At 38.1% G+C, this 57,671-nt stretch carries 54 protein-coding genes, 1 tRNA gene and 2 pseudogenes (1 of these 57 running past the window's edge); 44 read left to right on the top strand and 13 right to left on the bottom strand.

Annotated elements, in window-relative coordinates:
• Positions 1–413 precede the first annotated feature (413 nt).
• The 4 genes from rpoE to GHD00_RS15615 all read left to right on the top strand — a co-directional run bounded on the left by rpoE (position 414) and on the right by GHD00_RS15615 (position 4,521).
• Entirely contained in the window at positions 414–932 is a 519-nt protein-coding gene (rpoE, locus tag GHD00_RS15600; RefSeq protein ID WP_346427662.1) for a DNA-directed RNA polymerase subunit delta, read from the top strand.
• A gap of 237 nt (positions 933–1,169) precedes the next feature.
• Positions 1,170–2,771, top strand: a complete 1,602-nt coding sequence (locus GHD00_RS15605) for a CTP synthase (RefSeq protein WP_163539091.1) — start codon at positions 1,170–1,172, stop codon at positions 2,769–2,771.
• A gap of 246 nt (positions 2,772–3,017) precedes the next feature.
• The gene (locus GHD00_RS15610; protein WP_163539092.1) at positions 3,018–3,380 is read left to right on the top strand and encodes a response regulator; all 363 of its coding nucleotides are present in this window, start codon (positions 3,018–3,020) and stop codon (positions 3,378–3,380) included.
• 280 nt (positions 3,381–3,660) lie between these two features.
• On the top strand, positions 3,661–4,521 hold the full coding sequence (locus tag GHD00_RS15615) for a class II fructose-bisphosphate aldolase (protein WP_163539093.1): 861 nt from the start codon (positions 3,661–3,663) through the stop codon (positions 4,519–4,521).
• A 344-nt stretch (positions 4,522–4,865) separates the two neighbouring features.
• Here GHD00_RS15615 and GHD00_RS15620 read toward each other — a convergent pair whose 3' ends face one another.
• From GHD00_RS15620 to GHD00_RS15650, 7 genes are all read right to left on the bottom strand, one after another.
• On the bottom strand, positions 4,866–5,495 hold the full coding sequence (locus tag GHD00_RS15620) for a polysaccharide deacetylase family protein (RefSeq protein ID WP_240468724.1): 630 nt from the start codon (positions 5,493–5,495) through the stop codon (positions 4,866–4,868).
• Positions 5,496–5,533: 38 nt separating this feature from the next.
• Complete coding sequence (gene phnC / locus GHD00_RS15625; RefSeq protein ID WP_163539094.1) at positions 5,534–6,307, bottom strand: phosphonate ABC transporter ATP-binding protein; 774 nt, start codon at positions 6,305–6,307, stop codon at positions 5,534–5,536.
• Positions 6,308–6,373: 66 nt separating this feature from the next.
• The gene (phnE, locus tag GHD00_RS15630) at positions 6,374–7,108 is read right to left on the bottom strand and encodes a phosphonate ABC transporter, permease protein PhnE (RefSeq protein WP_481810395.1); all 735 of its coding nucleotides are present in this window, start codon (positions 7,106–7,108) and stop codon (positions 6,374–6,376) included.
• 32 nt (positions 7,109–7,140) lie between these two features.
• Complete coding sequence (gene phnD, locus GHD00_RS15635) at positions 7,141–8,016, bottom strand: phosphate/phosphite/phosphonate ABC transporter substrate-binding protein (protein ID WP_163539096.1); 876 nt, start codon at positions 8,014–8,016, stop codon at positions 7,141–7,143.
• A gap of 32 nt (positions 8,017–8,048) precedes the next feature.
• The gene (locus tag GHD00_RS15640) at positions 8,049–8,966 is read right to left on the bottom strand and encodes an NAD-dependent epimerase/dehydratase family protein (RefSeq protein ID WP_163539097.1); all 918 of its coding nucleotides are present in this window, start codon (positions 8,964–8,966) and stop codon (positions 8,049–8,051) included.
• Between the two features lie 283 nt (positions 8,967–9,249).
• Positions 9,250–10,284, bottom strand: a complete 1,035-nt coding sequence (gene selD, locus GHD00_RS15645) for a selenide, water dikinase SelD (protein ID WP_481810396.1) — start codon at positions 10,282–10,284, stop codon at positions 9,250–9,252.
• A 62-nt stretch (positions 10,285–10,346) separates the two neighbouring features.
• Entirely contained in the window at positions 10,347–11,345 is a 999-nt protein-coding gene (locus tag GHD00_RS15650; protein ID WP_205600780.1) for a glycosyltransferase family 4 protein, read from the bottom strand.
• Between the two features lie 484 nt (positions 11,346–11,829).
• Between GHD00_RS15650 and GHD00_RS15655 the strand changes: the two genes are divergently transcribed.
• On the top strand, positions 11,830–11,931 hold the full coding sequence (locus GHD00_RS15655) for a YjcZ family sporulation protein (RefSeq protein ID WP_163539098.1): 102 nt from the start codon (positions 11,830–11,832) through the stop codon (positions 11,929–11,931).
• Between the two features lie 617 nt (positions 11,932–12,548).
• Here GHD00_RS15655 and GHD00_RS15660 read toward each other — a convergent pair.
• Positions 12,549–12,645 (bottom strand) — tRNA-Sec (locus GHD00_RS15660).
• A gap of 244 nt (positions 12,646–12,889) precedes the next feature.
• On the opposite strand from GHD00_RS15660, the gene selB reads away from it, so the two are divergent.
• The 6 genes and pseudogenes from selB (at position 12,890) to shc (ending at position 20,414) form a co-directional block, all read left to right on the top strand.
• Entirely contained in the window at positions 12,890–14,770 is a 1,881-nt protein-coding gene (gene selB, locus GHD00_RS15665; RefSeq protein WP_163539099.1) for a selenocysteine-specific translation elongation factor, read from the top strand.
• Positions 14,771–14,862: 92 nt separating this feature from the next.
• Positions 14,863–15,048 (top strand): annotated as a pseudogene (locus GHD00_RS15670) (Rdx family protein); the annotation flags it as partial.
• An 814-nt stretch (positions 15,049–15,862) separates the two neighbouring features.
• Positions 15,863–17,269, top strand: a complete 1,407-nt coding sequence (gene selA / locus GHD00_RS15675) for an L-seryl-tRNA(Sec) selenium transferase (protein WP_346427664.1) — start codon at positions 15,863–15,865, stop codon at positions 17,267–17,269.
• Positions 17,270–17,362: 93 nt separating this feature from the next.
• Complete coding sequence (locus tag GHD00_RS21480) at positions 17,363–17,476, top strand: TlpA family protein disulfide reductase (protein WP_481810393.1); 114 nt, start codon at positions 17,363–17,365, stop codon at positions 17,474–17,476.
• Between the two features lie 81 nt (positions 17,477–17,557).
• Positions 17,558–18,115, top strand: a complete 558-nt coding sequence (locus tag GHD00_RS15680) for a thioredoxin family protein (RefSeq protein WP_346427663.1) — start codon at positions 17,558–17,560, stop codon at positions 18,113–18,115.
• 412 nt (positions 18,116–18,527) lie between these two features.
• Positions 18,528–20,414: pseudogene (gene shc / locus GHD00_RS15685) on the top strand (squalene--hopene cyclase).
• A gap of 59 nt (positions 20,415–20,473) precedes the next feature.
• Here the strand turns inward: shc and GHD00_RS15690 are convergent.
• The 5 genes from GHD00_RS15690 to egtB form a co-directional block, all read right to left on the bottom strand.
• Positions 20,474–20,617, bottom strand: coding sequence for a hypothetical protein (locus GHD00_RS15690; protein ID WP_163539090.1), 144 nt, complete (start codon positions 20,615–20,617; stop codon positions 20,474–20,476).
• A 752-nt stretch (positions 20,618–21,369) separates the two neighbouring features.
• Complete coding sequence (locus GHD00_RS15695; RefSeq protein WP_163539101.1) at positions 21,370–22,023, bottom strand: LysE family transporter; 654 nt, start codon at positions 22,021–22,023, stop codon at positions 21,370–21,372.
• A gap of 162 nt (positions 22,024–22,185) precedes the next feature.
• Positions 22,186–22,356 (bottom strand): OsmC family protein, encoded by a 171-nt coding sequence (locus GHD00_RS15700; protein ID WP_205600781.1) that lies wholly within the window; start codon positions 22,354–22,356, stop codon positions 22,186–22,188.
• Positions 22,357–22,509: 153 nt separating this feature from the next.
• Positions 22,510–23,475: an L-histidine N(alpha)-methyltransferase gene (egtD, locus tag GHD00_RS15705; protein WP_240468725.1), complete on the bottom strand. Its 966-nt coding sequence runs from the start codon at positions 23,473–23,475 to the stop codon at positions 22,510–22,512.
• Positions 23,472–24,743 (bottom strand): ergothioneine biosynthesis protein EgtB, encoded by a 1,272-nt coding sequence (gene egtB, locus GHD00_RS15710; protein WP_163539102.1) that lies wholly within the window; start codon positions 24,741–24,743, stop codon positions 23,472–23,474. The genes egtD and egtB overlap by 4 nt, the downstream gene beginning before the upstream one ends.
• A 789-nt stretch (positions 24,744–25,532) precedes the next feature.
• Between egtB and GHD00_RS15715 the strand changes: the two genes are divergently transcribed.
• The 33 genes from GHD00_RS15715 to GHD00_RS15875 form a co-directional block, all read left to right on the top strand.
• On the top strand, positions 25,533–25,676 hold the full coding sequence (locus tag GHD00_RS15715) for a hypothetical protein (protein ID WP_163539103.1): 144 nt from the start codon (positions 25,533–25,535) through the stop codon (positions 25,674–25,676).
• A gap of 521 nt (positions 25,677–26,197) precedes the next feature.
• Positions 26,198–27,484, top strand: coding sequence for a UDP-N-acetylglucosamine 1-carboxyvinyltransferase (locus GHD00_RS15720; protein WP_163539104.1), 1,287 nt, complete (start codon positions 26,198–26,200; stop codon positions 27,482–27,484).
• Between the two features lie 504 nt (positions 27,485–27,988).
• Positions 27,989–29,275 carry a transcription termination factor Rho gene (rho, locus tag GHD00_RS15725; protein ID WP_163539105.1) on the top strand — a complete coding sequence of 429 codons (1,287 nt, stop codon included), beginning with the start codon at positions 27,989–27,991 and terminating at the stop codon, positions 29,273–29,275.
• Positions 29,276–29,404: 129 nt separating this feature from the next.
• Entirely contained in the window at positions 29,405–29,650 is a 246-nt protein-coding gene (locus GHD00_RS15730) for a type B 50S ribosomal protein L31 (protein ID WP_163539140.1), read from the top strand.
• 215 nt (positions 29,651–29,865) lie between these two features.
• The gene (locus GHD00_RS15735) at positions 29,866–30,438 is read left to right on the top strand and encodes a thymidine kinase (protein WP_163539106.1); all 573 of its coding nucleotides are present in this window, start codon (positions 29,866–29,868) and stop codon (positions 30,436–30,438) included.
• 659 nt (positions 30,439–31,097) lie between these two features.
• Complete coding sequence (locus tag GHD00_RS15740; RefSeq protein WP_163539141.1) at positions 31,098–32,507, top strand: SulP family inorganic anion transporter; 1,410 nt, start codon at positions 31,098–31,100, stop codon at positions 32,505–32,507.
• 12 nt (positions 32,508–32,519) lie between these two features.
• A complete protein-coding gene (locus GHD00_RS15745) occupies positions 32,520–32,939 on the top strand; it encodes a universal stress protein (RefSeq protein ID WP_163539107.1) in 420 nt (139 codons plus the stop codon).
• Between the two features lie 275 nt (positions 32,940–33,214).
• Entirely contained in the window at positions 33,215–34,285 is a 1,071-nt protein-coding gene (gene prfA / locus GHD00_RS15750; RefSeq protein WP_163539108.1) for a peptide chain release factor 1, read from the top strand.
• A 1-nt stretch (position 34,286) separates the two neighbouring features.
• Positions 34,287–35,150 (top strand): peptide chain release factor N(5)-glutamine methyltransferase, encoded by an 864-nt coding sequence (gene prmC, locus GHD00_RS15755; protein WP_163539109.1) that lies wholly within the window; start codon positions 34,287–34,289, stop codon positions 35,148–35,150.
• 924 nt (positions 35,151–36,074) lie between these two features.
• Entirely contained in the window at positions 36,075–36,704 is a 630-nt protein-coding gene (gene spoIIR, locus GHD00_RS15760) for a stage II sporulation protein R (RefSeq protein ID WP_163539110.1), read from the top strand.
• A 60-nt stretch (positions 36,705–36,764) separates the two neighbouring features.
• A complete protein-coding gene (locus GHD00_RS15765; protein WP_163539111.1) occupies positions 36,765–37,193 on the top strand; it encodes a hypothetical protein in 429 nt (142 codons plus the stop codon).
• Between the two features lie 577 nt (positions 37,194–37,770).
• Complete coding sequence (locus GHD00_RS15770) at positions 37,771–38,784, top strand: L-threonylcarbamoyladenylate synthase (RefSeq protein WP_163539112.1); 1,014 nt, start codon at positions 37,771–37,773, stop codon at positions 38,782–38,784.
• A gap of 470 nt (positions 38,785–39,254) precedes the next feature.
• Positions 39,255–39,764: a manganese efflux pump MntP gene (locus GHD00_RS15775; protein ID WP_163539142.1), complete on the top strand. Its 510-nt coding sequence runs from the start codon at positions 39,255–39,257 to the stop codon at positions 39,762–39,764.
• 50 nt (positions 39,765–39,814) lie between these two features.
• Entirely contained in the window at positions 39,815–40,384 is a 570-nt protein-coding gene (locus tag GHD00_RS15780; protein ID WP_163539113.1) for a low molecular weight protein arginine phosphatase, read from the top strand.
• Between the two features lie 77 nt (positions 40,385–40,461).
• Complete coding sequence (locus GHD00_RS15785; protein ID WP_163539114.1) at positions 40,462–41,760, top strand: methyl-accepting chemotaxis protein; 1,299 nt, start codon at positions 40,462–40,464, stop codon at positions 41,758–41,760.
• 28 nt (positions 41,761–41,788) lie between these two features.
• On the top strand, positions 41,789–42,229 hold the full coding sequence (gene rpiB, locus GHD00_RS15790; protein ID WP_163539115.1) for a ribose 5-phosphate isomerase B: 441 nt from the start codon (positions 41,789–41,791) through the stop codon (positions 42,227–42,229).
• Positions 42,230–42,247: 18 nt separating this feature from the next.
• Entirely contained in the window at positions 42,248–42,793 is a 546-nt protein-coding gene (locus GHD00_RS15795) for a TIGR01440 family protein (protein WP_163539116.1), read from the top strand.
• A 171-nt stretch (positions 42,794–42,964) separates the two neighbouring features.
• Positions 42,965–44,200 carry a serine hydroxymethyltransferase gene (locus tag GHD00_RS15800; RefSeq protein ID WP_163539117.1) on the top strand — a complete coding sequence of 412 codons (1,236 nt, stop codon included), beginning with the start codon at positions 42,965–42,967 and terminating at the stop codon, positions 44,198–44,200.
• A 535-nt stretch (positions 44,201–44,735) separates the two neighbouring features.
• Positions 44,736–45,365 (top strand): uracil phosphoribosyltransferase, encoded by a 630-nt coding sequence (gene upp / locus GHD00_RS15805; protein WP_163539118.1) that lies wholly within the window; start codon positions 44,736–44,738, stop codon positions 45,363–45,365.
• 27 nt (positions 45,366–45,392) lie between these two features.
• Complete coding sequence (wecB, locus tag GHD00_RS15810; RefSeq protein ID WP_163539119.1) at positions 45,393–46,532, top strand: non-hydrolyzing UDP-N-acetylglucosamine 2-epimerase; 1,140 nt, start codon at positions 45,393–45,395, stop codon at positions 46,530–46,532.
• 213 nt (positions 46,533–46,745) lie between these two features.
• Positions 46,746–48,854, top strand: a complete 2,109-nt coding sequence (locus GHD00_RS15815) for a S8 family serine peptidase (protein ID WP_163539120.1) — start codon at positions 46,746–46,748, stop codon at positions 48,852–48,854.
• 298 nt (positions 48,855–49,152) lie between these two features.
• Positions 49,153–49,374 carry an AtpZ/AtpI family protein gene (locus GHD00_RS15820; RefSeq protein ID WP_163539121.1) on the top strand — a complete coding sequence of 74 codons (222 nt, stop codon included), beginning with the start codon at positions 49,153–49,155 and terminating at the stop codon, positions 49,372–49,374.
• A gap of 4 nt (positions 49,375–49,378) precedes the next feature.
• Positions 49,379–49,747: an ATP synthase subunit I gene (locus GHD00_RS15825; protein ID WP_163539122.1), complete on the top strand. Its 369-nt coding sequence runs from the start codon at positions 49,379–49,381 to the stop codon at positions 49,745–49,747.
• Between the two features lie 23 nt (positions 49,748–49,770).
• Entirely contained in the window at positions 49,771–50,496 is a 726-nt protein-coding gene (gene atpB / locus GHD00_RS15830) for a F0F1 ATP synthase subunit A (protein WP_163539123.1), read from the top strand.
• Between the two features lie 52 nt (positions 50,497–50,548).
• A complete protein-coding gene (gene atpE / locus GHD00_RS15835; RefSeq protein WP_163539124.1) occupies positions 50,549–50,755 on the top strand; it encodes a F0F1 ATP synthase subunit C in 207 nt (68 codons plus the stop codon).
• A gap of 133 nt (positions 50,756–50,888) precedes the next feature.
• On the top strand, positions 50,889–51,416 hold the full coding sequence (atpF, locus tag GHD00_RS15840) for a F0F1 ATP synthase subunit B (RefSeq protein ID WP_481810394.1): 528 nt from the start codon (positions 50,889–50,891) through the stop codon (positions 51,414–51,416).
• Positions 51,413–51,955 carry a F0F1 ATP synthase subunit delta gene (locus tag GHD00_RS15845; RefSeq protein ID WP_163539126.1) on the top strand — a complete coding sequence of 181 codons (543 nt, stop codon included), beginning with the start codon at positions 51,413–51,415 and terminating at the stop codon, positions 51,953–51,955. Before atpF ends, GHD00_RS15845 begins: the two co-directional genes overlap by 4 nt.
• Positions 51,956–51,976: 21 nt before the next feature.
• The gene (atpA, locus tag GHD00_RS15850; RefSeq protein ID WP_163539127.1) at positions 51,977–53,485 is read left to right on the top strand and encodes a F0F1 ATP synthase subunit alpha; all 1,509 of its coding nucleotides are present in this window, start codon (positions 51,977–51,979) and stop codon (positions 53,483–53,485) included.
• Between the two features lie 192 nt (positions 53,486–53,677).
• A complete protein-coding gene (atpG, locus tag GHD00_RS15855) occupies positions 53,678–54,541 on the top strand; it encodes an ATP synthase F1 subunit gamma (protein ID WP_163539128.1) in 864 nt (287 codons plus the stop codon).
• A 103-nt stretch (positions 54,542–54,644) separates the two neighbouring features.
• Positions 54,645–56,048, top strand: coding sequence for a F0F1 ATP synthase subunit beta (atpD, locus tag GHD00_RS15860; RefSeq protein ID WP_163539129.1), 1,404 nt, complete (start codon positions 54,645–54,647; stop codon positions 56,046–56,048).
• A gap of 72 nt (positions 56,049–56,120) precedes the next feature.
• Positions 56,121–56,519, top strand: coding sequence for a F0F1 ATP synthase subunit epsilon (locus tag GHD00_RS15865; protein WP_163539130.1), 399 nt, complete (start codon positions 56,121–56,123; stop codon positions 56,517–56,519).
• A 532-nt stretch (positions 56,520–57,051) separates the two neighbouring features.
• Positions 57,052–57,285 (top strand): DUF1146 family protein, encoded by a 234-nt coding sequence (locus GHD00_RS15870; protein WP_163539131.1) that lies wholly within the window; start codon positions 57,052–57,054, stop codon positions 57,283–57,285.
• Between the two features lie 77 nt (positions 57,286–57,362).
• Positions 57,363–57,671, top strand: the 5' end (the start) of a protein-coding gene (locus GHD00_RS15875; protein ID WP_163539132.1) for a YwmB family TATA-box binding protein. It continues 396 nt past the right edge of the window; 309 of the gene's 705 nt are visible here — the first part of the coding sequence; it begins with the start codon at positions 57,363–57,365; the stop codon falls past the right edge of the window.

Raw genomic sequence — 57,671 nt, forward strand, 5'->3', positions numbered from 1 at the left:
TAAGGTGAAACACCCTGAAACCCGAAGACAAGAAGGCACTATTTAATTCCTGTTTTCTACTCTACCCTGGAAAGCGAGTGTTTTCCGCAGCGGTGATTTAGCACTTATCCCTAATCGTACATATTGTATATATACCCCAATCAGTTTCTGTCGCAGTTTGGTACTACTGTGTTAGAAAAGAACAAACTATTTGAAAATAGATTTTTAAAATTAAATGGTTAAATTTTTTAATCATCGGATAACCTATTTTTTATCAAGAAGATTATATGTTTTTTATAATTCGTAATCCATTATTTCTCATTCCTTCTATCCTTAGATTGTTGCATTTCATGTACTGAAAACTTATAATATGAAAGTAGAACTTTGAGCGATATAGAAATTGGACATAGATTTCAAGATAAAGGAGTTGCTGAATGTTGAGTATGCAGGAGTTAACACCAGATAAACTAGACGAAATGGCGTTAATTGATGTAGCGGCAGTTGTATTAAAAGAAGAAAATAAGGCAATGGATTTCCGCGATATCTTTGAGCGAGTTGCTTCTTTAAAAGGATTTACAGAAGAACAGAAAGATGCATGGATTGCGCAGTTTTATACCGATTTAAATATTGATGGACGTTTTATGACAAAGGGTTCTAACCTATGGGGGCTTAAGCGCTGGTACCCAGTCGAAGAAATCGATGAAGATATTACGCCTGTTCCGAAGAAGAAACGCAAGAAAAAAGCAGCGAAGAAGAAGAAGAAGAAACCTGCTCCGGTAGAACCTAGTACTGATGATTTAGATGAGTCCGCTGTAGAACCCAAGATTATGGATTTTGACGATGAAGATGTGGTTGCAGATGACCTAGATGATTTTGATTTTGACGAAGATGATTTAGAAGATTTGGATGATAGCGAAGAAGATTTTGAAACAGAGGAAGAGGAAGAGAAATAAGTTCTTACTCACTCTTGACTTTCCAAACTGATCTGAGTACAATTTTACTTGGGCTCCATAATAGAGTGGAAAGTTTACAGCGTTCCCCTGGAAAAGGGGAGCGCTTTTTATTTTTACGAAGCCGTATTAATTGTCCTACTTCATTGTTTTTCTCTAGGATTTAAGCACATACTGTCATGAAAAACAATGATACTAAGCTATAAATAGAAAATAATTCAACAGAAAGAGGGATACAACGTGACGAAATATATCTTTGTAACAGGTGGTGTCGTCTCATCCATTGGGAAGGGGATAACGGCAGCATCATTGGGGCGTTTATTAAAAAACAGAGGATTGAAAGTAACGATTCAAAAGTTTGACCCCTATATCAACGTGGATCCAGGTACCATGAGTCCTTATCAGCATGGGGAAGTTTTTGTTACAAATGATGGAGCAGAAACGGACTTAGATTTAGGTCATTACGAGCGTTTTATTGATATCAACCTTAATAAGTACAGCAATATTACAACAGGTAAGATTTATTCTACTGTTATTAAGAAAGAGCGCCGCGGAGATTACCTTGGTGGAACAGTTCAAGTCATCCCGCACATTACCAATGAAATAAAGGACAAGGTATTCCAAGCAGGAAAACAAACAAACGCAGATATCGTCATTACCGAGATAGGCGGTACGGTTGGTGACATTGAATCCTTGCCATTTATTGAAGCAATTCGTCAAATAAAAAGTGACATCGGTCGCGAAAATGTGATGTATATTCACTGTACGTTAGTGCCTTATATTCAAGCGGCAGGAGAACTCAAAACGAAGCCGACCCAGCATAGTGTGAAAGAATTGCGTTCTTTAGGCATTCAGCCAGACGTGATCGTATTAAGAACAGAAAAAGAAATCGCGCAAGAAATGAAAGAGAAAATTGCTTTGTTCTGTGATATTAATGAAAAAGCAGTAGTAGAAGCTGGAGATGCAGATACTTTATATCATGTACCTTTGAAAATGCAAGAGCAAAAATTAGATCAATTAACATGTGACCATTTTGGATTAGATTTCGGTACTCCAGATATGACAGAATGGAATCAGTTAGTAGAGCGTGTGTTAAACTTATCGAAGAAGACAACGATTGGATTAGTCGGAAAGTATGTAGAGCTTCCAGATGCATATATCTCTGTTGTAGAAGCGTTGAAGCATGCAGGGTTCTCTCATGACGCAGATGTCGATGTGAAATGGATCAATGCGGAAGAAATAACACAAGAAAATGTACAAGCTGAGCTAGCGGATGTAGATGGTGTTTTAGTGCCAGGTGGTTTTGGAGATCGAGGCATTGAAGGGAAAATCGAAGCCATTCGCTATTCCAGAGAAAATAAAGTACCATTTTTAGGCATTTGTTTAGGTATGCAATTAGCGACCGTTGAATTTGCTCGTCATGTATTAGGATTAGAAGGCGCTCATTCGGCAGAAATTGATCCGTCAACGCCACATCCAATCATTGATTTACTTCCAGAACAAAAGGATGTTTCAGATATGGGGGGTACTTTGCGTTTAGGCATTTATCCATGTCGATTAAAAGACGGTACGAAAACAAAAGCAGAGTATGGCAATGAAGATATTGTTTATGAACGCCATCGTCATCGCTTTGAGTTTAACAACCAGTATCGTGACCAAATGGAGGATAATGGATTTATCTTTTCTGGAACAAGTCCTGATGAAAAACTAGTGGAAACGATCGAGCTGGATGATCATCCATGGTTTGTTGCATCTCAGTTCCATCCGGAATTTAAATCTCGTCCGACACGACCACAGGAATTATTTAAAGGATTTATCGGAGCATCTGTTCTATCAAAATAACAGTAGAAGCAGCATAGTGGTAGATATCATTATGTTGCTTTTTTCTATAAAAAAAGATATGAAATGCCAATTGATGTATTTTTTCTACACAAAATAAAAGAAACATGAATAAGAATGAAAGGATTTTTTTAAGATATATCGAATAATTTATAATATTGAATCTTTTTTAGAGAGAGAAAAATTAATCTCAATCGAACAATAAAGATAGGATAAATACGAAATAAGAAATGAGGGAGCAGTCTGAACATGGAAAAACAAGTGCTTGTTGTAGATGATCAAATAGGGATTCGACTATTACTCGAAGAAGTTATATCCCAAGAAGGATATAAGGTGGAACAAGCTGTAAACGGAAAAGAAGCATTAGATAGCGTCAAAGAACAGCAACCAGATTTGTTAGTATTAGATTATAAATTGCCTATTATCAATGGATATGAAGTACTTAAGCAACTGGAGGAAGAAGGAATAAACGTTCCAACCATTGTGATGAGCGGATTGCCAGACCGAGCAAAAGAAGACATGAAGGAATTCCAAAATGTTAAAGCATATTCTAGCAAACCCTTTCAATTAAATGATATGAGGGAATTAGTGAATTCTATATTAGCCGAATAAAGATAAGTTTTAGGAATGATACATATTATTTTTTTAAAAGTAAAAGATTTTATTGTTCAACATAAATGTTTTTTATATTAAGTTTTTGTAACGTTTTTTTTACAAATATAGGCAGGGTAAGACAAAAGTTTTAATAAACTTTTGCCAGTAAACGATTACATTTGATTGTTTTGTTGCACCTTTTCGAAGTAATTGGTATTCTATTTATGGATGCAATCTATCGTTCCATAGATCGGTTGTTTATCAATGTAGATTTACATATCCAAAGGAGGAGCAAACAATGCCATTAGTATCAATGAAAGAGATGCTAGAAGAAGCAAAAGCTAATCGATATGGGGTTGGTCAATTTAATATTAACAACCTTGAGTATGCTCAAGCTATTTTACAAGCTGCAGAAGAAGAGAAGTCACCAGTCATTCTTGGTGTATCTGAAGGTGCAGGTCGCTATGTAGGTGGATTCAAAGTGATTGTAGCAATGGTAAAATCCTTAATGGAAGAATATGGGACTACAGTTCCAGTTGCGATTCACTTAGATCATGGTTCTAGTTTTGAAGCTTGTGCAAAAGCGATCCATGCAGGATTCACTTCTGTTATGATTGATAAATCTCATGATCCATTCGAAGAAAACGTAAAAGAAACTTCACGAGTTGTAGAACTTGCACACTTCCATGGTGTATCTGTAGAAGCAGAGCTTGGAACTGTTGGTGGACAAGAAGATGACGTTGTAGCAGACGGTGTAATCTACGCAGATCCAAAAGAATGTCAAGAGCTTGTAGAACGTACAGGTATTGACTGCTTAGCACCTGCATTAGGTTCTGTACACGGCCCTTACAAAGGTGAGCCAAACTTAGGGTTCAAAGAAATGGAAGAAATCGGTTCTGCTGCAAGTGTACCATTAGTACTTCACGGCGGTACTGGTATTCCAGTAAAAGATATTCAACGTGCGATCTCTTATGGAACTTCAAAAATTAACGTAAATACAGAAAACCAAATCGCTCAAACAAATGCAGTTCGTGAAACACTGAAGAACGATACGGAAGTATATGATCCACGTAAATACTTAGGACCAGGACGCGAAGCTATTAAAGAAACAGTAATCGGCAAAATGCGTGAATTTGGTTCTTCTAACCAAGCGAAATAATTGCATTATATGCATCACAAAAAGCTGTTCCCGCATGCGGGAACAGCTTTTTTGTCACAACAGAAAGTATAAAATTTGTTCGTAATATCCAAAAAACGCTCACTGCGGGGTCTTCACACAGCTTCCGAAAGACCCCACAGGATGCACCTGCGTCTAGTAAAGCTTCGAAGTAGGCTTCCTCGGTGCAAGGGAACAAAGATGTTATTTCAAGTAGCCCCTGGCTGAGGTGCTGCCCCGGCAAAGAAGACACTGCGAAAGCGACCAAAGGAAGCTTGAGTAGATGTCGCACTTGTGCCCTTGGGTGAAAGCGAGTGTTTTCCGCAGCGGTGGTTTAGCACTCATACTTAACCGTATATATCATTTTGTAATAAGGTGAATTGATAGCCTTTCTCACGAATTTTTTTTATCATTTCTGGGAGTATATCAACTGTTTGTCTGAGTTCATGTAAAAGAATAATAGCTCCGTCTTCTAGATTGTCAATCACGTTATCTATAATCTGCTGTGGATCGCATTTCAGTTCCCAATCAATGGACGCGACCCTCCACATTACTGTTGTTAAGTTTAGCGCTTCAGCTGCTTGAATCGTTTCCTTATTGTACTGACCAAATGGAGGTCGAAAGAAGGTCACTTTTTGACCTGTAATTCTTTCAATTTTTGATACACTGTTAGACAGTTGTTTATATTGCTGTTCATATGTGAGCATCTGTAAATTAGGATGATTAATCGTATGAGTACCAATTATATGCCCTTCATCTAAAACCCTTTTCCATGGTCTTTTCTCATATAGAAGCCTGGTTTGCCAAAAGAATACAGCAGGCGCATTTTCTTGTTTTAATATATCTAATATTTCATTCAAAACACTGCTTGGTCCATCATCAAATGTTAAGACGACGGACTTTGGATGATTGGAACAAATACTTGTCATGACTTTTGAATCTGATGAGTCGTACACGACCCTTGATTGATCAACCACTCATGGACTTTTTATTCTCACTATTATCATCCCTTCTGTCAATTTATTTTAAGGTAATTTTGAAATTTGTTTACAGTGGATCCATAAGTTAAATGGAACTTGTCATCATCGAATTTTTCAGGGATATCGTCAAAAACGACTTTTCCATCTTTTAATGCAATTAAGCGGGTGGCATAACGTTTTGCTAGTTCCACATCATGGACGTTTATAATCGTTAATAATTGAAGACGATGGTGCATTTCTTGAATTAATTGAAAGATATGATTGGAAATGCCAGGATCTAAGCTCGATACCGGTTCGTCCCCGAGAAATACAGCAGGTTGTTGTAATAAAGCTCTCGCAATACCAACACGCTGTTTTTGTCCGCCGCTTAATTGTTCTACCTTTCTATCTATTTGTGTCATTAAACCGACATCATCTATAATTTGTTTAGCACGTTTTATTTCATCATCTGTAAACCAACCAATTAAATTTTTAAAAGTAGAACGATATCCAAAGGTACCAGTCATGACATTTTGAATGACAGTTAGTCGAGGGATAAGGTTAAAGTGTTGAAAGATCATTCCCATTTTTCGTCGAACTTGTCGTAACTGCTCCTCGTTCATTTTGGAAAGAGGCTGATCTTGCCAATACACTTCGCCATGTGTCGGCTTTTGCAGACCGTTTATACAGCGAATCAATGTAGACTTTCCCGCACCACTTTTTCCTAAAATACAGACGAATTCCCCGTTGTTGAACGAAAGATTGATATCAGACAATGCTTTTTCCTGACTGTTATCATATTGTACGGATACATTTTTTATATTTAACATGTTTTCACCTCATATATTACAGGGAAGTGTCATCTTGTAGGAAACAAAGAGAGTGAAGCTGTTTCGTTAAATTACTTTGTTTCGCACATAACTTCCGATTAAATCCACCATAATGACTAGGATCATGATCATTAAAACGTCCAGAGAAACGGAGGAGTATTGGAATGTTTTAAAATCATTGAATAACCGCTGACCAATTCCCCCAGCCCCAATAAAACCAAGAATAAGTGAAGTGCGAATGGCCACTTCAAATCGGTAAAAATAATGGGATAAAACATTCGGCCAAATTTGCGGGAGAATACTAAATAGATAACCAAACCCTTTTTTTGCCCCTACTGCTTTCATGGCTTCTTGAGGACCAGGGTCCGATGCTTCAATTAATTCTGAAATTAGTTTACCCAATACCCCTACATTATGAAACATAATAGCCAAAACTGCAGGAAATGGCCCAAGGCTAAGTGCTGTAAGTAATATCAAACCAAATACAATCTCAGGTATAGAGCGTACAAAGCTTAAAGAAAAACGTGTAAAATGATATAGGTACTTGGATGGTGAAGTGTTCACCGCTGCCATGAAACTGATGGGAAGTGCAAATATAAGCCCTAAAAAGCTCCCAAGGAAGGCTAGTGCTAATGTTTCTAAGCTATCATGTATCATGGCCGGTAATTTTGAAAAATCCATCGGAAACCACTGCGATAGAAAATCAATCATATTACGAAACTCTTTGAATTTGGATAAATCAAATTCCGTTAGCCGCATACTAAAAAAAACTAAGACTAAAAGCAAGATAACGGTAAAGATACTTCTATATTTAAACCACAAAATTATCAGCTCTATTCTTTAATTATTCCTTGTTTGATGGCTGCATCTTTAATGCTTTGATAATCTTCATTACTTGCTTTTGTAAACCCAGTTGCGCCAAAAGCATCTAAAATTTCTTTATCTTCAATCGAAAGAAAAATTTGTTGAAGCTGTTCTATTGTTTCTTCATCTGTGTTCTGGTGTACAGCCCATGGGTATTGAAATAATTTATCTGATTTCCAAATGATATTGATTTTCTCCCCATTAATCTTACCAGCTTGTACAAGTTGATGATAAATTGCACTATCAATGGCCCCGGCATCCACTTGTTGATTTTGTACAGCTAGTGCTGTAGCATCATGAGACCCGGTATAACGAACAGAGTTAAAAGCATGTTCGTCTTCAGAAACATAAAAACCGCGATCCTCTAATTCGATGCTTGGAATTAAGGATCCAGAAGTAGAGTTAGGATCACCAAATGCAAAGTCAACATCATTTGAATTTTTAAGGAATTCATCTAATGAATTCCAAGGATTGTCGGAATGGGTAATAATATAAGAATAATAATAAGGTTCATCATTAATAAGTTGTGTTACGATGGCTTTTGCACCACTTTTATGTTGCGCTATTACATAGGTTAACGGCCCTAAAAACGCCATATCTATTTTTTCATAATTCATGGCTTCTACGACACCATTATAATCTGGATAAACTTCTACTGAAACTTCTCTGTTTAATCCTTCATTTAGAGTAGTCTGTAATTTATCCATTGCCCCTTCCATTTCTCCTTCTGTTTGTGCTGGGATCACTCCGATAGTGAAAGTGGGGGTATCATCATCACCACCACCACAAGCAGTAAGTACAAATAGAAACAATAATGTAATGGTAGAGATCAATCCTTTTTTCATATTGCATTCACCTCATTTATATCTTTAAACATTCATTTGTCATGTAAGTTTTCTTTATCCTGATTTAAAGTGAATTGTAACCCTCGCTCTAATGAATATTCAATGCCCCAGTTTAACGAATCATGTGCTTTTATATTAGTAAGATAGCTTTGCGATATATCCCCATCTCTTGCAGGGAGGTAGTTAGCGGTTAGGTTTTTATTTAATAAGCTATTTAATTTTTTTACTAATTCATTTAGAGTGGTAGGCTTACCGGTACTAATATTAATCGTTTGTCGATCACCACGGTGGAGCGCGGCGATATTAGCATTTGCAACATCTTTAACAAAAATAAAATCTCTTGATTGATTGCCATCACCAAAAATTTCAGGCTGTTTATCATTGGACATCAAATCAATAAAGGTGGAAATAACATTTCCGTTTGCTTTAGAGCCTGGCCCATAGACATTAGCATACCTCAAAATAGTGTAATTTAGCTCATGAAGATCCGAAAATGCTTTGATATATAATTCGGCAGAATGCTTAGAGATACCGTAAAATGAAGTTGGATTCTGCGGATGATCTTCATCAATTCCAAGGTAAGCTGGTTCGCCATAAACGGCCGCGGATGATGCGTAAATCAGTTTTTTTACAGAGTGTTTATAGCAACAATCTAGTATGTTTATCGTTCCTGTTATATTGATTGTTGCATCGAGCTTAGGTTTTTCTATCGACTTTACGACATCCACCTGTGCAGCAAGGTGAATCACATAATCAGGTTTTTCTTTCTCAAATATATCATCAAGATTTTCTGTAATATCAGCATGGTAGTATCGAACATCCGAATGTAAAACATGACAATCTTCATAACATGTCACGTCAATGACGGCAACACGATAATTACGTTTTACTAACTCTTCTACTATATGTTGTCCAATAAAACCGCAACCGCCAGTCACTAGAACTTTCATTTTTATAAATCCTTTCCTATCCCGAAATCCGAAGTGGAAAAACCAAAGGTAAAGAAAACTTGTCTATCCGCCAAGCCATATGGCGCAGTGCGGTAGCCTAGTTGCTCTTATCTATCTCCTTAAAATGGGCTACTACGTCGAGAATTCTTCCTTGCTGACCATTTATACATTCTGATACGGTAAAGAAGGACCCAAGAGAGGGTCCTTCTTTTTCTTCATCCTCAGAGGGCTGGTTTACTTTTAAGATATACGTTGTACCTCTTATAGATTCGTTGATTAACATTTAATGAACTGTAATTCGCCCTGGTTTTTCTTCCGTTATTTTACCAATAATAGCTGAAGGTACATGTTTATCTACGAGAGTTTGTTGCAGTTGTTCAGCTTCTGCTTCAGGAACAGAAATTAAAAGTCCGCCAGAAGTGACTGCATCACAAAGGATCAATTGATCTAATTCACTAACATCATGACTATAATCAATACAATCAGATAACCATTGATGGTTTTTCTTTGTACCGCCTGGGATGATGTTTTGTTCTGCTAATTCTTTCGTTTTTGATAATAAAGGTACATTCTTATGATCGATGTTAATCCCAACATTACCACCTTCAGCAATTTCACGAGCATGTCCTAACAATCCAAATCCTGTTACATCGGTACAGGCATGAACCGTGAAGTCTTCCATTGCTTCGGCAGCATCTTTATTTAATGTAGCCATAATGTTCATGACTTCATGTAAAGAGGTTTCGTCAAGTAAATCCTTTTTAATTGCAGTAGTTAATATACCAACACCAATTGGTTTCGTTAGTATAAGGCGGTCTCCAGGTTTAGCCCCAACATTAGCTCGAATACGGTCTGGGTGGACTGTTCCAGTTACAGATAAACCAAATTTAGGTTCTTGATCATCAATGGAATGACCGCCGACGAGAGTCGCACCTGACTCTTTTACTTTATCAGATGAACCAGCTAAAATGTCAGCTAAAATACTCTTATCAAGTGTATGAACTGGATATCCTACAATGTTCATGACCGTAATCGGTTTGCCGCCCATTGCATACACATCGCTTAATGAATTGGCTGCTGCGATTTGTCCGAACATATAAGGGTCATCCACAATTGGTGTAAAGAAATCTAACGTTTGTACGAGTGCGATATCATCCGTGATTTTATACACACCAGCATCATCAGAAGTGTCTAGCCCAACTAACAAATTGGGATCTGGGACAGATTTAGGTAAGTGCCGCAGAACCTGCGACAGGTCTTCAGGACCAATTTTGCATCCTCAGCCACCTTTTGTCGACAAAGAAGTTAATTTAATGATTTCCTCTTTTTTAGACACAATAACTCACTCCTTTTTATATTGGAATGTCATCTCCATTCCTGTCATTGGTTTAGCGAATTTTTGTATACATTTAGCAAAAATTCAGCCTCGTGCTGACTTGAATGGTTTTTAGCAATGTAATCTTTGGCGTTTTGTCCAATTTCCTGCCTTAATTCGATATTATTCATGATTTGTTCCGCATAATCAAGAAATTCGTTTTGGTTTGCATATAGGAATCCTGTTTTTTTGTGAGAAACAATGCTAGCATTTCCTTGATTATCAGCGACTAATACTGGAATGCCGTGTCCCATGGCTTCAAGAATGGCAGATGACTGCCCCTCTGAAATCGATGTGTTCAGTATACAGTCTGCTTGATAATAGGCTACTCCCATTTCTTCGTGAGGAACTTGACCGATATACTTGATCCATTCCTTATTTTTTTCTACTAGATCCAATACAACTTGTCCTTCTTCTTCCTCTAAAATCGGACCAACTAACCATAAGCGAATAGAATGATCTTTTTTATACAGCTCACTTAGCATATTGATAGCAGAAGGAATGTTTTTTACTTTTCTAATTCCCGCTGGCAATACAAATAGAAAAGTATTGTCTTCTTTCGTTACATGAAAATTTTGTTGACTAAAATCACTGGTTCCTTGAGGAAGCATATAGAGTTTATGAGATATTCCTGGTAATTCTTTGGTAATGATTTGTTTCGCTTCTTGATTAAAAACGTGAATTGCTTCGGCCTCTTCTAAACATGTTAGAACATCTTGGCGCGTTTCATCATCATATAAATGATGATTAAGATCAGTCCCCGTGAGTGTAATGATATAGGAGACAGGCTTGTGTTCTAATTGTTGCATGAATCGGTAAAAGCGGTACGCATGAAAGCCGTGTACGACATCAGCATTAGGCAGGGAGGAATAGGTATTGTCATCCGTAATTGATATGATTTCTGTTTCCACCCCTAATTTTTCTAAACCATCTGCCATTCGTTGTACGGTTATCGTATTACCCCTTGGTTGGTGGAAATTCGGAGTAGCTAAAACTATTTTCACTTATCATCCATCCTTTAACAGTAAGGTAGCTTACCTTTTAAATGATTTTTTAATTGGTTGTACCTAAAGAAACGTCTATTTTATGAACAGAAAGTCGATATGTATTGACTGGTACCCTAATAAGTTTCGTTAACTATCAGTGGGGGATGAAGAAAAATCCCACTGATAAAAATCTCTCTTTATTTTAACATACGAGTTATAAGTTCGTTAACTTGTCCCTCTTATCTTCATGAACGTTAGGTTAAGCTACATCATGACCTTTTACCAGCAACAAGAACTAAATAACCAAAATATATAATAGACCTTATGCAAAATTATCCCAAACATATTTACATAATAATGCATATGGATAAACGAACAGAATTTGTAAATATTGTGTATCTATCAATATTATATTGGGCGTCCATTTTTTATTCTCTCAACAAGGGCCCTAACGAACAGGATTAATTCTACATATATTAATATTGGAAAGGAGGGATATTATATGTCTTATGGATATGGATATGGAGGCGGTTTTGCCCTGATCGTCGTATTGTTCATTTTGTTAATTATTGTTGGAGCAACTTGGGGTTATGGAGGTTACTAAAAAATACTGCCCCAAAAACTAGCTCAAACTTTTTTGGGCTAGTTTTTTAATAATGGAAGTGGGACAACTTGTACTCGGTATCATTTATCACGGTGAAAACTCGTCCGTAAGACCACTACTAATGGGAGTTTCTCTTTATTTGCCTGTAGAAACCATCTTTATTTACAAGGGTGAGTTTGTAAGCTACTACCTAAAGAGAAAATACTGGAGCTAGTTCTAATAGGAGAGTAAAAAGGGGAGTAAACAATTTCACGTTTAGGACTTTAATATACTTATGACCACCGTCATACGCTCGACGATGGCCTATTGAGAGGATGTTCATAACATGGAATTATAGATACGGCTACTATATAAACTATGGATAGCACTAAACTTTGGAAAGGCGATTATCTTGTACATTTTACTTTTCCCTACATAGTCTGCTGATGGATACGAATATGTCATGATAAAAGGTGCAATGGGAAAGTTATCCAACTGGAAGATTATTTTGAAGAAGCTCTCTGTATTTTTATTAAACGAAACCGTAACGTTATAGAAACAGTAATGTTTTTATATGACTGTTTGTCAAACTAGGTGCAGTGCAATATGGTGTTATTTCGAAGTAATATGTAAGAAATTGGCGGGATTGTGTGGGAATCGAACCCACCGGAGACGGCACGCGCCTCCCTCAGGGTTTTGAAGACCCAGGGGGACACCAGTCACCCATCCAAACCCATCACTAAAATCTAACTAATAGATTTCATCAATGAAATTCTTATATCATTATACATTTATCAAATAAGTAGAACAAGTAAGTATTCGAAGCAAAAGCTCTATTAAATAAGTTAATGTATGACTTCAAAAAATGCAAGCATAGATTCTGCAAATGAGAGGCTATTTTGAATTCGTTACACTTGAACGCATCGATTCTAAGAATTAAAGTAAAAATGATAAGAAGTCATAGAAAGGAGGGGAATCAATGGAAGACAAATATTATACGATTGGAATGGCAGGTCATATAGATCATGGGAAGACATCGTTAACGAAAGCTTTAACAAATATCGATACAGATAGATTAAAAGAAGAAAAAGAACGTAGTATTTCCATTGAGTTAGGGTACGCTCCTTTGTATACAAAAGACGGGTCACATGTTTCTATTGTTGATGTACCTGGTCATGAACGTTTTATTCGACAAATGATTGCTGGTGTTGCGGGAATCGATTTAGTCATCATTGTGATTGCAGCAGACGAGGGTGTCATGCCTCAGACAAAAGAACACCTGGAAATACTAGAATTTTTAGGTATTAAACACGCTATTATTGCGGTAACGAAAATAGACCAAGTAGATCAAGAGATGTTAGATTTCGTTCGATTAGATATAAATGAAACGTTAGAAAGTACCATTTTCAACGATGTCACCATGCACTATGTCGACAGTGTTTCTGGAAAAGGAATAGAGGATTTAAAGGAGTCGGTTTTTGAATATCTCCAAAGGATAGAAAATCGAGATCAATATGGTTCCTTTAGAATGCCGATTGACCAAGTTTTTACGGTGCAGGGGCAAGGGACCATTGCTCGAGGTACTGTTTACGAGGGGATGGTCAAAAAGGCTAGTCCGTTAATGATTCTGCCTTCAGAAAAAAAAGTGCGTGCAAGAAATATACAAGTTCACAATCAAGATGAGGAGAGTGCTCAAGCTGGTCAGAGAACGGCGATAAACCTTAGCGGTGTGGATCGTGATGAGGTTCAGCGAGGGGATGTGTTAGTTGCATCTGATCACTTCCTCGTTACCAACACGATCGATGTTTCGATTCAATTTGTCCACCATCTAATGTTTGCTGTAAAACAACGTATGCCGGTAAAAATTCACGTAGGTACCTCAGAAGTGATGGGTAAAATAGTGTTCTTTGACCGTAATGTCGTTCAGGAAAAGGCAGGAGAAGTGCTTTGCCAACTTCGTTTAGATAAGGAGATTGTTGTGTGCCGAGGAGATCGTTTTATTTTAAGACGTCCAACTCCAGTAGAGACGATTGGTGGTGGATGGATTATTGATCCAAAGGGAGAGAAGTATCGTTTTGGAAATGAGACCGTTTCGATGCTCCAAAAAAAGAAGGAAGGAACGCCGGCCGATTTAGTCAAGGATGCTCTTTCAGCAAATGTACTTTTATCTCTGGATGAAATCGTCCAAGTTACTTCATTAGATATGCAAGAAGTGAAAGAGATAGTAGATGGCGATGATTTCGTCTCTTTAAAAAATGGCCAGTTCTCACTGAAAAAGCTGGAAGAAGATGCGATGAATATGGTAATGGAACAAATGGAAAACTATCATCAGTCTTTTCCAATGCGTTTAGGGATCAATAAAGTGGAACTCACTCAATCCGTTAAAGCAAATTATCCAAATGCTTTTATAGATCATACCATAGATATTTTAATGAAAAATGGTCAATTGGAAAAAGTGAATCCATATATTTCTAAAACAAACTTTCAACCCCATCTCCCCGAAAAATGGAAAAAACGAATGGAAGAGGTTATAACAAACCTTGAAAAAGATGGGTTATCCGTAAGGAATTGGGAAGAATATGTAAATAACAGCCCTTTTACTAAGAGAGAGGCAAGTGAGTTAAAAGCATTTTTGCTACAGACAAACCAAGCTTACCGTTTAACAGAAGATTTAATGATACACAAAAGGTCATTTGATCATGCTGTGAAAAAGTTAAGAGAACAAACAGGTGATTCTTTTAACTTAAAGCAAGCGAAGGATGTTTGGAATGTATCGAGAAAATTTTTAATACCTCTATTGGAGTTGTTAGATTATTTGAAGATAACCAAAAGGGTCGACAACGAAAGACATTGGTTATAAGATGAGGGTGTAATCTAATTGAAAGAAGGAGGACAAATCATATGAGCTATAAAGTTTCTATCAAGTTTTGTATGCAGTGAAACTATGCACCAAAAGCCGCAAGTTTTGCGGAACAGTTATTTACACATTATCGTTCAGAAATTACGTCAATGGAGTTAATTCCGAGTTCCGGTGGAGCATTTGAAGTTACTGTTAACGAAAAATTACTACATTCTAAGCTAGACACTGGACAATATCCAACTTTAGACTTCATCACACAAGAAATGGATAACTTATAGTGGTGAAACAAGTATTTATAAACAAAGGTATAAATATTGAAGAAAATGTTGGAACGTAACAAGCCATGAATGAAAAACTTTTTGGGGCTGTCTTTAAAGTAAAGGAGTTTATAAGACAGCTCCTTTTTATACTATAGAAAAATATAGCGAGGCTTCCATCAGCGGGGACTCTTACGGACGATTGTTCACCATGATAAAACTTCGTAATATCCATAAACTGCGACGTAAATTTGGGGAAGTTTTCCTTCACTTGTCTCGATAAGTGCTTAATCGTCGCTGCGGAAAAACACTCGCTTTCCGTGGGGAACGCTTCAGCCTCCTCGGAAGCAAAGGACGCTTCCTGTGGGGTCTTCAGACTGTTCCTTTCCCACAGGAGTCTCGTATTTTTCCGCAGCTTAGGTTGGTGCTCGTTTTGAGTGAGAAAATATCATCAAACCTATGGAAAAATGAAAAAAATCATAAATCGTACCACTTACTAGCGTAGACAACATACGGAGACTCCTGTGGGACAGCGAGAGCTGAAGATCCACTTGGTAAAGGGTTTTTCTTTACCAAGTTAGCTGAAGCCGAGCCCGACGGCATAGAAAACACTACGAAAGCGATCTTTGCTTGAGTAGATGTTGCACTTGTGCCCTTGGGTGAAAGCGAAGTATGTTGTCGGAGCGTATGATTACAGGCTTCAAAAATGAGGGAGATTTAAGCACTATATTAATATTTTACAGTGTCGCAGTTTGGTTCTACTACGACATTTATGTATGAGAAAAATCATGAAGGATCGGGCTGGTTTTACCCGGTTTTTCTAATAAAAGGGATGATGGATTTGAAGCACTTACTACGTCAGTTGCCTCCAGTACATGAATTCCAATCTAGTGATCGTTTCCTGGATTTAGTTAATAGATCAGGACTGATGGAAAGCCAGATCACAAAAATCATTCAGCAAGTGATTCATGATTTAAGAAATCAGCTATTAGACGACATCAATCCTGCTAGTTTATCACGCATGAGTTTTGCTGATTATATTTGGATGAAAACAGAGGAGAACATACAAAGATTTCAGCAAGATCGTGTTACTCGTGTCATTAATGGTACAGGAACCGTTCTACATACTAATCTAGGTCGAGCGCGCTTAAGTGAACGTGCTATAGAGCATGTGGCTAGTGTAGCTGCTAATTATTCCAACTTAGAGTACAACATGGATGAAGGAAAACGTGGATCGAGACATGATATTATAGAAGATTTATTGGTTGAGGTTACTGAGGCTGAAGCTGCAATGGTCGTGAATAATAATGCTGCAGCAGTTTATATCATTCTTAGAGCTTTAGCAAAGGAAAAAGAAGTAATTGTTTCACGAGGCCAATTAATAGAAATAGGCGGCTCATTTCGAGTTTCTTCTATTATGGAGGAAAGTGGAGCAACCCTTGTCGAAGTAGGAACAACGAATAAAACCCATTTGTTTGATTATGAAAATGCCATTAATGAAGAAACCAAAATGATATTAAAAGTTCACACAAGTAATTTTAAAACGGTTGGATTTACAGAAACAGTTGGAACAGAAGAGCTTGTACAGCTTAAAAAACAACACGATGGAGTAGTGTTGTATGAAGATTTAGGAAGTGGATCTCTCTATGATTTTAGGAAAAATGGAGTAGGAAATGAACCAGTTGTTCGAGAGGTAATCGAAGCAGGAGTAGATCTTGTTTCTTTTAGTGGGGATAAATTATTAGGCGGACCGCAAGCTGGCATAATAGTTGGAAAAAGGTCTTTCATTCAACAGTTAAAAAAGCACCAACTGGCAAGGGTATTACGGGTGGATAAAATGACGTTAGCAGGACTAGAAAAAACATTATTATCATACTTGATGGGGAATGCTGCAGAAGAGTTGCCAACTGTTCGTGACATAGTAAAGCCTCTAAGTGATATAGAAATACAATCGAAACGTTTTATGAAAGAACTACAGCCATATCAAAATATATATGACTTAGAAGTGAAAAAATCCACCTCGCAAATTGGCGGTGGAACAATGCCAGATGTTTATTTACCTACATACGTAGTGGCTATTTCACATAAAGATTATACTGCACAAGAATTAGCAGGGAAGATAAGAATGAATAAACCAGCTGTCATTGCTAGAATCAAGGATGAGAAAGTATTAATCGATTTTAGAACAGTTACAAATGAAGAGATGGATGAGCTCATACCTGCATTTCTCAGATTGGCTTAAGCAAAACTAAGCTACTTTTTACTTACTTTCAACAGGAATTAGATTGTTAAGCTGGAATACATATATAAGAACATAAAATAAGGAGGGTGAAAGATGTTATTAGAACGAATGAATAATATACAATTAGAAGATGTTGAAGGTCAAAAAGTTTCCATTCAAGACTTCCAGGGAAAAAACACATTAATATTCATGTGGGCTTCTTGGTGACGTTGTCGTGAACAACTGCCAGGTTGGCAGGAGATTTATGAACACTACAGAGACAGTAACTTTGAAATTCTTTCGGTTGCTGTGGATGGTCAAGGACCTGAAGTTGTCAAACCTTATATTAAAGGAACAACATTTGCAACCGTTGTTGATGTAGATAACAGATTGGTTAATATGTTTGGGTTTAAAATCGTACCTAATGGCATATTTATTGATGAAAATGGGGTTATCCGTTTAATTAAAGAAGGATTCCATGTTGAGAATTCTGATCATGTGAGGGCCATTGAACAATTGATTAACAAAGAAGTAGAAAAGGTTGAATTTGATGATGGAGCACCAAAAAGTGATCAATCAGACTTACAGCTTCAACTTGCTCAGACTAAATTTAAACTTGGCATGGAATATGCAAAACAGAATAGAAAAGAAGAAGCATTGAAAGAATTGGATGATGCGATTTTGTTGGATCCTGAAAATTTTACGATCCGAAAACAAAGATGGTATATTCGATTTCCTGAAAAATTTGGTCGGGACATTGATTTTGAATGGCAGCAAAACCAATTGAAAAAGGAAAAAGAAGAAGAACAACAACAAAGAAATCAAGGATTAGTCTGTGGGCCAGATGGTTGTTTCATTCGAAAATAGACTCGTGCATTAGAGATAAAAAGCAGCGTTTATGCTTTAGACATAAACGCTGCTTTTTGTTATAGCTGGACACTCTCATAGCTTTTTAAATGAAATATAAAGAGGCTGGCAACTAGGACCAACCTGTTGATAAAACTAGTAACTATTATATTCACCATTCTGCTGTTCACTTTCGGCAGGGATCATAACTCCCATATTTTGCAAAGAAACTTTAGCTTGATTCAAATAATATCCTTCCATTTATTGCCATCAGATAATAATATGAATAAACGTTTTCAACTCAGGAGGTGCATTTTCTTCCATTGTTCTTAGGCCTTCACGTACCATTTTATCCTGATAACTCCATAGGCATATTGGACTTTCTAATGAATAAATTAGCATTAGAAATGGCTGAAAAAGAAGGGATGTTCCAATGTTAAAAAAGGAAGTAAAGGAGACTATAGATTATCTTGTTAAAAACCTAAAAGAAAAGCAGGCAGAGGATGGGGCTTGGAACTTTTGTTTTGAGGGCAGTCCGATGACAGATGCCTATATGATTATTTTATTAAGAACATTAAAGATTCCTGACGAAGTATTAATCAAAAGTTTGGCAAACCGTCTGTTATCTACCCAAAAAGAAAATGGAGTATGGAAACTTTATGGGGATGAGGAAGATGGCAACCTTTCTTCTACTGTAGAATCTTACTATGCTCTCTTATATTCTGGTTATAAAGAAGTAGATGCCCCAATGATGATTAAAGCTAAGCAGTTTATAATGTCACATGGCGGCATAGAACAGGTCTCCTCACTTACGAAAGTGATGCTTATGATAACAGGTCAATATCCCTGGCCGAAGTATTTTCCTTTTCCAATAGAATTTTTGCTGTTGCCGCAATCCTTTATGGTTAATTTTTTTGATTTTGTCGGTTATGCAAGAGTGCATCTTGCCCCTATTTTAATTGTTTCGGATAAAAAATTTAAAATGTCGCATCAAAACACGCCTGATTTATCATCTTTGTTTATTAAAAGACAGTTAGACGATGATGTTTTTAGGGAATTTAGGACAAATGAAGCGAAATCATTTTTATCCCATATTGTACAAAGTGTCAAAAGGCTTGTAGGACTTCCAAGTGAGCTGAATCAGATGGCAATTGAAAATGCCAAAAATTATATATTAAAAAGAATTGAACCTGATGGAACATTATATAGTTATTTTAGTACGACTTTCCTCATGATTTTTGCTTTATTAGCATTGGGATATTCCAAAACAGATCCTTTAATCAAAAATGCCATACAAGGATTAAAGGGGCTAGTATGTTATCCTAATGAACACCCTCATATACAAGAATCAACTTCCACCGTTTGGGATACATCCCTTATTTCCTACGCATTACAAAATTCTGGTGAGAACATATTCTCTTCAGCGATACAAAAAGCGAATCAATATATATTACAAAGACAACACGTTCTATATGGAGACTGGTCTATTCAGAACCCTCATACTTTACCTGGAGGATGGGGATTTTCCGATATTAATACTATGAATCCCGATGTGGATGATACAACAGCAGCACTAAGAGCGATCAAAAGGATGGCAATAGAGGTGCCAACTGTTAGGCAGTCTTGGTATAGAGGGATGGATTGGGTCTTATCGATGCAAAATAATGACGGTGGCTGGCCAGCCTTTGAAAGAAATACGGATCAAAAGATTTTAACAATGACTCCGATGGATGGTTCAAAATCAGCAAGTATTGATCCATCAACCGCAGACTTAACAGGCCGGACATTATAGTTTCTAGGTAAAGATGCTGGTTTCAATATTGATCATCCACAAATAAAAAGTGGAGTAGATTGGTTGGAAAAAAACCAAGAAAAAGACGGTTCGTGGTATGGTCGGTGGGGTATTTCTTATATATATGGGACTTGGGCTGCGATCACAGGTATGAGAGCAGTAGGCGTAAAAAAAGATAACGACGCAATTCATCGAGGAGTGTCTTGGTTAGAACACATTCAAAATAAAGATGGCGGCTGGGGAGAGTCTTGTAAAAGTGATCAAGTGAAAGAGTATATTGCTTTAAGAGCTAGTACATTATCTCAGACAGCTTGGGCTGTTGATGCCTTAATGTCGGTCTATGATTCTCCCAATGAAATGATTGATAAAGGGATTCACTATATTATTCAACATATTAAGAAACGAGGTTGGACTTATACTTATCCTACCGGAGCAGCTTTACCTGGTAGTTTTTATATTTATTATCACAGTTATAATTATATTTGGCCATTAACCACTCTTAGTCATTATCAAAACAAATATAAATGAATATCCGTAGTTTATATGGGACATAAAAGATATGGATACGATATCGAGGAGATTTTGTGTTAATCGTCGTTCGTAAAACCCCACTGATGGAAGTCTCTCTTTAATGATTTCATGAAACTTGCTTCATCAATTATTTTCAACTCATGCATCGGAAGCTCTTCAAATAAACTGATTTGAGATAAGAGCATTAATTTATTTTCCATGTACAGTCTCCTTTTCAATTTAGTTCATTCGTTTAAAATTGTAACTGTTTATCATACAGGCAATGTAATTTGCCTTACAAAAAAATAAATGCCAAGTATTGTATCAAGCAGCAAAATTCTATTCGATATATTAAATATACTTGATTTTGAGAAAGTTATAAATTATCAAGAATATTTAGAGGATCAATCTTTACTTAAAAAATAGTAATATATTAACGTGCTCAGAAATATTGTAACTCTAAAGCATAGTATAACTAATTTCATTTTATCGATTAACTTATACAATTTATGTAATGAAGCTTACGTTAAGAGGGAAATGTATAATTGCACAGTACTAATGCCAAATCACTAAGGAAGCTTTGCTATGAAGTAAAAGAGATGAAGCGGTTTCGAAAGTACCAAAGCAGATTGATGACACACATTATAAAAATAAAAAAGCCATCAAAAAGTTTTAGGCTGTTGAGGTATCTCAACAGCCTATTAATATAATATTCAAAACGTACTAGTTTTAATAAAGCCATCGTCTGTGATTCAGACGATGACAGAAGGAGGTAATCATATTCGTTGTGTAGGGTAAATGAGTTTTCGTTGGATACGGATATTAAATAAGGGCTTTCCAAAAGGGCTGATTCAAAGTCGTCATTTACGACTGTGTCAGTCCTTTCTTTACTATGGTATCTAATCTCACATTATTTACTTGCAGCTTTTCTAAAAGATAAGTAAATGTGGTTATTCATTTAGCTAGTGTTATTCTATAGTAATATTTTTAATCTAGATATTGCTTCATATGCAAAATGAAAACCAAATCCTAATAAAACGAGACTGGCCGTTAATGATATTACGGTCATCATTTTTGATGTTGGTTTTAAAAATATTTTACTATAATGAATGGATAGTGCTAATGTAACATTCCATAAACCTATCCCAATAAAAATCATACTATTAATATAAAATGCCCTAATTATATTCTCGTTCTGGAACGAATTGCTTAATATGGATCCATAAACGCCTAACCAAAATAGGATGTTTAATGGGTTGAAAGCTGCTATGGATATACCTGTAAGATAAGAGTTGATTAATCCTTTTTTACGATCATCCTTGCTTTCGGAAGAATCATCGATTGTTTCTGATCGATGAACGATGCCATGAATCCCAGTATATGTTAAAACGAGTGTACCAAATATCAATAAAATTATTTGAATCCAATTTAGCGTTAGGAAGTCAGAAAGGCCGTTATACATGAGAAACATTAAGATAAGGTCAGAACTCATACCTCCTGCTCCAACAAGCAATGAAGCCCATAGCCCTTGATACATTCCTCTTCTAATTATTTCTATATTAATAGGACCGATTGGTGCAGCAATAGATAAACCAAGAATAATTTGTTTAACCAACAGTAAAAACATTTAGTATTCCCCTTGTTATAAAGCTTGTCTTTTCTATTACATGCTCGTGTTTGGGGAATTAGAAGTAGAATGTAAAACATTATTAAAAAATATAAAAATAAGATAGAGTAGTATATTATGAGCTACTCTATCTTATTTGCAGTTTTATTTAATTTTATTCTCTCACCCAATTGGGCACATTTCACATCCAGCTAGAGAGACAAGTAAATTGGCCCCTTCATCTTGACCACCCATTTGTTGTGGTTCATCAATGATAACTTGATGATTTTTAGAAGTACCTATCGTTTGCATTCCTTTAGAGGTGGTAGAAATTTCTTCCGTCATTTTTCCCATTCTTAACACTCCTTATATTTTTCAAGGTTATATTATTAGTTTACAGTTCGGTGAAAAAATTGTATGTAATCTAACTTACAGGGGAAATCATTATGTTAAAAAGAAAAAAAGCAGAGAACATATTACTAAATGTTCTCTACCTATTGTAAGTCTCTATATTACTTCTAAATAATGAACACTAAACCAATTTTTCTTATCGACAAATACTTCTATTGGTTTAAATCGACATGTTAAACAAAGCTTTTGAAAAGAATGAATCGAGTATTTATAGGAATTTTCAGTATGAATACTTTCATCCTTGGCAAATTTAATTTGTTGATCTAGTATTTGTATAGTTTGATTCACTTTACTTATTAAATGCATTTCTATTCTGCTTCTTTCAGTGTTGTAAAAGGCATGATGAGAAAAGTTCTCCAAATGGAAGTCGGTGTGAAGTTCTCTATTTATTCGTGTTAATAAATTTTTATTAAATGCGGCTGTAATGCCTTGTTCATCGTTATAAGCTTTTTCAATAATATCTGTATCTTTTTTCAAGTCCACACCGATTAGCAGCCCATCCCCTTTTTTAAGTATAGCGGATAGTTGTCTCAAAAATATGGCTGCTTCAAATGGCTCGAAGTTTCCAATGGTTGATCCAGGAAAAAAGATAACCTTTTTATGTCCACTTAATGTAGGTAACGAAAATAGTTTGGTATAATCTGCAACTATACCATAAATGTTTAATTTAGGATAAATATTTTGTAACTGTTCAACCGTATTCCTTAGCATTGTTTTAGAAATATCAATAGGGATATAGCTGTTTAAGTTATTTTCTTCGAGTAATACCTTCGTTTTTGTACTACTTCCACTTCCTAATTCTATTAAATTAGCGTTTTCTCCGATTAACTTGGAAATAGCAACTTTAGAATCGTTTAAGATGTCCCATTCTGTTCGTGTCTGATAATACTCCTCTAATGTTGTAATTTTCTCAAATAACTCTGATCCTAATTCATCATATAAATATTTCGCGGCAAGTTTTTTTGGATTATTTGAAAGTCCATTCATCACATCGGTAATAAAATGATCATTTTTAGGGGAATAGTCTGTAATTGTAGGACACTTTTGGTTTACCATCTTCATAATACATCCTCCGCTAAACGCACCCCGCTAAATTGCCATCTCATTTGTGGATAAAAGAAATTTCGATAAGTGAGCCGTATATGGGATTCTGGGGTGGCACATGAGCCACCTTTTAAAACCATTTGGTTAGCCATAAATTTAGCATTGTATTCCCCTAATGCTCCTTTAAGCGGTTTATTTCTTGGATAAGGGGAATAAGAACTCTGTGTCCATTCCCAAACATCCCCAAATCCTTTTAAAAAGGGTTGAGTAGTATCTCTTTTAATTTTAGAAATCGGATGAAAATAACCTTGGTCAGCAAAGTTTCCTTCTACTGGTGTATGTTGTAAACCATGTTCCCATTCTTCTTCAGTAGGAAGACGTCTACCAGCCCATCTAGCATAGGCATCTGCTTCATAAAAGCTGATATGAGTAACCGGGGCATACTCATCAATTGGTAATAGGCCTGATAAAGTAAAAGCATACCATTTTCCATCATGCTTTTCCCAATATTGGGGTGCTTGCCATTTGTATTTATTAACAGCATTCCATCCGTCAGATAGCCAAAATTCTGCTTTTAAATAGCCGCCATCTTCGATGAATTGAATATACTCACCGTTTGTGACAGGACGATTTGCTAGACGATATGGATCTAACCACTTTTTATGCCGTGGTCTTTCATTATCAAAAGAAAATCCTTCTCCATCACTGCCAATTTCAACTAAACCTCCTTCTATTTCAATAAAAGACAAGTCTTGAGGAGAAGAGGAGTTATCAGAAATATCATTCGCCATATAAACAGGATGAGTTGGATTAAAAGAAAAATTATATTTTAAGTCAGTTAATAGTAACTCTTGATGTTGTTGTTCATGGTTCAAACCAATTTCAATCAGTTCTTTAATCTGATCTAAATCTGTTTGATTTGTCTTTTCGACTAAAGAAAGGATATGTTCATCTACATATTTGCGATAGGAAAAGGTTTCTGACACAGTAGGGCGAGTGATTAGACCTCTAGCTTTTTGAGGATGAAATTTTCCAACCGTTTCATAATAGGAATTGAACAGATAATTAAAGCCCTTATGAAAAACATGGTAATTTGTGAAGAAGTTCTTTAAAAGAAAGGTTTCGAAAAACCAAGTAGTATGAGCTAAATGCCACTTGGACGGACTGACATGAGTATCAGCTTGCACAATGAAATCCTCAATTTCTAGAGGTTCAACTAATTTTTCAGTGCATTTACGAATTCGCAGATACTCATCTTTTAACGTTTCAATGGATATCGTTGTCATATATAAATCCTCCTCTTAAAAAATGTATTACCTATTGCCATTATTTATTAATTGATAAATCCAAGATTTAAGTTTTCAGTTAACTTTCCCACATTCATGGAGGACATATTTTCTTTTCAGCCGCAACAAGTAATTTTCCCTCCTCTACCAAGTTAGCTAATCATGAAACAGCTGGAATATTTGCAAGAAAGCTTTGCTCCTTATTTAACGATAGCTGAAGGGTATAAGTTGACTACGTTAACCTTTAATAAAGATGTATCTAAGTTGTCCGGTTGTGCTAGATAAGGCTCATTCGTAAGTTAGCTTACGGAATGAAAGGGAAAACCTTCACGCTATCAATATTACTCAGGCATGTTTTCTGGGTTTACAGAAGGAATTTATAATAAGGAGGATATTCGGATTGATTTAAAGGGTCTTTGTGATTTGGCGAATATTTCCTTTGTTCAGGACAAAGTCGTTCAGTTTGACCCTGCCAACAGAAAAGTTTATTGCAGCAAAGAATTTCTTTTGATATTGGATCTAGTTTAGAGAAAAATATAATTCATCAAGATTACAAGCAAAAAGGATTTTGAAAAAGGTATTCAGGCAACCGAGCAAGCCAAAAATGAAATCATTAACGAAATCAGGGGCGAAATAAGCAGCATAAGAAAATGACAGTTTTATGACAGTAAACATCCCTTATTTTAACTAAAATAATTGACAATACTTTATAATGTCTTACTCTTTCCATTGAAGCGAATTTTGAAAGCATTCCTGCAAACAGGGGTGCTTTTTCTTTTGGGGTGAATTATGGATAGTTCAAGTTTCATGTCTATCATTGAAATGGCTGTTGAAAAACCTTCAGGGCTTGTTGTTTGTCAATCTGTTGAAATCACGGAACCGGCAGCAGGAAAAGCTGTTGCTGCACTTTCAATTCAAGCCTATGTTGGCTAAATGTAGCCTCTTGTGGATAACCATATTTTTGGATCATGGTTTTAGCCCCTTCTAATGGCTTCCCTTGCCACGTAGATAGAATCTGATTACATAATTATCCATGTTAATCCCCCTTATATTTGACTAGACTAAAAGTATTGTATGTAAGAATATCTTTATGAGGAACCTAAGGTCTTTTGGAGTATAAATGAAGGAATAAAGCATTAATTTATCTGTACTGCTTGAATTGAATGAAGTGATAGTTTTCATTCAAGCTTAATTAAGATATAATGGTAGCAGTGTTTTTTATTCTAGTATCAAAAATAGAACGGTTTATCGAATATAGTGATTCGTCATTAGGACTCGTCAACAAACCGTGTATGCTTTCTTTTGCTGCTAGAAAGACGCTCCATAAAGATTATTAAAATGAATCAAGTTTATCATAATTTTTTTGCATGATTTTGGAAGAATGGGTTAGACTAAGGTGCAAAGAAAACGGGGAATGAGTTGGTCGGAATCCTTGAAAGTGAGGGAGTATAATAATGCAAAAAATGCTTATTGAAGGCGGGAATTTGTTAAACGGTAAAGTACGAATCAGTGGTGCTAAAAATAGCGCAGTAGCACTTCTGCCGGCATCTATATTAGCAGATTCAAAAGTTATCATAGAGGGGTTACCGAAGATATCTGATGTAGATACATTAAACCTTTTACTAGAAGAAATTGGTGGTACAGTCGAACAACGTGGCCAGACGGTACATATTGATCCATCTCAAATGACGGCAATGCCACTGCCTAATGGTCGTGTTAAAAAACTTCGTGCTTCCTATTACTTTATGGGGGCAATGCTCGGGCGATTTAAAGAAGCGGTCATCGGTCTTCCTGGTGGATGTTATTTAGGTCCCCGTCCGATTGATCAACATATCAAAGGTTTTGAAGCATTAGGTGCGACGGTCTCCAATGAGCAAGGAGCTATCTATTTGCGTGCGGATGAACTTCGAGGCGCAAGAATTTACTTAGATGTGGTCAGCGTTGGGGCAACGATTAACATTATGCTTGCAGCGGTTAAAGCTAAAGGGAAAACGGTGATTGAAAATGCAGCAAGAGAACCTGAAATTATTGATGTAGCCACACTTCTAACAAGTATGGGTGCGAAAATCAAAGGTGCCGGTACAGATGTCATTCGAATTGAAGGGGTAGAAGACTTGACTGGCTGCATGCACACGATTATTCCCGATCGGATCGAAGCAGGTACGTATACGATTATGGCTGCAGCTCAAGGGGAAAAAGTATTAATTGATAATGTTATTCCACAGCACTTAGAGCCATTATTAGCGAAACTGCGGGAAATGGGTATACACATTGAAGAAGGGGAAGAACAGCTGCTCGTTCATCGAGGGAAAAATTTATCAAGTGTAGATATTAAAACGTTAGTTCATCCAGGGTTCCCTACAGATCTGCAACAGCCATTTTCTGCATTACTGACGAGAGCCAATGGAACTGGTGTTGTCACAGACACCATCTACCAGGCAAGGTTTAAGCATATCGACGAATTGCGCAGAATGAATGCCCAAATTAAAGTAGAAGGAAGCTCTGCCATCGTATCCGGCCCTGTACAATTAGAAGGCGCCAAAGTAAAAGCAAGTGATTTACGAGCAGGTGCCTCCCTGATCGTAGCAGGACTAATGGCTGACGGAATTACGGAAATAACCGGATTAGACCATATTGATCGAGGCTATGCTAACATCGCAGAGAAGCTCGCCGATTTAGGTGCTAAAGTTTGGCGTGAAGATATGACAGAGCAGGAAATCGAACAATTTCAAAATTCATAGTACATGTAAATCCCACAGCAATGGAAGCTGTGGGATTTCACTGTATAACGCAACCATTTTTTGTATATAATCATGATGAAGAAAAATTAGACTTTTTCCTGCAATTATTAAATTTTTCTTAAAAATAAGTTGAATATTCGTATAGAAAAAGGTAGTATAAAGGTTGAACAAGAAATCTCCTTAGTGTGGCTTGTGATGTTTATACGATTTCTTCCTATATGCTTCATATTGATAAGTTCGTGTGACAAGCTTCCATCTCATACTCTTCATGAGATTGATTATGGATCTCGGTGCTCCTTTTGAGCTTCCTAATTCACTTAAGTTAAGATATATCAAACTGTAGAAAAAAAGAATAGAGTTTGGAAAATTTAATAGTTTAAATAAAAAACTGCTGCTCCATTCCCCACTTGCAATGCTTTCTACAAATAAAAAAATCTCAAATGATGATGGAAATGATTTAACATAAAAAATAGATATAAATATTAATATAGGTGTGGTGATTTTGTGAGTGAAGTAACGATTTCAGAATTAGAATCGATGACTTTAAAGGAACTATATGCAAGAGCAAGAGAATATAAAGTATCTTATTATGCGAAACTAACAAAAAAAGAATTAATCTTTTCTATTTTAAAAGCACAGGCGGAGAAAAGTGGGTACCTTTTCATGGACGGCATATTAGAAATTATTCCAACAGAAGGTTTTGGTTTTTTAAGACCGATTAATTACTCTCCAAGTGCTGAGGATATTTACATATCTGCTTCTCAAATCAGAAGGTTCGATTTGCGTAATGGAGATAAAGTTTCAGGAAAGGTTCGTCCCCCAAAGGAAAACGAACGTTATTATGGTTTATTACATGTGGACGCAGTCAACGGAGAAGACCCAGAAGCTGCAAAAGAACGTGTACACTTTCCAGCTCTAACTCCTCTTTATCCAGATAGACTAATGAATTTAGAGACAGGAACGAAACAAATCTCGACAAGAATTATGGATCTTTTGACACCAGTAGGATATGGGCAGCGTGGTTTAGTCGTGGCACCGCCAAAAGCGGGGAAGACGATGCTGTTAAAGCAAATGGCAAACAGTATTTCGCACAACCATCCTGATACAAAGCTAATTATCCTATTAGTAGATGAAAGACCAGAGGAAGTAACTGATATAGAAAGATCTGTAGATGAAAATGTAGATGTTGTCAGCTCCACTTTTGATGAAGTTCCCGAAAACCATATTAAAGTCGCAGAACTAGTCTTAGAAAGAGCGATGCGTTTAGTAGAGCATAAAAAAGATGTCGTCGTGTTAATGGATAGTATCACGCGTCTTGCCCGTGCTTATAACCTTGTGATCCCGCCAAGTGGACGTACGTTATCAGGTGGTATCGATCCAGCAGCATTCCATAGACCAAAACGATTCTTCGGTGCTGCACGTAATATCGAAGATGGCGGCAGTTTTACTATTTTAGCAACCGCCTTAGTTGAGACAGGCTCACGTATGGATGATGTGATTTATGAAGAATTTAAAGGGACAGGAAATATGGAATTACACTTAGACCGTAACTTGGCGCAACGCCGTATTTTCCCTGCGATTGATATTTTACGTTCCAGTACGAGAAAAGAAGAATTACTTGTTTCCAAAGCACACTTAGAAAAAATGTGGGCGATCCGAAAAAGTATGCAGGATTCACCAGAATTCCTTGAGCGTTTCTTAAGAAAGCTTCGTTCCACGAAAAATAATGACGAGTTTATTTCCGTACTAGAAGAGGAAATGAAGCGGAAAGGTACTGCTAAAAAAGCGTAGCAAATAAATTTGGAAATCTCCTTGCAAACCAGTTAGGAGATTGATATAATGCTTCTGTATGACAAAAAATGCATCGAGCATAAACTAACTCTGTTTCCAAAGGATTCAGGGCAAAAGGAGTGGACAGACATGAAAAAAGATATTCATCCAGAATACAAAAAAGTTGTATTTCTTGATACAAGCTCTGACTACAAATTTCTAGGCGGATCTACTACGTCATCTGACGAAACAATCGAATGGGAAGATGGAAACACTTATCCATTAATCCGTGTAGAAATTAGTTCAGCTTCTCACCCGTTCTATACTGGTAAGCAAAAAGCTGATAAAGTCGGCGGTCGTGTTGACCGATTCAAGAAAAAATACAACCTTAGCTAATCGGTATTTTTTCACAGTATTAGTTGATATAACAGGATATAATCCTTACGAAACAGGCAAATGCTCTATATGTTTGCCTGTTTTTTGTTTGTGAAATAAATGCAAAGGCTGTTGTTTAGCTCTTACATACGTTAGGGCGGGAAAGGTATAAAAAATGTCAAAATTTATATAGAAGACAATAAAACCAGGCAAGTAGGGGTTAAGGAGAGAAATTTGTGGCACAGTTATATTTTAAATATGGAGCAATGAACAGTGGGAAATCAATCGAGATATTAAAGGTAGCTCATAACTACGAGGAGCAGAATAAGCCGGTTTTAATTTTTACTTCAGGTATGGATGATCGAGAAAGGGTTGGGTTTGTATCAAGTAGAATAGGGCTTAAAAGAAAAGCTCTCCCAATCTTTGAAAAAACAAATGTTTTTGATGTTGTGAAAAATGCTAAGCAGAGGCCTTATTGTGTACTGGTAGATGAGGCGCAATTCTTAGATAAAGAACATGTGTTGCAATTAACGGAAATAGTTGATTTTCTAGATATACCCGTAATGGGTTTTGGACTAAAAAATGACTTTCAAAATGAATTATTTGAGGGAAGTAAATACTTTTTGCTTTATGCAGATAAAATTGAAGAAATGAAAACCATATGTTGGTTTTGTAAAAGAAAAGCACTAATGAATTTGCGAGTAGATGAAAATGATAAGCCTGTTTATACTGGTGAACAGATTCAAATTGGCGGAAATGACTCCTACTACCCAGTATGTCGTAAATGTCATAGAAATCCGCCACTTTAAAGCATGTGTTCATGATGAACGAAAAGTTCTAACAGCACAATATCCATAAACTACGCAGTAAATTTGGGGAAGTTTTCCTCCGCTTGTCTCAATGAGTGCGTAATCGGCGCTGCGGAAAAACACTCGCTTTCCGTGGGGAACGCTTCAGCCTCCTCGGAAGCAAAGGACGCTTCCTGCGGGGTCTTCAGACTGTTCCTTTCCCACAGGAGTCTCGTATTTTTCCGCAGCTTAGGTTGGTGCTCGTTTTGAGTAAGGAAATATCATAAATTCTATGAAAAATGAAACACTTCATAAATCGTATCACTCACTAGCGTAGACAACATACGTAGACTCCTGCGGGAACAGCACGAGCTGAAAATCCCGGAGGCAGTGGGGTTCTGCCGAGGAAGTTGAAGCCGTGCCCGCGGAAAGCGAAGTATGTTGTCGGAGCGTATGGTAGCAGTGTTCAAAAGTGAGGAAGATATAAGTACTTTATTAATATTTTTCTTTGTCACATTTTTCATCAACTATGTGGTAAAAATCAAAGAAGGCAAATAGGTGATACACTTTCTGGTTCCATAAACTTACAGTATTCTTCCTTCACATTTAGACAAAAATAAAATGGAATGTGAAGGGAGGATGATCGATTGAGTACTTATAGTCAAACGTGGTTCGGAAATATGAAAGGAGATATCTTGTCTGGGTTAGTTGTTGCTTTGGCGTTAATACCGGAAGCAATTGCATTTTCTATTATTGCTGGTGTTGATCCAATGGTTGGATTGTATGCATCTTTTACAATAGCCGTTGTGATTGCTTTTGTTGGTGGCCGACCAGGTATGATATCTGGTGCGACTGGGGCAATGGCATTATTGTTCATCGATTTAGTGGCTGGGTATGGTCTGCAATATTTGTTAGCAGCCACTATATTAACGGGAATAATCCAAATTCTATTTGGTATATTTAAACTTGCAAGGTATATGAAATTCATTCCTCGTTCCGTTATGGTAGGCTTTGTTAATGCGTTAGCTATTATGATTTTTTTGTCTCAACTTCAACATTTTGAAGGGGAAGCACTAATTATGTATGTATTAGTTGCCATCACATTAGCGATTATATATTTATTCCCCTATTTATCCAAAACGATACCAGCAACCCTGGTGGCGATCATCGTTGTTACAGCGTTAGTACTCTTTATGAATATTAATGTTCGAACGGTTGGTGATATTGGAAGTATTTCTCAAACATTACCCATTTTTTTATTACCAGATATACCGTGGAATTTTGAAACATTAACCATCATTTTACCTTACTCATTAGCACTTGCAGTGGTAGGGTTATTAGAGTCTTTATTAACGGCATCTATTGTAGACGACTCTACAGATACGGAAAGTAATAAAAACACCGAAAGTAATGGACAAGGGATAGCTAATATTGTGACTGGATTATTTGGCGGTATGGCAGGATGTGCAATGATCGGGCAATCCGTCATTAATATTAAATCAGGGGGAAGCGGTAGACTTTCCTCCTTAATAGCCGGGGTATTCCTTATGTTTTTAATTGTTGTACTTGGTGACATTGTCGTCCAAATACCAATGGCAGCTTTAGCTGGGGTGATGATTATGGTTGCCATAAGTACGTTCGATTGGAATTCACTAAAAACACTCCATTTAGTCCCCAAAAGTGATGCAGTTGTGATGGTGGTGACCGTACTAACGGTAGTTTTAACCCATAACTTAGCAATTGGTGTATTTGCTGGGATCTTATTAAGTTCTTTCTTTTTTGTTTCTAAAATTTCACAAGTTCGAGTAGAATCATCTATGAAAGGAAATAAACGATATTATAAGATCCGAGGAGAGCTTTTCTTTGCGTCTGTGACGGAACTCCTTCCTAAGTTCAACTATGATGAGGATGTAAAAGATGTTGAGATTAACCTAAGTCGATCTCATATCTGGGATGATTCTGCAGTTGTTGCAGTAGAGAAAATTGTCGCCAAATTTAAGGAAAATGGGAAACATGTAAAAGTAACGGGTATGAATGAGGATAGTACAGAGTTAATAGGAAAATTAGCTAATAAATTGTCATCACATTAAGGGGGTAATACCATGTATAAAAAAATATTACTTGCGACAGATGGTTCAGAACACTCAAAAAGGGCTGCAGAAAATGCCTTTCATATTGCACAATGCAGCTCCGGGTCACAACTTGAGGTAGTGTATGTAGTGAATGTCGATAAGGCAAAGTCTGATGTCATAAATAATTGGAATTCCATTGATGTAAACGATTCACGAAAAAAACAGTTCGATGAAGCCGAGAGGTTAGCTAAAGAAACGGGAATAAATTATAAAGTAAAAATTTTACATGGTGAACCGGGCCCTTCTATTGTGAACTATGCCAATAAAAATAATGTTGATATCGTTATAATTGGCAGCAGGGGACTTAATGGATTGCAGGAGTTTGTTTTAGGGAGTGTTAGTCATAAGGTTGCGAAACGAGCAAACTGCCCTGTTCTAATTGTTAAATAACAGTTCATTAATTGTACTTACATAGTATTTGGATGTATGAAAAATAAAACTTAAGGGTGAATGGCGGCTGGCATTTATTCTTAAGTTTTATTTTATTTAAAAATGAAATTTTAATCGAGTCTATGAACCAAAGATTCCGCTATCTATAACTAATCATCAAGGCATCAAGTAGAAATGACAGGCTGTAAGCGGGCACACTTTTGACGCTCTGCCTATACTATAATATAATGTACCTACTGACGTTTTCGGGATAACAAGAAAGAGGTGGAGAGAACGTGTTAGATCGTTTAGAATCGCTAGAAGCGCGTTATGATAAATTAAATGAATTATTAAGTGATCCAGAAGTCATTAATGACTCCAAAAAATTAAGAGAATATTCAAAAGAACAATCTGATTTACAAGAAGTAATTACCGCATATCGCGAATATAAAGAGGTGACATCCGAGTTAGACGATGCAAAAGTAATGCTAGAAGATGACTTGGATGATGAAATGCGCGAGATGGCAAAAATGGAAATTACCGAACTGTCCGAACGGAAAGAAGATTTAGAAGAAAGCCTGAAAATTTTACTATTACCAAAAGACCCGAACGACGACAAAAACGTTATCATGGAAGTTCGAGGAGCGGCCGGAGGAGACGAAGCAGCACTTTTCGCTGGCGACCTTTTCCGTATGTACTCTCGATATGCAGAATCAGAAGGATGGAAAATCGATATCATGGATTCCAATACAACAGGAGTTGGCGGCTTTAAAGAAGTCGTATTCATGATCAACGGAACCGGAGCTTACTCGAAATTAAAATTTGAAAATGGCGCACACCGTGTACAACGTGTACCAGAAACCGAATCAGGCGGACGCATTCATACATCTACCGCAACCGTTGTGGTAATGCCAGAAGCAGAGGAAGTTGAAGTGGATGTTCATGAAAAGGATATTCGAGTGGATACCTTTGCTTCCAGCGGTCCAGGCGGGCAAAGTGTTAACACCACCATGTCAGCAGTACGTCTGACACACGAGCCAACAGGAACCGTTGTATCCTGCCAAGACGAAAAATCACAAATTAAAAACAAAGAAAAAGCAATGAAAGTATTGCGCGCACGTATTTATGATAAATTCCAACAAGAAGCACAAGCAGAATATGACGAAACAAGGAAATCAGCAGTTGGATCCGGTGACCGTTCAGAACGAATTAGAACATATAACTTCCCGCAAAACCGTGTAACCGACCACCGTATCGGCCTAACGATTCAAAAGCTCGATCAAATCTTAGAAGGAAAAATTTCAGAAGTAATCGACGCCTTGATCATCGAAGAGCAAGCCAAAAAGATGGAGCAAATTGGAGAATAACATGAAACAAGAAACGATAACGATACATGAAGCCCTCCGCTGGGCTTCTTCTTTTTTAGAAAACGCATCCCGTGAAACCAAGGTCGCAGAGATCCTATTACGACATGAGTTAAACCTTAACCAGGCTCAACTAATCAGCCGCTTACGCGATACGATGAACTCATACACGTATCACTCCTATAAGGAGAAAATCGAACAGCACGCTGCGACGGGCATTCCTGTTCAACATTTAACAGGAGAAGAAGAATTCTTTGGCAGAACCTTTCAGGTAAATCAAGATGTCTTGATTCCTCGACCGGAAACAGAAGAATTAGTCGACCGTGTTATCCGTTTAGTAAGAGAAAAGGGTTGGAAGAGCGCAACTTTTGTTGATGTAGGGACGGGCAGTGGTATTATTGCGATTACATTGGCGTTAGAGTTGGAAGAGTTTGATATGATGGCAACAGATATTTCGGCAGATGCTCTTAAAGTGGCGCAAAACAATGCGCAAAACCATCAAGCGAGTATCCGTTTTTTAGAGGGTGATTTTCTAATGCCATTAATCAAGGAAGGAATAAAAGTGGATATGATCATATCCAATCCGCCTTATATTAGCTACGCAGAAACAGAAGAGCTATCAGACACGGTAAAGAACTTTGATCCAAATATGGCTTTATTTGCAGATCAAAATGGACTTGCGGCTTATCAAGCGATCATGGAACAGGCCCCGCAGGTATTGAAGCCAGGGGGGATCATCGCCTTTGAAATCGGCCATACCCAATCGGAAGATATCCAGACTATTATCCATAAAGCGTATCCAAACAGCCAGGTGAAAACGTATCAAGACATCAACCAAAAAAACCGCATCATCATCACCCAAACCTAATCGGAAGGCCAAACACCTTCCAATTTTTTTGTACATAGTTGAACGAAAATGCGATATACAATTATCTAAATAAGGCTGACGCATCAAATCGCCACTAGATGAAGATCTAGCTTTTTTGGTCTCAAGGTCATTTTGAATTAGAATGGGATGGTTTCGAGAAAGGTCTCGAGTGGTTTTGAAAGGTATGCGTCACGAAGTGGTATCAAAAGAAACGTTCTAATAGCAGTTTACCTCCGACTGTGTCTTTAAAACTGCGTATAGAGAGCTTCTAATAGCAGTTTACCTCCGACTGTGTCTTTAAAACTGCGTATAGAGAGCTTCTAATAGCAGTTTACCTCCGAGTATGTCTTTAAAACTGCGTATAGAGAGCTTCTAATAGCAGTTTACCTCTGAGTATGTCTTTAAAACTGCGTATAGAGAGCTTCTAATAGCAGTTTGCCTCTGAGTATGTCTTCAAAACTGCGTATAGAGAGCTTCTAATAGCAGTTTACCTCTGAGTATGTCTTTAAAACTGCGTATAGAGAGCTTCTAATGGCAGTTTACCTCTGAGTATGTCTTTAAAACTGCGTATAGAGAGCTTTTAATAGCAGTTACCTCTGAGTATGTCTTTAAAACTACGTATTGAGTGAATCGGACCGCTTTTTGATGGTAGAGCTTCGCGAAATGGTATCGAGAAATACTCTAAAGTAGTCTTTGTATGGTACAAAATATAAGAAATCTAAGGCTTTTATCATTTTGGCAAAAGACAATAATTCTATACCGCGGAGCCTTCCAATTAGATAAACACGACTGTTTTTCTGCAGCGGCGATTTAACGCTAACCTTTTCAAGCGAATAAATTTTAATAGTTTGATGGTTTAAAAGATTTGTTCATTGTCCACAATGTGACTAGTGATCGATTCATTAGTGACAGGAGGAATATAGGATGAAAAAGCTATTATGGATTATTATTATTACTATTCTTTTTATCGGTTTTTATCCGCAAAAAATAATGAGTGAACCATCAAATCAACAAATAAATGAGCAAAACTATCAAGTGATACCGGACGAAGCGATCCGGCTTCGCATTCTAGCAAATAGTGATAAAGAAGGAGATCAAGCGGTTAAACATCAAGTTCGTGACGCTGTGAATGAAGAGGTAACGAAATGGGTGGAAGGTTTTTCGGATATTAATGCTGCCAGAGAACTTATCTCTTCTCAAGTCCATCAATTAGAGCAAATTGTGGATGATGTGTTACAAGAACAAAACCAGACGATAGAATATTCGGTTTCCTATCGTAAAGACGTAAAATTCCCTACCAAATTGTACGGAAACTACCTTTATCCAGCTGGAGAATATGAAGCTATCTTAATTACCCTAGGGGAAGCAGAAGGTTCCAATTGGTGGTGCGTCGTATTCCCGCCGCTTTGCTTTTTAGATTTTTCATTCGGTACATCAGTTGATGCAGAAGAATCAGAAATGGATGAAGAGAGAGAAGAACAAGAGGATTCAGAATCATCTGAGGAGAAAGAAGAAGTAGAATATACTTTTTTCTTTTTAAAATGGTTTCAATAATTAGTCATAAATCTATCATTTGATTCATAGAATAGATAAAAAAATGATAGAGGTGTTCTAATGAAATTACAAGCAACTAAATCTGTGGATAACCACACTTTTCAACAGTTCTTCGGTTCAAAACTCGACATACTAGAAGACCATCAATTAAAGGAGTACGGTTACTTTGTCATCATTGATAACAAAAAGCTAGCATTTTTTGCGCTCGTGCCAGTAGATTCCCAGAACTTTTGGCTTCGTGCATTCGTGATGAAAGAAAATGCACCTGTAACATTACCAGTGATGATTATTCAATCTGCAGAAGAATTAGCAAAATATCAAGGTGCAGAGAACGTTTATATCCACAGCTCTACGAAAGCAGTAGACGATTTGTTGGCACAATTAAATTATCAAACAACAGATAAAGGCATTATCGAAGGAAAAAGTGGACAATGGTGGATAAACACACAGGTAAATGTGGATAAAAAAGAGAGTTATCAACAAAAATAACAGGTTATGTGAATAAAATCTGTTAATTTGTGAATAACTATACTATATCATCCCCCTTTAACATACATTTTTGTGGATATCATGTGGAAAAAAGGTCCTTTTGTCCACATGATATCCACATTTTTATGTTCTCAAACCAGAATTTATATCGTTATAGTGTTTTAGATGACAAGAGAATTTTTGATGGTGGAATCAAGACATGCTGCAGCAAAACTTCTCATCCGAGCAGGGTTTGAGAGAGTAGGCACGGGAAAAGGAGCATATTACATAGTGCCAGAATTGGAAGTGGCGCGAAAAAGCTAAATAGTGGCTCGAATCACTTGATTTGTGGCTCGAAAGCGGAAGATTGTGGCTCGAAAAGCAAAAAAAGTGGAGCGAAAACACCAAATTGTGGCGCGAAAGTTTTACCACAGATTCAAGCCGTCGCACACATCCGAGCTCTAACATAAAAAACCAGAAAATGTCTTCAGGCAGTTTCTGGTTTTTATCTCTTACTATCAAGAATTCCCCCTATACTTGCACATTTCATCGAATCATTCCATAATAAGTTTAGATTATTATAGATCGAGGGATCATCATGAAAACAAAAATGTGGAAAATTCACAATCAAGCATTACAGGAAGCGGCACAATGTTTACAACAGGGAGAAGTAGTCGCTTTTCCAACAGAAACCGTATATGGGCTAGGAGCAGATGCGACAAACGAAGAAGCAGTGAAAAAAATTTTTCAAGCAAAGGGGCGGCCAGCAGATAATCCGCTTATCGTCCATGTGCATCATCCCATACAAATTAGACAGTATGTGGAAGAAATACCACCACTGGCTCAGAAATTGATTGATCATTTTATGCCAGGTCCGTTTACGATTATATTAAAGAGTAATGGAAAAGCAGCCCATACAGTGACAGCAGGCCTTGATACCGTAGCCATTCGCATTCCAGATCATCCGGTAAGTCAGGCTTTATTGGAAACAGCTCAACTGCCATTAGCAGCACCAAGTGCCAATTTATCTGGAAAACCTAGTCCGACAAATGCAGATCATGTATATCAAGATTTAAATGGTAGAATTGCAGGTATTATAGATGGTGGGGCGACAGGTGTAGGATTGGAGTCAACGGTTGTCGATGGTACGCAAGATACGCCAGTTATCTTAAGACCAGGAGGCGTGACGAAAGAGGAGATCGAACAAGTCACAGGTCAATTGGAACAAAACAAGTCCTTTACTCAAGTGGAAAAGCAGCCGAAATCACCTGGAATGAAGTATAATCATTATGAACCAGATGCCCCATTACAACTGATAGATGGTTCTAGTACATTTTTTCAACAACAAATTAACCAATATCATAAAGAAGGAAAAAAAGTTGGGGTGATTGCTAGTTCCCCGCTTTCGGAAGAGCTTCAGGCAGATGATCTTTATGTTTGCGGATCAAGTGATCATTTACAAGAAGTAGCAGCCAAACTTTATTATGCGCTTAGATATTTTAATGATAAACCAGTCGATATCATTTTATGTGAGACTTTTCCAACTGAAGGTGTAGGAGAAGCGATTATGAATCGACTAACCAAAGCGGCATCCAGTCAATTGGCTGAGTAGTACCCCAAACGTTAGAAAAAGTGAAGTGAATCTCTCTATCTTCTCGTATTGATAGGATAAAGATAGAGTCCACTTAACTTATAAAGAAAACTCAGGCGTACCGAGCCTTTGGACGATAGCCGAGTCGTAGTTCGCACCTTGAAATTTTTAGTACGTCGAGTAACTTCCTGCTAAAATTTTAAACTTTCCTAACTTACAAAAATAAACATATCCCCTCTTGGACTTGCATACGAATAGATTGAAATGGCATGTCCTTGGAATTTTTCTAAAAAAGGCTTGTCGTCAACAAAAGACGAAAGCCTTCCTTTTTTCCACAATAATAAAGGGTGACATTTAAGAAAATCTAAAGTTTTCTCCGTAAGGGCAACAAGTACAAGATTTTCTAACGGTTTTGAACGTACTAATGTACAAAGAGGGGGCGCTTCACTGTGGCAACATTAGCTTTTGGGGAGTTACTATCCATCTTCTTTATGGCATTTGCATTAGGAATGGATGCTTTTTCAGTAGGGTTAGGGATTGGCATGCAGGAAATTCGTCTAAAACGGATTTTCATCATCGGTCTTGTAGTAGGTTTTTTTCATATATTGATGCCGTTTATCGGATTAATGGTAGGTTCTTTTATATCAGGAAAAGTGGAGGGCATTGCCGTATTGGCAGCAGGTCTTTTATTGTGCGGGATTGGTTTTCAAATGATTATGCAAACATTTATCGATCATGGAGGGCAGCTGCTTGCTCCTGTTGGGTTCGGATTATTTGTTTTTGCCTTTACCGTCAGTTTAGACAGCTTTTCTGTTGGTCTTTCCTTGGGGTTATCAGGCATTGCCACTGCATTCGCCATAATTATCTTTGGTATATTTGCTACCATTCTTACATGGACTGCTCTATTGATCGGACGACGGACTCATTACCTTTTAGGAACGTACAGTGAAATATTAGGTGGTAGCATCTTATTTGGTTTTGGTTTACATATCTTAATATAATAGGAGATAATACATCATGAGAAAAGGTAGTAATGGAGGCAGACCATACCATGAATATTTTATTTGTTTGTACAGGCAATACATGTCGAAGTCCTATGGCAGAAGCAATTATGACAAATTTGACCAATCATCAGGTTCAATCAGCAGGTATTTTTGCTGGAAATGGACAACCCATATCGGAAGGGTCCCGACAAGTGCTTGAAGAAAACGGAATCAAGCATCAACATCAGTCAAAAATGATAGATCCAGATTTAGTGAAATGGGCAGATCTCATTTTAACGATGACGACAAGCCATCGTGATATGTTAAAACAACAGTATACTAACATGAACGATAAAATGTATACGTTAAAGGAATATGTTGATCCCGTTTATGAAGAGAAATGGCAACAATTAAAAGAAGCGTATACCCAATTAGAAGAACTTAAATTAGATGAAAACTCCTCCTCCGAAGAAAAATCCAAGCTAATAGAAAAAATTAACCATCTAGAAAGTGGTATGAAAGACCTAAACATCTCCGACCCATTTGGGGGTAATGTCATGATTTACCAGAAAACGTATGAAGAATTGCATAAGTATCTTGAACTATTATCCAAAAAGTTAGACAATAATAATAGTTAAAGAGAGACTTCCATCAGTGGGGGTTCATACCCCGCTTCTGGTTAAATTGTCATGCTAGTTTGGGGAGGAGCAATAAAATGTCAAAACAAAGAAAAGGTGCAAGCCTTCGAACGAAGTTAGTGTTGTTTACGTCGATTTTAGCTCTAATCACTTATTCTGTAAGTGCGATTTTTATCTATTATGTACAAGATGCAATACGTCCATATGTGCAAATTTCAGAAGTTTGGTACGTATTATTTACCTTGTTGCTTGGTGTTATTTGGTCAGGAATACTAGCATTTATCGCAGCACGTTTTATTACCAAACCTTTAATAAAGCTAAAGCAATTTGCGGAAAAAGTGGCAGATGGGGATTTTAATCAGGAAATAGATCCACCCAAAACAACCACGGACGAAATAGGTTCTCTTACGATTGCGGTGCAAAAAATGGTGGTAAATGTCAATCGTATGTTAACAAATATAGAGAACCACGCCGAGGAAACACAGGAAACGGTACATACGATTAGAGATGCTGCCACTCGTTCTAAACAACAAGCAGAAACTCTAGAGGATACCATTGGCCAAATTGCCTCAGGGGCAGAGGAGTCATCAGCAGCGATTCAACAAACAGCTGATGCGGTAGATAACTCCACGAGAATTGCGAACGAAGTGGATGGAAAAGCAGAAGATTCTCAAGGGAAATCAAATGAAATGGTGGAGCAATTAAACGATTCTAAGCAAGTGATCCATACCCTTGTTCAAGGAATTGAAAAATTAGCAGAAAACCAAGATAATGCTTTACATGATGTAAATCGTTTATCGCAAAAGGCAAAAGAAGTGGAGAACGTCATTTCACTTGTAGGGGATATCAGTGAACAGACGAATTTACTTGCATTAAACGCTTCGATTGAGGCATCTCGTGCAGGAGAAGAAGGAAAAGGATTTGCAGTTGTTGCGGAAGAAGTGCGAAAATTGGCGGATCAAAGTTCGCAAGCTGTTCAAAGCATTTCCGATCTCATTCAAGATATGCAAAAGGATGTGGAGCTTGTTGTCGGCAACATGCGCACACATGTGGAGGACACACGAAATGAAGTGAAAAAAGGTGAAGAAACCACTTCTGTTATCGATGATATGTCAGATTCTATATATGATGTAGCATCTGTCATTAAAGAAATATCAGGGTTGGTAGAAAAGCAAGTAAAAGAAATCGAAGCAACACAAGCCAAGTCTCAAAATGTCGCTGCCATTGCACAAGAAACATCAGCTGGTGCAGAAGAAATTAATTCTACCGTGGAAGAACAAGCTGATTTTGCAGAAAATTTAGAAGAATTGGCGATTTCACTAGAAAATCAAGCACAAAACTTGAAAAACACAATGAGGCAATTTAAGCTTAGCTAAAGGACTTTTTTGTAAAGGGGAAATCGTCATGAAAGTTATATTAGCGTCCGATCACGGTGGAATAAATTTAGCAAAAGAAATCATTTCATTGTTAGAGGAATTGAATATTGAGTATGAGGATATTGGTTGTAACTGTGAAGATTCTGTAGATTATCCGGATTATGGCATCCCTGCAGCAGAACGTGTAGCAAGTGGTGAATTTGACCGCGGAATCTTAATCTGCGGAACAGGCATTGGCATGTCGATAGCGGCAAACAAGGTGAAAGGTATCCGTGCAGCATTAGTTCATGATGTCTTTAGTGCGAAGGCAACACGAGAACATAATGACTCTAACATGATTACAATGGGTGAACGTGTTATCGGAGCAGGTCTTGCACGTGAAATTGCCAGTACTTGGTTAGGGACAGAATTCCAAGGCGGCCGTCATGCGAATCGTGTCGGAAAAATGACTGATTACGAGAATAAATAAGGAAAGGGGCACTCCATCATGAAACTGGATCAATGGGCAGAGGACATCGAAGCTATTGTTGATGAGTGGGAAAAACAAGAGTTCCTTTCTGAAGGAGATTTATTCGTCATCGGATGTTCGACCAGTGAAGTAGCTGGAGAACGGATCGGAACATCCGGCAGTGAAGAAGTTGCCGCCATGATTTTTGAAAAAGTTCAGCAATTAAAGCAAAAGATAGGGGTCGATATTGCTTTTCAATGCTGTGAACATCTCAACCGTGCGTTAGTGGTCGAGAAAAAGGTGATGCGAGAGCGCGGGTTCGACCCTGTGTCTGTAGTCCCCGTTCGAAAAGCAGGTGGTTCAATGGCAGCATATGCCTTTGAACAGTTAGAAGATGCGGTAGTCGTAGAAAATGTCCGTGCGGATGCTGGTATCGATATAGGAGAAACGATGATTGGAATGCATCTTAAGCCAGTAGTTGTTCCATTAAGATTGAAGCAGCGATGGGTGGGACATGCACGTGTTAATAGTGCTTTGACAAGACCGAAATTGATTGGCGGCCCTAGAGCTGTGTATGCAACATAACTATTTGAGAAGTGCACCTTTTTCTAATTTACGAACAAAAGGTGCGTTTTTTGTCTTTTTATTCGCAAAAATTATGGAAATTATTTTAAAATGATGTTATTTTATAAATGGAGTAACTGAATAACGAATGTTTACGTGTTAGCTATTCAAAAACATTAGGAGGAGCAAAAAATGGATCATGTAAAAAACTTTGATGCTGAAATATTTCAAGCAGTGGAAGACGAAAGAAAACGCCAAAATGATAAGATTGAGCTAATCGCTTCTGAGAACTTTGTGTCTGAAGCAGTAATGGAAGCACAAGGTTCGGTTTTAACGAACAAATATGCAGAAGGTTACCCAGGTCGCCGCTACTATGGTGGATGTGAGCATGTCGATGTTGCAGAAGATCTAGCTCGTGATCGTGCGAAAGAATTATTCGGGGCAGAGTATGTGAACGTACAGCCGCACTCTGGGGCACAAGCGAACATGGCTGTATATCTTACTGTATTGGAGCCAGGAGATACGGTTTTAGGGATGAATTTAAGTCATGGTGGTCACTTAACTCACGGAAGTCCGGTAAACTTTAGTGGAAAGCTTTATAACTTTGTGGACTATGGAGTAGATGCAGATTCTGAGGAAATTGATTATGATGCAGTACTTGCGAAAGCAAAAGAAGTACAGCCGAAGTTAATTGTAGCTGGGGCAAGTGCTTATCCTCGTCAAATTGATTTCAAAAAATTCCGTGAAATTGCTGATGCAGTTGATGCCTATCTAATGGTAGATATGGCGCACATTGCAGGACTTGTTGCAACAGGATTACACCCAGATCCAGTGCCGCATTCTCACTTTGTGACAACAACGACACATAAAACATTACGCGGTCCTCGCGGTGGTATGATTTTATGTAAAGAAGAGTTCGGGAAGCAGATCGATAAAACGGTATTCCCTGGTATGCAAGGTGGTCCATTAATGCATGTGATTGCAGCTAAAGCTGTATCATTCAAGGAAGCTTTACAACCAGCATTCAAGGAATATGGTGGAAATATCATTAAGAATGCAAAACGTTTTGGAGAAGTATTAGAATCGGAAGGTATCCGTACTGTCTCAGGCGGTACAGATAACCACTTACTATTATTAGATGTTCGCGGTTTGAACTTAACAGGTAAAGATGCAGAAAAAGCATTAGATGATGTTGGTATTACAACCAACAAAAACACGATTCCTTTTGACCCAGAAAGTCCATTTGTAACTAGCGGTATCCGTGTAGGTACAGCTGCAGTAACATCTAGAGGATTTGGCGAAGAAGAAATGGAAGAAGTAGCGAAAATTATCGCTTTCACTTTGAAAAATCATGACGATGAAGCAAAACTACAAGAAGCAAGAGAACGTGTAGAAGCACTAACAGCAAAATTCCCTTTATATCAGTAATCGGACATACAAGCTAGATCTGACTCATCATTAGTCAGGTCTAGCTTTTTTTATAGGGATAAGTGCTAAACCATCGCTGTGGGGTCTTCGGAAGCTGCTCTTCCCCCAGGAGTCTCGCATTTTTCCACAGCTTAAATTGAATTTCATTTTAAGTGAGAAAAATCATAAAATCTTATGAAAATAGGACATATTATACCGCGAATTTTATTTCTTACCAGCGGAGGAAATATACGTAGACTCCTGCGGGAAAAGCAACAGCTGAAGATCCCGCAGGAAGCGGTTTTTGCTTCCGAGGAAGCTGAAGCGTTGCCCGCGGAAAGCGAAGTATATTTCCGTAGCGGTATGTAGAGCTCATTATTTCAGTTTTAACCATAAAATTATAGAGAGCCCTGTTCTACTCTGCTTCTCCTAAATTATAGATAATTCAATCAAAATGTTTTGTTCTCCTTGAAAGGTGGTATATTTTTGAGTACAATTTTTAGGATGAACAAATTCATTTGAGGTAAACTATCGAAAAAAAAGGAGCGATCCCATCGTGAGTAATGTATATGTATTAGATCATCCGCTTATTCAACATAAGTTAACGTACATACGAAATAAACATACAGGAACCAAAGAATTCCGCGCCCTAGTAGACGAAGTTTCTGCTTTAATGGCGTTCGAGATTACAAGAGACCTTCCATTAGAAGAGACAACGATTGAAACACCTGTAATGGAAGCAACCACAAAAGTATTAAGCGGGAAGAAAATTGGACTCGTTCCCATTTTAAGAGCCGGACTTGGCATGGTAGACGGTATCCTTCGCTTAATCCCAGCAGCAAAGGTAGGACATGTTGGCTTGTACCGTGATCCTGAAACCTTAAAGCCAGTCGAATACTACATCAAACTCCCTTCCGACATAGAAGAACGAGAATTAATCGTGATCGACCCAATGCTCGCAACAGGCGGCTCCGCAAATGATGCGATTCATTCCTTAAAAAAGCGCGGTGCCACAAACATTAAATTAATGTGCCTGATCGCAGCACCTGAAGGGGTAGAAATCATACAAAAAGATCATCCAGATGTTGATATTTATTTAGGTGCTCTTGATGAGAAGTTAAATGAAAAAGGATATATTATCCCAGGCTTAGGAGATGCTGGAGACCGTTTGTTTGGAACAAAATAATATCAGTAAACAAGGGGAGACCGGAAAATGTCTAAACCAATTAAAGTGATGACGATTTTTGGAACAAGGCCAGAAGCAATCAAAATGGCACCACTTGTCTTAGAACTGCAAAAACGACCAGAGCAATTTGAAGCAATTGTGACGGTAACAGCACAGCACCGAGAAATGCTAGATCAAGTGCTCGAAATTTTTGATGTTACACCAGATCATGACTTGAACATTATGAAAGCAAGACAAACTTTAGCCCAAATCACGACCAGAGCGTTAGAAGGTCTGGATCAAGTCATGCAAGAAGCAAAACCAGATATTGTGCTAGTGCATGGCGATACAACAACAACTTTTGCGGCATCTGTTGCAGCCTATTACAACCAAATCGCGGTAGGGCATGTGGAAGCAGGATTGCGTACATGGAATAAATATTCTCCATATCCAGAGGAAATGAATCGCCAATTAACAGGGGTGATGGCTGACTTGCATTTTGCCCCAACCAATAAAGCGAAACAAAATTTATCGAACGAAAACAAAGAAGAGGATACGATTTTTGTTACAGGAAATACAGCAATCGATGCGTTATCCACAACAGTAGATGAAAACTATTCACATGCTGTACTAGAAGAAGTTGGCAATAAGCGCCTTGTACTGATGACAGCACATAGACGAGAAAACTTAGGTGAAAACATGCAGCAAATGTTCCGAGCAATTAAGCGTCTAGTCGAAGAGCATGAAGACATTCATGTTGTCTATCCAGTTCATTTGAACCCTGTCGTTCAGGAAACAGCCAATCAAATATTAGGAGATCACCCTCGCATTTCGCTCATTGAACCATTGGGAGTGGTCGATTTCCATAACTTCGCATCCCGTGCTCATTTAATTTTGACCGATTCTGGCGGAGTGCAGGAAGAAGCACCGTCTCTAGGAGTTCCTGTCCTGGTACTGCGAGATACGACAGAACGCCCAGAAGGCATTGATGCAGGAACTCTAAAGCTTGCAGGTACTGACGAAGATCACATATTTTCACTTGCTAATGAGCTGTTATCTGATGAGGAAGCCCACCGCAAGATGGCTCGCGCATCTAATCCATACGGTGACGGTAAGGCCTCCGAGCGCATAGCTGAAGCGATCCGCTACTTTTTTAACCAAACCAATCAAAAACCATCTTCGTTTTAAGTCCCGATTGAATCGGGGCTTTTTTTCCGTATCAGAAAGTAAATGGTCAGCAAGGAAGAATTATCGACGTAGTAGACCATTTTAGGAAGATTGATAAGGGCAACTATGTCTCTGACTTCGCCAAAGGCTCGTCGATCGACAAGTTTTCTTTAGTATATCTAATCCTCTCTTGCACAAAATATGTATATTCCATGGGAAAAGGAAGTGCTTTGGATGAAATGGTTAATTGTTGCGGCGATGCTTTTTAGTACCATATCGATTCAGCCGTCTGAATCAGAAGATATTTCGCTTATTGTCGAGACAGAAGATAATCCGCATGCTTTTGCGGAACAAATCGAAACATACCATCCAAGAATGGAGATTCTAGCTGTATATGACACGATTTTTGATGGTGTTGCGGTTAAAGGGGACAGACGAGCGATTGAGCAACTTAAAGAAGATAACTCGTGGAAACAAAGTTATCCGGTTCATACATACCAAGCAATAGAGGTTGAGCCAATCAACAAAAGCATTCCGTTTTTCCTTTCTAAAGAGCTCCCTTATACAGGGAAAGGGGTGAAAGTTGGGGTGATCGATACCGGGATCGATTATACACACCCTGACCTTCAACATAGTTATCAGGGAGGATATGACCTGGTGGACTTTGATGCAGATCCAATGGAAACAACGATTGAACAAGGAATGCCCACTTCCCATGGGACACATGTAGCAGGAATTATTGCGGCAAATGGCAGCATGCAAGGTATCGCAAAGGATGCAGAATTATACGCATACCGAGCACTTGGTCCAGGCGGATCAGGCAGTTCTGTACAAGTCATGGCAGCAATCGAACAAGCAGTCAAAGATGGAATGGATGTGATCAATTTATCCCTAGGCAATACCATAAACGGTCCCGACTGGCCAACAAGTGTCGCGGTGAACCGTGCCACCGAACAAGGCGTAACCGTAGTCATCGCTAACGGCAATACAGGACCAGAACCATGGACAGTAGGATCACCAGCAACGGCAAGCAGTGTCATTTCCGTCGGCGCTTCCACCCCATTACTCAAGCAGCCTTATTTGTATGATCGTTTTAGTGAAAAGAAAGTAGAGATATTGTCACTGGTAGGATCGAGCAACTGGGCGTTTGAGGGTGATCTGAAGGTGTTGCATGAAGACAATGCACCGAAGCAGCTTCCGATGGATACCATTTTAGTGATGGATCGCGGCACCGTTCCGTTTGCACAATTAGCAATCAAAGCAGATGAAATGGGAGCAAAAGCCCTCTTAATTGCTAATAAAGAAGAGGGGGTATTTCAAGGTGCTCTAGAGGCAAACGTTGATATACCAGTAGCCGCTATTTCAAAAGAAGATGGAGAATGGCTGAAGCAAGCTGATCGTACTTATTTACAGGTAGAGCATCAGGAAATAAAGGATACGGTAACAGAATTTAGCTCCAGAGGACCTGTTACAGTAAATTGGATGATTAAACCAGAAGTAGTAGCACCTGGGGCAGCAATTATGAGCACCGTACCAGGCGGTTATCAAGCGTTAAGCGGAACAAGTATGGCGTCACCGCATGTAGCGGGGGCAGCTGCGTTGCTAAAGGAAGCACATCCCAATTGGACACCAAAGCAAATCAAGGCAGCACTAATAACGACAGCAGATCCATTTCAGCAGTTTTTGCCAAATGAACAAGGAGCGGGAAAAGTAGTGGTGGATGAAGCTTTAAAAGCAGATACACTATTATACGACTCGTTTATTCATTTTGGAAAAGTGGAGGATATCTCAGAATATAAGGAGGCGACAATAACCGTTGAGAATGTATCAGAAAAGGAAAAGCGTTATGCTTTCAAACAGCCAGAACAAAAGCAAAGCATTCGTTGGAAGCTGCCAAAGTCATTTTCGTTAGCTCCAGGTGAAAAAAGAGAGGTGACCGTTGAAGCAACCATTCGTCATCATCAAATAGAAGAACCTTTTGTACAAGGATATTTACAATTAAATGATTTTTCACTGCCTTATCTGTTTTTAACAGAAGATACGCCATTACCAAAAGCGATGGGGTTGGAGTTTGCTTTAGAGCCTTTGGATGATGCTTATCAATATCAATTTTACTTAACAGAGGAAGCAGAAAGTGTCACGGTAGATTTGTATGATCCATATACTTTTGCATTTCAGCAAACATTGTTGCAGTTAGAAAGTCCTGAACAAGGTGTGGTTAAAGGGAAGATTGAAAAGGATGCAGTGCATGAAAAAGGGATGTTTTTGGCAAATATTACAGTGGAGTTTGCGGACGATGTGTTTCAATATCAAACCATGTTAGAGGTGTATGGACAAAATTAGTATAAGGTAAATTCAACCAAAAATCAATATGTTTCGTATTGCGAAATAATTGTCACATATTGTTTGAATTTGTGAACACATCTTACAAATCCCTTGACGAGAGGATTTTGACTGGATATGTCATGTTTTGTCTGTATATTCTGGCGATTTATGCTTTAAAATGATTGACATAAAGCACCCCCTATTGTATGCTATTTGAGTGTGGATGATAAGGTTTACAGAGGTTTGCAGGCAAATGGGTTGGAAGCTAGCGTTGAAGTCATAAGGTAAGATTCTTTCTTACATAGGAGTGAGAAATTTGTCACAACCTCCCCAGAAGAATCCCTTTCGAGGTTTAGCCATTGGAAGTACAATATTGTCACAATTGGTTGGTGGACCACTTGTTGGAATATTCTTAGGGAAATGGCTGGATCAACATCTTTCCACATCACCACTTTGTTTAGTGCTAGGACTACTTTTAGGACTAGGAGCCGGACTTTATGGAACGATTCATTTTATACGAAAACTAACGGGAGAATAGAAACATGGATCAATATAACAAAATGATAACCCGTCAGCGTAAATGGATGTTCTATCTTCTTGCACTTTTTGTACTTGGATGGGGATTCACTCCGTATACAAGTATATTCCTCGGACTCCTCCTAGGAACAGCTTTAAGCTTTTATAACTTATGGGTTATGCAGCGAAAAGTGGCGCACTTTGGACAAGCTGTTTCAAAAGGAACACGATCAACAGGAATCGGAACATTTTCACGATTAGCAACCGCAGCATTAGCTGTGATTATTGCCCTGCGTTTCGAAGAGTATTTCCATTTCATCGCTGTGATATTAGGATTAATGACAACTTATGTTGTTATTATGATAGATTTTGCATTATCTAGAAAACAAGACTAGCAAAGGGAAGTGAGGTGAAGCAATTGGATCACGAATCACCGCTGTATCATGATCTATGGGGAATTCCGTGGTTAGATTTTAACTTATCAACTGTATTAATGACCTTTATTTCATCTGTCATTGTCTTTATTATTTGCGTTTTAGCAGCAAGAAATCTACAGATGAAGCCAACAGGTTTTCAAAACTTTATGGAGTGGATCGTCGAGTTTGTTAAAGGCATCATTGGCGATACCATGGACTGGAAGACAGGGAAAGTTTTCCTTCCACTAGGTTTAACATTATTAGTATACCTATTTGTTAGTAACATTCTTGGTGTTATTACGATGGGGGTATGGGGGCACACATTATGGTGGAAATCACCAACCTCTGACGCGACTTTAACACTATCGTTGTCAGCAATGGTTATTTTGTTAACCCATTTCTATGGAATTAAAGTAAGAGGGTTTAAGGAATATGGAAAATCATTTTTCCAACCAATCCCGTTACTATTTCCGTTAAAAATTATTGAAGAATTTGCGAATACTTTAACATTAGGTTTGCGTCTCTTCGGTAATATCTTTGCTGGTGAAATATTATTAGCACTAATTACGAAAATGGCGATGATAGCTATTCCAGTTACAACCGTGTTTTCATTGATTCCAATGGTAGCATGGCAAGGATTCAGTTTATTCATCGGTGCTATTCAAGCATTTATTTTCACAATGTTAACAATGGTTTATATGTCTCATAAAGTGAGTTCAGACCATTAAAATAATTAAAATTTTGAAATAGTTTATACATTTTAAAGGAGGAAACATACAAATGGGAGTTTTAGCAGCTGCAATTGCAATTGGTTTAGCGGCACTAGGTGCTGGTGTAGGTAACGGTTTAATCGTAAGTCGTACAGTAGAAGGGATTGCGCGTCAGCCAGAATTACGCGGTACTCTTCAAACAACAATGTTTATCGGGGTAGCATTAGTTGAGGCGATTCCGATTTTCGCCGTTGTTATTGCCTTCATGGTAATGTAACGATTAACAGTAAAACGGATAGAATGGCGAAGTTCGTCTATGACAACTTTCGCCATTCCTTTGTAGTAAAAGCAGAATGAAATGTATGATTGATAAATAGATGGAAAACGATTTGCAGGAAGGAGTGAACACTGTGCAACTATTAGCAAGTGAGCTCATTATCGGAGCTTCCGTTGGTGGTTTCCGTGGTGGAGATATGTTATTTGCGCTTGTCAGCTTTGCAATTCTTCTTTATCTATTAAAGAAATTCGCATGGGGACCGTTAATGAACAAAATGGAAGAGCGTGAAAACCATATCGCGAATGAAATAGATACAGCGGAGAAGAACCGCGAAGAAGCAGAAAAGGCATCTCGTGAAGCAAACGAGCAGCTAAAAGCGACTCGTCAAGAAGCACAGCAAATCATTGAAGATGCGAAGAAAGCTGGACAGGGTCAAGAAAAAGCAATCATTAAAGCAGCAGAAGAATCTGCGGCAAGAATGAAAAAGTCTGCGGAAGAAGATATCGCACGTGAGAAAGAAAAAGCGATTGAAGCTCTGCAAGATAAAGTGGCAACATTGTCCGTTCAGATTGCTGCTAAAGTAATTGAAAAAGAAATTAACGCGGAAGACCAAGAGCAGTTGATCAGTGACTACATTAAAGAGGTAGGAGAAGAGCGATGAGTAAAGCAAATGTAGCAAAGCGTTATGCAGAAGCTCTTTTTCAGATTGGTGTAGAAAAGGAAACAATCGATTTTTTTGATACAGAACTTCAAACAGTGAAGGAAGTATTTGAATCGAACGAATCTTTTTTGAAATTTTTACAGCATCCCAAAGTAGATGCTGATGAGAAAAAACAACTGCTCAACAAAGCGTTCGCAGGCTTTTCGAAGGATGTATTACATACACTTTCGTTACTTGTAGATCGCCATAACGAAGCAATCGTTCCGGAAGTCGTTGACTATTTCCAAACTTTTGTATTCGAATCAAAAGGGATAAAACAAGCAACGGTTTATTCGGTTAGAGAATTGTCTGAAGCTGAAATTAAACAAATACAACAAGTATTTACGAAAAAATTAAATGTCCAAACATTAAAAGTGAACAATCAAGTAGATCCTTCTGTTATAGGCGGTGTGAAGATTAAAGTCGGCAACACAGTGTATGATGGAACGATTCAAGGAAAACTTGAGCGTTTAGAACGTAATATTGTAACTGCGAATTAATGATGATAGGGGTGAAATGGCATGAGCATTAAAGCTGAAGAAATCAGTGCACTGATTAAACAGCAAATTGAAAGCTATGACTCAGACATCGAAGTGAACGATGTCGGTACAGTTATCGAAATCGGTGACGGTATCGCACGTGCACACGGTCTAGATGATGTCATGTCTGGTGAGCTTGTAGAATTTTCAAATGGTGTCATGGGTATGGCACAAAACTTAGAAGAATCAAATGTCGGGATTGTAATCCTTGGTCCATATACGGAAATCCGTGAAGGAGACGAAGTTCGTCGTACTGGCCGTATCATGGAAGTGCCAGTTGGGGAGGAACTAATTGGCCGTGTTGTTAATCCATTAGGACAACCTGTTGATGGAAAAGGTGCGATTGAAACATCCAAAGCGCGCCCAATTGAATCACCTGCACCTGGTGTAATGGATCGTAAATCAGTTGATGAGCCATTACAAACAGGTATTAAGGCAATTGATGCTCTTGTACCAATTGGTCGTGGTCAGCGTGAGTTAATTATCGGTGACCGTCAGACTGGTAAAACAACAGTTGCGATCGATACTATCTTAAATCAAAAAGATGAAAATATGATCTGTATCTATGTAGCAATTGGTCAAAAAGACTCTACAGTACGTGGAACAGTAGAAGTTTTACGTAAGCACGGTGCATTAGATTATACGATCGTTGTTTCTGCAGGTGCGAGTGAACCAGCTCCGCTTCAATACTTAGCGCCATATGCAGGGGTATCGATGGGTGAAGATTTCATGTACAATGGCAAACACGTATTAGTGGTTTACGATGATTTAACGAAGCAAGCAAATGCTTATCGTGAATTATCATTGCTACTACGTCGCCCGCCAGGTCGTGAAGCATTCCCAGGGGATGTATTCTACTTACACTCTCGTTTATTAGAACGTGCTGCAAAGCTTAGTGATGCAAAAGGCGGCGGTTCATTAACTGCATTGCCATTTGTTGAAACACAAGCTGGTGACATTGGTGCTTATATTCCAACAAACGTTATCTCCATCACAGATGGACAAATATTCTTGCAGTCCGATTTATTCTTCTCTGGTGTTCGTCCAGCGATTAACGCAGGTTTATCTGTATCACGTGTTGGTGGTTCCGCACAAATTAAAGCAATGAAAAAAGTTGCGGGTACGCTGCGTCTTGACTTGGCTTCTTTCCGTGAGCTTGAATCATTTGCACAGTTTGGTTCAGACCTTGATAAAGCAACACAAGCAAAACTTAACCGCGGGGCACGAACAGTAGAAGTACTAAAACAAGGTTTACACAAGCCATTAGCAGTAGAAAAACAAGTAATGATCATCTATGCACTAACAAAAGGATTATTAGATGATATTCCAGTAGAGGATATCACTCGTTTTGAAGATGAATTCTTAACATGGTTAGAGCAAAACAAAAATGACTTGCTTTCTACTATTAAAGAAACAGGCAAGTTAGCAGATGACGATGATATGAGCGGTGCTGTAAAAGAATTCAAAAAACAATTCGTTATTTCTGAGTAAGAATCACTCGTTGTTTGATTTAAATAAAATACATGACTGATCAGCATTGTGTCAGTTTCATGTATGTAACAACTAATATCGGCATGATCGTCTTATTTTGGTGGCCATGTCGATACTAGTGAAGCCTAAGCGTCCAATCCGGATGTAAAGTTTTAGTTTCTTACCTGCGAAATGAAAGGGCGGTGAAACATAGTGGCATCACTTCGAGATATAAAAACACGGATTAATTCCACACAAAAAACGAAGCAAATTACCAAAGCTATGCATATGGTATCTGCGTCCAAATTGAGCAAAGCAGAAGAGTTTGCTAAATCGTTTGATCCATACAGCAGTAAGATTAAAGAGGTAGTTGCAAGTATTGCCGGCAGCGGTAAGGATGCAGAGCATCCAATGCTTCAAGAACGAGAAGTAAAGAAAACCGCATACTTTGTCATCACTTCTGATCGTGGGTTAGCTGGTGCGTTTAATAGTGGTATTCTTCGTGAAGTATATCGTACGATTCAAGAGCGTCATCAATCACAAGATGAATATACAGTGATTACAGTAGGTCGTATTGGTCGCGACTTCTTTAAAAAGCGTGGTATGCCGATTGCGAAAGAGATTACTGGTTTAGATGATCAGCCAAATTTTGCTGATATCAAAGACCTTACTTCTGAAACGGTTCAACTATATATTGATGAAGAAATCGATGAGTTAGTGATCTTCTATAATCACTTTATTAGTGCGATATCACAAAAAGTAACACAGAAAAAGCTTCTGCCACTTACCGATTTAGAAGAAGAGGCAAGCGGCAGCTCAAGCATGTACGAATATGAGCCAAATCAACAAGAAATTTTAAATGTATTGCTGCCACAATATGCGGAGAGCTTGATTTTCGGTGCACTATTAGATAGTAAAGCAAGTGAGCATGCATCTAGAATGACAGCGATGAAAAGTGCAACCGATAATGCGGATGATCTTATTTCTGATCTATCCTTGCAGTATAACCGTGCAAGACAAGCAGCAATTACGCAAGAAATTACCGAAATCGTTGGTGGGGCAGCAGCATTAGAATAACGAAAAAACAGATTACGATCGGTTCTAAATATACGTCGTAAATAGAAGATATAAGTTGTGTAAAATAGTACGCAATGTAAATAGTCAGTTAGGAGGGAAATCGATGGCAAAAGGACACGTTATCCAAATTATGGGACCTGTTGTCGACGTAAAGTTCGAAGACGGCACACTCCCTGAAATTTATAACGCGTTAAAAGTGCAATATCAAGTGGAAGGTGAAGCACAAGAGCTAACACTTGAAGTAGCATTACACCTTGGAGATGATTCTGTACGTACCATTGCGATGTCATCTACAGAAGGTTTACAACGTGGTGCCGAGGTTGCAAACTTAGAAGCACCTATCTCCGTACCAGTAGGGGAAGAAACACTTGGTCGTGTATTTAACGTGTTAGGTGATAATATTGACCTTGATGAAAAAATTGGTGAGGAAGTTCGTCGTGATCCAATTCACCGTGAATCACCAAAGTTTGATACTTTAGCAACAGAAACAGAAATTTTAGAAACAGGTATTAAAGTAGTTGACTTGTTAGCACCTTATATCAAAGGTGGTAAAATCGGTTTATTTGGTGGTGCCGGTGTAGGGAAAACGGTACTTATCCAAGAATTGATTAATAACATCGCACAAGAGCATGGTGGTATTTCCGTGTTTGCTGGTGTAGGGGAGCGTACCCGTGAAGGGAACGACCTTTACTTTGAAATGAAAGACTCTGGTGTTATTTCTAAAACAGCGATGGTGTTCGGTCAGATGAACGAACCACCTGGTGCTCGTATGCGTGTAGCACTTACAGGTCTTACAATGGCGGAATACTTCCGTGATGAACAAGGCCAAGACGTGTTATTATTCATTGACAACATTTTCCGTTTCACACAAGCAGGTTCTGAGGTATCTGCATTGCTTGGCCGTATGCCATCTGCCGTTGGTTACCAACCAACACTTGCTACGGAAATGGGTCAACTTCAAGAACGTATTACATCTACGAATAAAGGTTCCGTTACATCTATCCAAGCGATTTATGTGCCTGCCGATGACTATACAGACCCGGCACCGGCTACAACATTCGCCCACTTAGATGCAACAACCAACCTTGACCGTAAATTATCAGAGCAAGGGATTTATCCAGCAGTGGATCCATTAGCATCTACATCTCGTGCGCTTGACCCAGAAGTAGTTGGGGAAGAACACTATAATGTAGCTCGTGAAGTACAGCAAACATTGCAAAAATATAAAGAACTTCAAGATATTATTGCAATCTTAGGTATGGATGAGCTTTCAGATGAGGATAAATTGACGGTTTCTCGTGCACGTCGTATCCAATTCTTCTTATCCCAAAACTTCCACGTTGCTGAGCAGTTTACAGGTCAACCAGGTTCTTATGTACCAGTACAAGAAACAGTTCAAGGATTTAGAGAAATTCTTGATGGTAAATATGATGACCTTCCAGAAGATGCGTTCCGTTTAGTTGGACGTATTGAAGAAGTAGTAGAAAAAGCGAAAGAAATGGCGTAAGTGTATCATTTCGATACATGCTCGCCTCTTCTTTCTAAACCCTATTTTATTCCAGCCTAAGGAGGGGTTCTGTTGAATACACTAACAGTGAGTGTTGTTACTCCGGATGGCCCTGTTCTGGAAGATTCTTTTGAGATGGTTAGCTGTAAAGCAGAAAGTGGTGAGCTCGGTATATTACCCGGTCACATTCCGCTTGTTGCGCCATTGTCCATTAGCTCAGTTCGTTTAAAAGGGGAAAATGCTGAACGCATTGCGGTAAGTGGCGGTTTCCTTGAAGTGCGACCTGACAAAGTGACAATTTTAGCGCAATCTGCAGAACGACCTGGAGAAATAGACGTGGAACGTGCACGTCGAGCGAAGGAACGAGCAGAACGTCGCCTGCAAGCTAAACAAGATGAGATGGATTTCAGAAGGGCAGAATTAGCACTAAAACGTGCCATAAATCGACTCGACGTCGTAGAAAATAAATAAGCAACTGAAACAAAGGGCTGTCTACCCCATCACGGGAGAGACAGCCCTTTTTCAAAATTCTAAAAATGGTTACTTGGCTGCCAATTCATTTTGGTGAGAGCTTAACCGACGCTGCGGGGATTGGAAGCTTCTCTTCCCCCAGGAGTCTCGCATTTTCCCGTAGCTTATATTGGTGTTCTCGTTTAGAGAGAAAGATCAAAAATACTGATAGGAATGGAACATATCATAAATCTTTCAACTCCCCAGCGGATGAAATATACGAAGACTCCTGTGGGAACAGCACGAGCTGAAAATCCCGCAGGCAGTAGGGTTCTGCCGAGGAAGTTGAAGCCGTGCCCACGGAAAGCGAAGTATATTTCAGGAGCGTCAGTTAAGCACTCACCATAATACCTACAACAAAGGAAGTTAATCGAGTTTATTTGCTGTCGAATTGGTTAGGGAATTTCCCGGGAAATATCGATGGGAGTCATTTCCTATAGAAATATGTTATGATGTAGAAGAATAGGATTATAAAGTAAAAGAGGGATAAACGATGTTACAGTCACTAGCTCAAGAAGCTATTATTAGCATGATGTCACATGTTATCTTCATTATTATTACATGGCAAGTGCTGCAGTCATTAAACTTTGACGAACTATTTCGCAAAAACAAAATATTTGAAGCAAGAATATTAATAATCTTCATTACTATAGCCATAGGGACAGCCGTAAGTAATTTCTTTCTCGACTTCTTACAGTGGTCTCAACAGCTTATCTATTTATTCTAAAATTGTCGAAGAAAAGCAAGTATGAATACTTCATTCCCGGCCGATACTGCTACTAAAAAGTAAAAGGGGTGCGGGGAATGAAGTTTTTATTTATATTATTTACTATTTTTAGTGTGATTAATTTTATGCCGGAGGATCAGGCGATAGGGAAACAGAGCAGTTTTAACGAGATAGAGGAAATGATATACATAAGTGAAGAGAACGACTTTCGTTTAAATAAATGGCAGTTCATGATACAGGAAAGCAGAGAAGTGGATATCCAAGGTTTATTAGACTCTTTAGAGGAAAGAGGGGTTCATTTAAAGAAAGAAGTAGGGGCGGATTCGATAAAATATGTGGGAAACCGACAAAAAATGGCTGATTGGAACGAAACATTTATAATAGTG

The organism is Gracilibacillus sp. YIM 98692 (genome assembly GCF_010993965.1).
Lineage (GTDB): Bacteria > Bacillota > Bacilli > Bacillales > Amphibacillaceae > Gracilibacillus.

Bases quoted from the DNA above. Each gene is read 5' to 3' on its own strand.
- rpoE (WP_346427662.1), top strand. From the start codon at position 414: ATGTTGAGTATGCAGGAGTTAACACCAGATAAACTAGACGAAATGGCG.
- GHD00_RS15610 (WP_163539092.1), top strand. From the start codon at position 3,018: ATGGAAAAACAAGTGCTTGTTGTAGATGATCAAATAGGGATTCGACTA.
- GHD00_RS15615 (WP_163539093.1), top strand. From the start codon at position 3,661: ATGCCATTAGTATCAATGAAAGAGATGCTAGAAGAAGCAAAAGCTAAT.
- phnC (WP_163539094.1), bottom strand. From the start codon at position 6,307: ATGTTAAATATAAAAAATGTATCCGTACAATATGATAACAGTCAGGAA.
- phnD (WP_163539096.1), bottom strand. From the start codon at position 8,016: ATGAAAAAAGGATTGATCTCTACCATTACATTATTGTTTCTATTTGTA.
- GHD00_RS15640 (WP_163539097.1), bottom strand. From the start codon at position 8,966: ATGAAAGTTCTAGTGACTGGCGGTTGCGGTTTTATTGGACAACATATA.
- GHD00_RS15655 (WP_163539098.1), top strand. From the start codon at position 11,830: ATGTCTTATGGATATGGATATGGAGGCGGTTTTGCCCTGATCGTCGTA.
- selB (WP_163539099.1), top strand. From the start codon at position 12,890: ATGGAAGACAAATATTATACGATTGGAATGGCAGGTCATATAGATCAT.
- selA (WP_346427664.1), top strand. From the start codon at position 15,863: ATGGATTTGAAGCACTTACTACGTCAGTTGCCTCCAGTACATGAATTC.
- GHD00_RS21480 (WP_481810393.1), top strand. From the start codon at position 17,363: ATGTTATTAGAACGAATGAATAATATACAATTAGAAGATGTTGAAGGT.
- GHD00_RS15690 (WP_163539090.1), bottom strand. From the start codon at position 20,617: ATGGAAAATAAATTAATGCTCTTATCTCAAATCAGTTTATTTGAAGAG.
- GHD00_RS15695 (WP_163539101.1), bottom strand. From the start codon at position 22,023: ATGTTTTTACTGTTGGTTAAACAAATTATTCTTGGTTTATCTATTGCT.
- GHD00_RS15700 (WP_205600781.1), bottom strand. From the start codon at position 22,356: ATGGGAAAAATGACGGAAGAAATTTCTACCACCTCTAAAGGAATGCAA.
- egtD (WP_240468725.1), bottom strand. From the start codon at position 23,475: ATGAAGATGGTAAACCAAAAGTGTCCTACAATTACAGACTATTCCCCT.
- egtB (WP_163539102.1), bottom strand. From the start codon at position 24,743: ATGACAACGATATCCATTGAAACGTTAAAAGATGAGTATCTGCGAATT.
- GHD00_RS15715 (WP_163539103.1), top strand. From the start codon at position 25,533: ATGGATAGTTCAAGTTTCATGTCTATCATTGAAATGGCTGTTGAAAAA.
- GHD00_RS15720 (WP_163539104.1), top strand. From the start codon at position 26,198: ATGCAAAAAATGCTTATTGAAGGCGGGAATTTGTTAAACGGTAAAGTA.
- GHD00_RS15730 (WP_163539140.1), top strand. From the start codon at position 29,405: ATGAAAAAAGATATTCATCCAGAATACAAAAAAGTTGTATTTCTTGAT.
- GHD00_RS15740 (WP_163539141.1), top strand. From the start codon at position 31,098: ATGAAAGGAGATATCTTGTCTGGGTTAGTTGTTGCTTTGGCGTTAATA.
- GHD00_RS15745 (WP_163539107.1), top strand. From the start codon at position 32,520: ATGTATAAAAAAATATTACTTGCGACAGATGGTTCAGAACACTCAAAA.
- prmC (WP_163539109.1), top strand. From the start codon at position 34,287: ATGAAACAAGAAACGATAACGATACATGAAGCCCTCCGCTGGGCTTCT.
- spoIIR (WP_163539110.1), top strand. From the start codon at position 36,075: ATGAAAAAGCTATTATGGATTATTATTATTACTATTCTTTTTATCGGT.
- GHD00_RS15765 (WP_163539111.1), top strand. From the start codon at position 36,765: ATGAAATTACAAGCAACTAAATCTGTGGATAACCACACTTTTCAACAG.
- GHD00_RS15770 (WP_163539112.1), top strand. From the start codon at position 37,771: ATGAAAACAAAAATGTGGAAAATTCACAATCAAGCATTACAGGAAGCG.
- GHD00_RS15775 (WP_163539142.1), top strand. From the start codon at position 39,255: ATGGCATTTGCATTAGGAATGGATGCTTTTTCAGTAGGGTTAGGGATT.
- GHD00_RS15780 (WP_163539113.1), top strand. From the start codon at position 39,815: ATGAATATTTTATTTGTTTGTACAGGCAATACATGTCGAAGTCCTATG.
- GHD00_RS15785 (WP_163539114.1), top strand. From the start codon at position 40,462: ATGTCAAAACAAAGAAAAGGTGCAAGCCTTCGAACGAAGTTAGTGTTG.
- rpiB (WP_163539115.1), top strand. From the start codon at position 41,789: ATGAAAGTTATATTAGCGTCCGATCACGGTGGAATAAATTTAGCAAAA.
- GHD00_RS15795 (WP_163539116.1), top strand. From the start codon at position 42,248: ATGAAACTGGATCAATGGGCAGAGGACATCGAAGCTATTGTTGATGAG.
- GHD00_RS15800 (WP_163539117.1), top strand. From the start codon at position 42,965: ATGGATCATGTAAAAAACTTTGATGCTGAAATATTTCAAGCAGTGGAA.
- wecB (WP_163539119.1), top strand. From the start codon at position 45,393: ATGTCTAAACCAATTAAAGTGATGACGATTTTTGGAACAAGGCCAGAA.
- GHD00_RS15815 (WP_163539120.1), top strand. From the start codon at position 46,746: ATGAAATGGTTAATTGTTGCGGCGATGCTTTTTAGTACCATATCGATT.
- GHD00_RS15825 (WP_163539122.1), top strand. From the start codon at position 49,379: ATGGATCAATATAACAAAATGATAACCCGTCAGCGTAAATGGATGTTC.
- atpE (WP_163539124.1), top strand. From the start codon at position 50,549: ATGGGAGTTTTAGCAGCTGCAATTGCAATTGGTTTAGCGGCACTAGGT.
- GHD00_RS15845 (WP_163539126.1), top strand. From the start codon at position 51,413: ATGAGTAAAGCAAATGTAGCAAAGCGTTATGCAGAAGCTCTTTTTCAG.
- atpA (WP_163539127.1), top strand. From the start codon at position 51,977: ATGAGCATTAAAGCTGAAGAAATCAGTGCACTGATTAAACAGCAAATT.
- atpD (WP_163539129.1), top strand. From the start codon at position 54,645: ATGGCAAAAGGACACGTTATCCAAATTATGGGACCTGTTGTCGACGTA.
- GHD00_RS15870 (WP_163539131.1), top strand. From the start codon at position 57,052: ATGTTACAGTCACTAGCTCAAGAAGCTATTATTAGCATGATGTCACAT.